Here is a 57,671-nt window from a genome sequence, read left to right on the forward strand (position 1 = left end):
TTAAACTAAGGCAAAAGGAGGAAGGAAGCATGAAAAAGGGGTTGCTGATCGTGCTGAGCGGACCAAGCGGAGTCGGGAAGGGGACGATTCTGAAGGAGTTTGTTGAGGATCCGGAATTAAATTTAGCGTATTCGGTTTCCATGACGACCCGCGGGATGCGGCCGGGGGAAGTGGAAGGTGTCAATTATAACTTTGTTGACCGTCCGACCTTTGAACAGGCGATTAAGGACGGCGAGCTGCTGGAGTATGCGGAATTTGTCGGCAACTATTACGGAACACCGCTAAAAAACGTTGAAAAGCTGCGCAGCGAGGGGAAAAATGTGCTGCTGGAAATCGAAGTGCAGGGTTGTCAGCAGGTGATGGAGAAATGTCCGGATGCCCTGACGATCTTTATCATCCCGCCTAGCATGGAAGAGCTGGAAAAACGGATCCGCGGTCGCGGTACTGAGCCGGAAGAAATCGTGCAGCAACGCTTAAGCAAGGCCAGCCGGGAGATGGAACTGGTGGATCAATATAAATTCATCGTCTGCAATGAAGATCCGAAACTGGCGGCTTCCATCATTTCTTTAATTATAAAACGGCATATGGAATAGAAGAATCGACAGATAGGTTCTTCTTTTATTTTGTCCGCTCCAGCGTCAAATTATTTATTCTATATATTATGTGACAAATTGATTAAATTATCCAAAAACATCGTGAAAGCGGTTGACACTGTCCCAGAAAATAGCTATCATAAAGTCAGCGTAAAGGGTCATTCGCGGGAGTGATTCTGCGTGAAAGGGAGGTTTCAGTATGGCTGAAGCAAAAGAATTTTTCTCAGCTGCCAAACACGCTCTGGAAGAGGTTAAAAACACTCAGAGAGAGCCGATTTACCAGGCTGCCAAAATGATGGGCGACTGCATGCTGGAAAACGGTCTTGTTCAGTTGTTCGGGTTAGGACATGGACTGGCGTTTTCCATGGAACTGGGGTATCGTGCCGGCGGGTTGATGCCGTTCCACCAGATCAAAATGGAGGATTTATTGCTGCGCGGCATCGTTTCTCCGGAAGAAGCGAACCAGCCTGATTTTAACGACCGCACTGATTTGGCGGACAAACTGTGGGATATGTACAATATCGATGATCACGATATGTTCATTCTGATTTCCAATCCGGCCAACAACGGTGTTATCGTTGAATTTGCAAAGAAAGTCAAAGAAATGGGCCGCAAGCTGATCGTGGTGACGTCAAAGGCGGAAGCGGAGGCTTCGGTTTCCCGTCATCCATCCGGGAAGAAACTGACGGATTATGCAGATCTGATTTTGGATAACTGCGCGCCAAGTCCGGATATGGTAGTTTCTCTGGAAAATGGTCAGAAGATCAATCAGGTTTCCACAGTGACCGGCAACGTTATTGCACAGATGCTGTGTGCTGAAACTTATCACTATCTGACCGGATTAGGCCATGACTGTCCGGTATTGCTGAGCGCCAATGTGAAGGGTGCCGATGTCCATAACCGCGAAATCTCAGATGTCTATCTGGGACGCTGGAATTCCTAGGAGGTGCGCTCATGAAAGAAATTACAATGGATTTGTTCTATGAGGAAATGCTGAAAGTTGTCGATGTACTGGAAGGCAAAGAAATGGACAATATCCGCAAGGCTTCAGAGGTCTGCGCGGAAACGATTGCTCAGGGCGGCGTTGTGCATGTCTTTGGTTCCGGGCATTCTGTTGGATTTGGCATGGAACTGGCAGGCCGTCCGGGCTCTTTAGTTCCATTCCATACGATCGTCACCAGTGATTTCGTGCTGCATGGCAAGGTTACGCTGGCGGAGTTTAAAGATCCGGACAATATTTTTGAACGCCGTGCGGATATTGCCGATCGACTGTACGACCTGTATGACATCCGTCCGCAGGACAGCTTCATTATCATCTCGAATTCCGGAATCAACGGCGTCGTCATTGACTTTGCGATCAAAGCGAAGGCAGAAGGCCACAAGGTCATCGTTGTGACCAGCTGGCAGCATACCAGTGCAGAAGCCAGCCGTCATCCAAGCGGCAAGAAGCTGTATGAGATGGGCGATGTGGTCATTGATAACTGCGGTCCGCAGGGCGATGCGCTGATTGAAACTGGCAAGATTGAAAAGATCTGCTCGATTTCTTCGATTACTGGTGCCTTTATCGCTCAGTCGATCACGACAGAAACCTGCCGGCTGTTAAGTGAGAAGGGCGTGGAACTGCCGCTGTTGCTGAGTGAAGAAACCGAAGAAAACCGCAGACACAATGCAGAATTAAGACAGAAATACGCAGGCCGTATTTAATTAAGGAAAAGGGAGGTACTAAAATGTACAATTTTGAATACATGAACAAGGTTGATGAGCTGCTGCACACGGTGGATGATGCTAACAAGGAAAAAATCCAGGAATTGGCAGTCAAGTTTGCCGACAACATCAAGAATAACCACATCATCCATGTCTTTGGCACAGGTCATTCCCACATGATCGGCATTGAACTGTTCTGCCGTGCCGGCGGACTGGGCAATGTCAATGCGATTCTGGATCCGGATGCGCTGACTAACTTCGGCGCTCGCCGCAGCGGTGCCATGGAAAAGGTTTCCGGTTTGGCGGATGTCATCTTTGATCAGTATAAAATTGACAAAGACGATATCATGATCATTATCTCCAACTCCGGCCGTAACGCTGTTCCAGTAGAAATGGCGATGCGCTGCCAGAAAGAGGGCGTTTATTCTATCGCTTTAACCAATCTGCATCAGTCGCAGAACACAACCAGCCGTCATCCTAGCGGCAAGCGTCTGTTTGAGTGCGTTGACTGCATTCTGGACAACTGTGTTCCAGATGGCGATGCTTTGATGAATGTCGGCGGCGTTGCAACCGGCCCAGGCAGCACAATCTCCAGCATCTTTGTTCTGGATACGATCGTCAATGAAGCACTGAAGATCCTGGCGGCTGAAGGCTGTGAACTGCCGGTATTCCAGAGTCAGAACGTCGATGGCTTCAACAATGATGCGATCTACGCGAAGTATGAAGACCGCGTAAAACATTTCTAAGAATCAGAGAAACAGACTGCAGCATGAATTCAAAGTGCTGCAGTTTTTTTGCGGACTCGCTGAACTTTGTTCTTGCTCTTTCTTTCTTTCTCTGATAGGATAGAAAGAGAAAGAAATGAGGCCGTGACATGTTTGACTTTGAAAACCACGATTTGGAGTTTAAACAGGAATACACTTCGGATATAAGAAAAGAAGTGATTGCTTTTGCGAATGCAGAAGGAGGAACCATTCTTATCGGAATCCGCAAGGATGGAAGTGTTTTAGGTGTGGTGGATCCCGATTCTGTGATGCTTCAAATTGTGAATTCATTGAAAGATTCCATAGCTCCGGATATCATGCCTTTTGTGACTGTGAAAACGAAGAAAACAGAAGGTAAATTCATTATTGAAGTTCATGTGTCAACAGGGATCAATCGTCCTTATTATCTTAAAGAGAAAGGCTTGAAACCAATCGGTGTCTATATCCGGAAGGGAAGTTCCTCACAACCGATGACAGATGAAGGAATTCGCGAGATGATTGTTCAAAGTAGCGGAAAATCCTATGAAGCTTTAAGAAGTTTGACTCAAGAACTTACCTTTTTAACACTGAGTAAAGAATTAGAGAAAAAATCAGTTGATTTCAGTTCATCTAAAATGAAAACTTTAAAACTAATTGGAGATGATGGACTGTATACAAATTTAGCCTACTTGGTTTCTGACCAATGTGAAGTAACGATAAAAGTTGCTTTATTTCAAGGAATGGATAAAGCCGTATTCAGGGATCGAAAAGAGTTTTTCGGATCAATTTTAAAGCAGCTGGAGGAAGTCTACGAATTTATCGATTTGGTGAATAAAACCAAAGCCACATTCTCTGGACTAGATCGTATGGATAAACGTGATTATCCTCAAGAAGCCGTAAGAGAAGCTCTATTAAATTGTATTGTTCATCGAGATTACTCATTTAGCGGAAGTAATATCATTAATATTTATGATGATCGGATTGAATTTGTATCGCTGGGTGGATTAGTTCCTGGACTGGAAATGAAATCGATTTTCTTAGGTGTTTCGCAATCAAGAAATCCAAATTTGGCTGCTTTGTTCTATCGCATGCGTTTAATAGAAAGTTATGGAACGGGAATTAACAAAATCCAGCGCGCTTATCATAACGAAGAAAGACATCCTGTCTTTGAAACAGCGAAGGGTGTGTTCCGAGTGACTTTACCAAACCGAAATGAGTTCAGTGAACTTGTGAGATTAGAATCTTCTGATGAATTCGAAGGTATATTAGAAAAACAAAAAAATAGAATCTTAGAAATAGCCTTAAAACAAGGTCAAGTAACTAGAAAAGATGTAGAAGAATTATTAAAAGCGGGGTCAACAAAAGCCTTTCGTTTGCTGCGGCAGTTATGTGAAGAAGGCAAACTGCAGAGTGTAGGCAATGGGAAACTCAGCCATTATGTACTAAAATAGGATTAGATATAGTTTAATGAAGGAGCTGTGACGCAAATACCTAAAAGCGTTGCAGCTCTTTTTTTATTTTTTAAGTTATTCACAGAAATAAAGACTAATCATTCATGACATTAATTTTGTCGTTGATGACATTTTTTCTTCTAATTGTGTAAAAAAAATTAGACTTTTTTTGACTGATAAACTAGAGCTGGAAATTACTGTAAATAACATGTTTATTCAGCCTTTATTCATTATAAATGGCTCACTTTTTAATGTCAATAAAAGTCTACTTTAAATTACAGGCTTGTTGACGACTTCGCAGGTGGCGAGAGAAGCGGTCATTTTTTTATTAAAAGGGGGTGAAGGGTTGAACTGGTATTTTATTGAAACTGAACGATTTGAAGAAGAGAAAGTAAAACAGATCCTGATTAATTCAGGCTTTGACGCCTTTATCCCAAAGAAAGAAATGTATTTTAAAAAAGGGGAATTCACAGAGATAACCCAACGACTGTTGTTTCCGGGGACGGTTATGGTCTGCGATCCGGAATCACCACCGCAATTTACCCAGAAGTTGAATGACTGGCTTGCTTTAAAGAAATCGGGATCAGAACTCATTCGATTAGAATCGGATACTTATTATTCCTTATCTAATAAGGAGAAAGCTTGTTTAAGTCAATTATTAGACAGTCAAAGGATTCTACGATTTTCAACAGGTGTAATTCGACAACGAGAACTCCACGTCCTAAAAGGTCCTTTACAAGGTCATGAAAAAGAAATTCAGAAGATTAAACGCCATCAACGCCTAGCGACATTGCCTGTCCAGCTATGTGGTCAAACGATAGCCTTAATCGTAGGCTTAGAAGTAATCGAAAAAATTGGATAGAAAACAAATAGTTGTTGCGGCACTTTTAATTCATCCGAGATCATCTTTTACAAACTCATCGTGTGCTTGAGGTGGCGAAGCCTACCTTTTTTATATAAACCAAAGGATGTGACAGATTGAAAAAACAGAAAAACACCCACAAAAAAGACAAGAAAACAAGGATCTTATTGATACTAATAGGTGTTCTTGTTTCTTTAATCTTAATTCTAGTTTTGGGTGGAAATCTCTATATTGATTCTTTATTGAACAGAACGATCCGTTCTAGAAAACTCTCTAACGAAGACGCTTTAGTCAGCCAAGAAGTCTTAGATCAAGTCAAAAATCATCGCATTGTGAATATCGCCTTATTTGGATCGGATAATGCCAGAAAAGCGCAATGGAATGACTATGAAATGGAACGTTCTGATGCCACAAAGATTGTTTCTTTGGATTTTGATTCTAAAAAGATTAAGATCACTTCTGTTCAACGTGATACTTTAATTTGGATTCCAGAACCTTACAATGATTATGATAAATTGAATCATGCGCATTGGCGAGGTGGGCCAGAACTGGCAGTAAAAATGTTGAATTATAACTTTGACTTGGATATCACGCAATATGTCGGTTTTAGTTTTGAAGCATTAGAAACTTTAGTTGATTTAATTGGTGGAATTGATTTAGTATTGCCGGAAGGACTCTTATCTCAAATGATGTATGATCAGGGGGCGAGAGAAGAGAATGGAGTGTATCATTTAAATGGAGCCCAAATAACATACTACTGTAGAATTAGAGAAACAGACGATGATTTTCATCGGATGGATCGACAGAATGATATTATATTAAAAATCTTAGAGAAGTTAGTTAAAAAGAATGTGTTTGAATTAATGGAAATCGTGGATGAAATGCTTCCTTATGTGGAAACCAACTTAACGAATAACGAAATCAAAAATGATATCACTTCCTTGTTAAGCTTTGATTTAAAGCATATTGATCAATTCCAAATTCCATCGAAAGGGATGGATTCGATTGAGAAAGTCATTGAATACAATGGATTCAGCCCAATTTATATGATGGAAAACTACGAAGACTTAGCGAAAGAACTTCATTGGAATATCTATGAGGATGAGAGTTATCAGCCAAGTTCTACCATTGTTCAATTAGAAAAGAATATTCAAAATCAATTCGGAGGATCCTGAAGATAGGGTTCTTTATTATAGAGAAGAGAATAAAGGGGATATAGAAAATGAACGAAAACGACGAAATTGAAATTGATCTTTCGCGGGTGTTTGAAATCATTAAAAAGCATTTCAAACTTTTCGCTTTGATCATCCTAGCAACCTCTGCCGTTGCCGCCTTAGTAACTCTGTTTTTGATACCAAAGAAATATACTGCAGAAACGAAGCTGATTATTGTCCAGAAGTCGAATCCAGACAGTCAACAGATTAGCTATAATGATCTTCAGACATCACAAAAATTAGTTAATACTTACAGTGAAATCCTAAAGAGTGAAGCCATTAGTGATGAAGTCATTCAAAATCTGAAGTTAGATGATTTAGATACAGAAGGGTATCAGAAAATTGTCAAAATCAGTTCAGTGAAAGATACAGAAGTTATCACGGTTGCGGTTACTTCTAAAGATTCTAAAGAAGCTGCGACCATTGCGAATGAAGTTGTCCGTGTGTTCCAGGATAAAATCTATTCCATTATGAATATTGAAAATGTCACTGTTCTGAATTCCGCCAAAGTACCTGAGAAGAAATCCAGTCCTTCTACAATGAGAAATACGTTAGTTGGATTTTTATTAGGTTGTGTCATTGATGGATGTATAGTGGTGTATCTCTTATTGAATGATCGGAATATTCGAACCGAAGAAGAAATGAAACAGATCTTTGATTATCCGATTATTGGTTTGATTCCAGATATGAATGCAGGGGGGACAGAGTAATGTTAAGAGTAGGAGATGAATTGATTACATTAACGGATCCAGATGCTCCTGCATCGGAAGCCTATCGTACCTTAAGAACCAATATCTTAATGCGCAATTTCGATAAGGATATGAAAGTAATTAATATTATATCCACAACGGCACAGGAGGGAAAAAGTACTTGTGTCTTAAATTTGGCAATGGTTTATGCTCAGCTTCAAAAGAAAGTTCTTGTCATTGATTTGGACTTAAGAATGCCTACGATCCATAAGAAGCTGAAACTAAAGAATAAAAAAGGAATCTCGGATATTATAGGTCATCAGGCCGAGTTTGAAGAGGTTGTATTACAGCCTTATGAACATGTGGATGTGATTACAGCGGGGACAAAGATTCCATTTGCTTCGGAGTTCATTCAGTCGAATGCGTTAAAAGTATTTATTGATGAACGAAGAGCAGAGTATGATTTGATTTTATTAGATTGCCCTCCAGTGGGCTTAGTCACCGATGGTGTGGTAGCGGCCAGTTATTGTGACGGGACAATTCTTGTCTGCGCTTCCAATCGAAATGACCGTAAGGAATTACTGCGAGTGAAGGATCAGTTAGAACAGACCCAAGTCAACGTCATTGGGATTGTGATGACCATGATGCCAGTTCAGAAGAAATACTATAACAGCTATGGCTATCGTTACAGTGACAGTCAGAAGAAAGCTCCGAGTAAAAAGAAACAAACGAATTTGTTAAGTTCATTGAATAAGAAAAGCGGCAAGAAGAAATGATCGATAGCCATAGTCATTTAGTGCCTGGAGTGGATGATGGGAGTCAGAGTATAGAAGAATCTTTAGCTTTATTAAAACAAGCAGAAGAAGATGGGATTACAGAGTTAATTACCACACCCCACTTCATGAAGAATGGCGAGTATCGGATAAAAGCTTCAGAATTAGTGAAACGATTCAATGAACTAAAACAAGCGTATCCAGGTTCAATTAAGCTTCACTTAGGGAATGAGCTTTATATTCACCCGGATTTGCCAGAATTATTGGAAAAGGGAGACATCTTAACTTTGGCAGAATCCGATACGATTCTCGTTGAGTTTCCATTCCACGATTATAAAGAGGAATATGATGAGATTCTCTATGAATTATCTCTGAAGTATTGGATTATTATCGCTCATCCTGAGCGATATCGCTATGTTCAAGATAATCCTAATTTCTGCTTGCGCTGGTTGAAGGAAGGCTATTTACTTCAGTCAAATCAGAATAGTTTATTTAAGAAGGAAACGAAGAGAATCTTGTTTTCTATGATTGAACATGGATTTGTCAGCTTTATTGCCAGTGATGCGCATAATAAATACCGTCCTTTAATTTTAAAGGAAGCTTATGACTTACTCGAAGAAGAATTCGGGATGAGAGTCGCAAAGCAATTGACCGAAGAGAATCCAGGGAAGCTTTTGGTCAATGAAGAAATCAGAGTGGAATATCAAGAAATAGAGAAAAAGAAGAAACGATTTTTGTGGTTTTGACAGAAGTCGTTTTTTAGTTGAGGGAAGGGGAGAGAAAAGATGCAGGAAAGAAAACGAAAGATTGAACACTGGCATGTGATCTCTTTGTACCTGATCGTTTATGATGCTATCACTGTAAACTTAGCGTATCTGCTTGCCTTATGGTTTCGCTTTGATTGTCAGTTTACAAGGATTCCTTTAATTTATTTGAATGCATGGATGCAATTCGTGCCCATTTATACGGTGATCTGTTTAATTATCTTTTTCAGTTTAAAGCTCTATCGCAGCTTATGGCGTTTTGCGGGATACAGTGAACTGTTAAGAGTCACAGCTGCGACGATAGTGACGGGAATTCTTCATGCTTTAGGAATTATGACGTTTTTTCAGCCGATGCCAACGTCTTACTACTTATTTGGGATGATTATCCAATTCTGTTTAACCATTGGAATTCGTTTCTCTTATCGGTTTGTTTTATTAGAAAGAAGCCGAAGAGAGAAAATGGCTAAAAAGAAACAGGAAAAGAACATCATGTTAATTGGAGCGGGGGATGCGGGTCGACTGATCTTACGAGATGTTCAGAGGACGGAGTTTGACGTAGGCAAGGTTCAATGCATCATTGATGATAATCCAAATAAATGGGGACGCTTCATTGATGGGATTCCGATTGTCGGAGGCCGGGATGATATCTTAGCTAACGTTGAGAAGTATCAAATCCAACAGATTCTAGTGGCAATTCCGAGTGCCAAAGCAAAAGCAAAACGCGATATTCTAAATATCTGTAAAGAAACCGGCTGTGAGCTGAAGATGCTTCCGGGAATCTATCAGATGGTCAATGGCGATGTCGCTTTTTCTAAGATGAAAGAAGTAGCCGTGGAAGATCTCTTGGGAAGAGAACCCATTCAAGTTAATATGGATGAAATCTTTGAACACTTGAAAGGGAAAGTTATTTTAGTTACAGGTGGAGGCGGATCAATCGGCAGTGAATTATGCCGTCAGATCGCAGGCCATCATCCTAAACAACTCATTCTCTTTGAAATCTATGAAAATAATGCTTATGACATTGAACAGGTATTGAAACGGAAATATCCAGAGTTAAACTTGGTTGTTTTAATTGGCTCTGTTCGGGACAGCCGAAGAATTGATAGTGTCTTTGAAACATATAAACCGGATATCGTCTATCATGCGGCAGCGCATAAACATGTCCCATTGATGGAAGGAAGCCCCAATGAAGCCATAAAAAACAATGTCATCGGTACGTATAAAACAGCGTATGCCGCATTAAAGAATGGCTGTCAACGATTTGTCCTTATCAGTACCGACAAAGCAGTGAATCCTACGAATATCATGGGAGCGAGTAAGCGGCTGTGTGAGATGGTGATTCAGAGTATGAATCAAATCAGTCAGACCGGAAGCTATCAGCTTCTTCCTCAGCTTTGGTCGCATACGTGGAATCCAATCCAAGAGATCTGTCAAAACCAAGTCAAAACGGAATTTGTGGCAGTGCGCTTTGGGAATGTATTAGGAAGCAACGGATCAGTAATTCCTTTGTTTAAGAAACAAATCGCAGAAGGCGGACCGGTGACGGTAACACATCCAGATATCATTCGATACTTCATGACGATTCCGGAAGCTGTGAGCTTGGTCTTGCAAGCCGGAACCTATGCCAAGGGAGGAGAAATCTTCGTCTTAGATATGGGAGATCCGGTGAAGATTGATACATTGGCAAGAAATCTGATTAAGCTGTCGGGTTATAAGCCGAATGTGGATATCCAGATTGAGTATACGGGCTTAAGACCCGGTGAGAAATTATACGAAGAGAAACTAATGGCAGAAGAAGGGTTACAAACAACCCCGAATCAATTGATTCATATCGCAAAGCCCATTGCTTTTGATGTGAAACAGTTTATGGATCAAATCGAGATCTTATCAGAAGCCAGTTACACAAACAGTGCAACAATTAAACAGCTAGTTTCTGAGATTATCCCAACCTATCATCCTGAAAAGAAACAGGATGAGATTGAAGAAAGAAAAATTCAGAGACTTAGTGAGTGTAAACAAGTGAAAGCTTAATATATTCTAATGTGTAAAAATATCATGTGATTTGATTTGAAGGGGGATATAATGAATTATTTATTTGTTGTTGCGCATCCGGATGATGAATCTGATGCAGCTGGAGGTACAATTCATAAATTAATTAAGGAAGGAAACAATGTTGCGATAGCTATCATGTCTAGTCAAGTTAAAGCAAGGTCTAATTTATCTGAGACTTTACTAGAAGATGAAAAGGAAGCGATGAATATTCTTGGAGTGAAAACGGTTTATCATGCCAATTTCCCTAATATAAAAATGAATACCGTTCCTCATCTTGATTTAGTTCAATTCATAGAATCTTGCATAAATGATTTTAGTGCAGAAGCAATTATAACGCATCATCCTGCTGATACTAATAATGATCATGTAATTACTAGCTATGCAGTGCAAGCCGCGTGTAGATATTTTCAAAGAAAGAAAGTTGCTTATCGTTTAAAACTTTTTATGTATATGGAGACACCTTCAGCAACAGAATGGTCGTTAGATTCTTCATCACATAGATTTATTCCTAATCGATTTGTTGAAATTGGTGACGAAGGATTAAATGTTAAAATAAAAGCATTACAAGCTTATAAAGGGGTTATGCGTCCATTTCCACATCCAAGATCTATTAAAGCGTATGAAGGACTTGCGGCTTATCGTGGTTGTCAATCTGGACTAAACTATGCAGAAGCATTTGAAATTGTATTTGAAGCAAATTGAAAAGAGTGATTTTAATGTATAAACATTATATTAAGTATACAATCGATTTCGTTATTGCTTTAATTGCTTTAATAGTTCTCTTCATACCGATAATTGTCATTTCTATTGCAATAAAACTAGATAGTGAAGGCCCAATTGTTTTTAAGCAAATAAGATTAGGGAAAGACAGAAAAGAATTTACTATTTATAAGTTTAGAACAATGACCAAGGATATGTCTGAAAAAGACGGAATCGTTACACTTTCTACAGATAGTAGAATTACTAAGATAGGCGCTTTTTTAAGAAAGACGAGTTTAGATGAAATTTTACAGTTTGTAAACATCCTAAAAGGACAAATGTCAATAATTGGACCGCGACCAATATTACCGATACAATTTGAACCTTATATAGATAATTCTCATTTTTGTAAACGTTATGAGGTAAGGCCTGGATTAAGCTGTACGATAGATATTAATAACAGAGCTTCTTTTGATAGAGAACTTCAATTCAATATGGATGCAGATTATGTAGATAATATTTCATTTTTACAAGATATACGAATCTGTTTCTTATTAGCCAAAACGGTTTTATTTGATAAAAAAATCTATGAAGATGAGACTTAAAGGAGGGGCATAAATTATGGAAAATGGGATTAAAGATCATGTGTTTATTGTATTCGCTTTAGATCATTATAATCCACTGGGGGTAGTTAGATCTTTAGGAGAGGCAGGTATCAATCCTGTTTTGATAGCAGTTAAACATAAAGTTGACCTTACCGTGAAGAGTAAATATGTAAAAGAATGTTATAAAGTTAAAAATGTAGAAGAAGGATTTAATATCTTAGTTAAAAACTTTAGTTCAAAATATAAATATAAACCTTTTGTTATTACTTGTGATGATAAAACAGAGGGATATTTGGATGAACATTATGATGAACTAAAAGATAATTTCTATTTCTTTAATGCAGGCGATAAGGGACAGATTGCAAAGTATATGGATAAAAAGAATATACTTGAATTAGCTAAGAAACATGGATTAAAAATATTGAATTCAATTGTTGTGTCAAGAGGAGAAATTCCTGACAGTATTGGATATCCAATTATAACAAAGTCCATTTCACCTAACAGTGGAAAATGGAAATCTGATGTCCATATATGCTTTTCTGAAGCAGAGTTAATAAAGGCATATAATGGAATATCATCATCCATAGTTTTACTTCAAGAGTATATTGAAAAAAAGAACGAATTATGTTTAGATGGTTATTCAATTAATGCTGGAGAAGATATGTTTATTTCCATAGCTTCGAAATATAATTATCAAATTCCAGGTTATTATAGCCCATATATGACAGTCAGTAATTTTGATAATCCTGAGATGGAAATTGCATTAAAAGCAATGTTAAAAGAAATAGGTTTTGAAGGTATTTTTTCTATTGAATTTTTAATTGATAATAATGACAATTATTATTTTAGTGAAATCAATTTTAGAAATTCAACATGGAGTTATGCCTCGACTTATGCTGGCATGTCACTTCCAGTTTTGTGGGCTGAATCCACAATTAATAAAAAAATTCCTGAAGATGTTTATAAACCAATTCCTAATAATTTCATGGCAATGGTTGAGCCTGTTGATTATATGAAAAGAGTGAATTCGAAGAAAATTGATCTCTCACAGTGGATATCAGATTTTAAAAAGACAGAGTGTTGTTTCTACTATAATGAAAATGATTTGGATCCTTTTCGCGAGATGTTAGGAAATTTTGAAAAATTGGGCTAATGGAATTAGAAAAAAGGGAGATATAGGGGAATGATTAGATTTATAAAGAGAAATATTGTTTTTTTATATCGATTATTATAGCTGTTATTTTAATTGCATATGGCAGTTTGTTCAATGATAGTTTAAATGCTGTTTCAAGTGTTGTTATGACTTTTGTTAGTGACAAATTCGGTTGGTTATATCTTCTTTTTATTTTCTTTTTGTGTGTATTTATAACGTGGTTGGCTTTTTCAAAATATGGAAATATAAAACTAGGGGCTGATGATAGTAAGCCTGAATATAGTAATTTTAGTTGGTATGCAATGCTTTTCTGTGGTGGAACAGGGATAGGGTTAGTGTTTTGGAGTATAGCTGAACCGTTGTCACATTATATTGCACCTCCTAATCCTATAGAACCTGGGACAATTGAGGCAGCAAACTTTTCAATTAGAACCTGTTTTTTACATTGGGGTATTACTCAATGGGTATGTTTTGCAATTGTAGGCTTAGGACTAGCGTATTTTCAATTTAGAAAGAATAAAAGAGGACAAATAAGTGATCTATTAACTCCGCTTGTAGGTGAAAAAGCAACAAAAGGAATTTTTGGTAAGGTAATTGATGTTTTTTCTGTTGTTGTCTCATTTGCTGGGGTTGCAACTTCATTGGGCTTAGGTGTTTCACAAATTTCTGGAGGATTAAATTTTCTTTGGAATGTCCCAAATCAAAAAGAAACTTGGTTTGTTATTATTTTTGTTATAACTTGTATTTTTTTAGCAAGCGCGGTCTCTGGTGTAAATAAAGGAATTAAATTTCTTTCAAGAATAAACACGTATTTAGCTTTCATTTTATTATTCCTTGGTTTTATGATTGGTCCAACAACAATGATTTTCGATACATTTGTTAACGGAGTTGGTCAGCATATACAAAACTTCATAGGAGATGTCTTAATGATAAATCCTTATGGAGATAATACTTGGATAATGAATTGGCGAGTTTTTTATTTCGCGTGGTTCATAGCTTGGACACCATTTGTCGGAATGTTTATTGCAAGGATTTCTAAGGGGAGAACAATAAGAGAATTTATAATTGGAGTTGTTATCGTTCCAACGATTTTTACAATTATATGGTTATCTGTGTTTGGGACTATTGCTTTAAACGCTTCTGCAAATTGGAATCTAATGGAGTTAAAAGATATAATTGCTTTACCTGAAACGGCTGTATTTATTATTTTTTCACAGTATCCTTTGGTAAAAGTAATGTCTGTTCTTGTTATAGTGTTGTTAGCAATATTTTTTATTACTTCAGCAGATTCAGCTACTTATTCACTTAGCTTAATGACTTCAGAAGGAAATCCTAATCCTCCAATTTTTAAAAAGATAATTTGGGCAATAATTGAGGCACTATTGGCATTTGTACTATTATCTGTAGGGAGCATAAAACCATTGCAAACAATTTCGATTGCTGCATCATTACCTTTTTTATTTATCATGATTGCTATGTGTCCTGCACTTTTGATAGAGCTTAAAAAAGAAAGTATAAATAAGAAGAACTAATTTAATTTGTTATAAAGCTATTTACTAGTTTAAAGAAAGTGAATTTATATGGAAAAAATATTGTTAATATCACCAAAAGATAATAATTTTTTCAATTTCAGAAGTGAATTGATAATGAAATTAGTTAAAGATAAATTTGAAGTTATTTTAGTTTGTCCTTATGGATGTAAGATGGATTATTTTATTAATCAAGGTTGTCGCTTTATAGATATACAAGTAGATCGTAGAGGGACCAATCCAATAAATGATATGAAACTGATTTATAATTATTTTAAAGTGATTAAAATGGAGCAACCTAAAATTGTATTAACGTATACAGCAAAATCATCTATATATGGTGGTTTTGTATGTAGACTATTAAATATACCGTATATAACAAATAATGCAGGGATAATGAATAACGAAGGTTGGCTGGGAAAGTTAATGCCAATTCTTTATAAAATAGGATTTCAAAAGGCATCATGTATTATGTATCAGAATAATGAAGAAAGAGAATATTTTAATAGACTTTTTGATTACAAACTTTATTACAGAAGTATACCGGGCTCAGGTGTGAATTTAGATGTTTTTAAACTTAAACCCTATCCAAATGATGATGTAATAATATTTAACTTTGTAGCGCGTATTGTTTCTATAAAAGGTATCAATGAGTTTTTAGAATGTGCTACCAGAATAAAGAATAAATATCCTAATACACGGTTTATTATTTATGGTGAATATGATGATAAAAGGTACGAAAAAAAAATTAATGACCTTGCAGGAAAAGGAATAGTTGAATATGGTGGGATTAAAATTGATATGAAACCATATATTGAATTAGCGCACGCAGTTATTCACCCTAGCTATTATGAAGGAATGACCAATGTTGTATTAGAACATAGTGCTATGGGGCGAGTTTGCTTAGGGGCAGATATAGCTGGGGTTCGAGAGGGAATTGAAGATGGTTTAACAGGATATTTGTTTGAACAAAAAAATGTAGATTCAATGATAAAAGCTGTGGAAAAATTTATTAATCTACCATATGAAAGTAAGAGAGAAATGGGACTTAAAGCTAGAAAAAAAATGGAAACTGAGTTCAACAGAGAGCTAGTTGTAAATACTTATATAGAAGAAATAAAGCGAATTGTAGGAAGCGTTTAAATGATTTTAAGAAGTAAATATATAACTTCAATATAAATATAATTTACTTTTATATATGAATGAATGCATAGTAATAAGAGAGTTCTTTGTTTTTTTTAGTTTAGGAAAATAGAATTAAACTTAAATAGTGAATAGTTGTCACATGTACTATAAGAATTAGTGCAGATTAGGATCATAATATTAGATTTGTTTTGGTTATATTAAATATAACTGATAATATAATTACTTTTGCACAGCTGAGATGTTAAAAATACTATTAAAGTGATAGATTTTTATTGGAACATAAGTAACAGTAAGAATTCATCTGTTTCTAATTTCAAAAGAAAATATGAATAAGGTTATCTAATTAATAAAAAAATGGAGAATGAAATGAGAGTGTTTATTGCGTCTGAGTTTAGATGTCATATTTGTAATGGAGAGTATTATCTCACGTCGAAAGCATATTCTATTTATAAGCATTATTCGGATGCTTTCGGAGAAGTAGTTCTTTGCTCAAGATTTATTGAAATTACTAATTTGGAATCGAGTATGGTAAAGGTTAATTTTATTAGGGATATAATTCAAATCAAGAGCCTTAATAGTGCATTAATAGGACTATATGATAAAGATATTGAGAATAAAATTAGAAATTGTGATTTAGTAATAGGTCGTTTACCTTCTATAATTGCAATTCGTTCGTGTAAAATTGCAGAAAAAGTTAATAAATCTTACTTAGTAGAATTAATGTGTGACAGTTGGGCATCTTATTGGAATCATGGTGTTTCAGGTAAGGTCATTGCACCATATATGTATTTAAGTACTAAAAGCATTACATATAATGCTAACTATGCTATATATGTAACAGAAAAATACTTACAGAAGCATTATCCATGTAAAAATCAAAGTATTAATGCTTCAAATGTTACAATAAATGAAATTTCTAATGATATTTTGATTAACAGATTAAAAAAATAAAAATAAAGATAATTGTAAGGAATTGGCTATAATGACTAGCGCAGATATCGACTTATCATCTAAAGGTCAAAGGTTTGTAGTAAGGTCAATGGGAAAATTAAAAGCAATAGGAATTACAGTTACTTATTATCTTGCTGGGAATGGCAATCAACAACATTTATTACATGAGGCTGTAAAAGCAAAAGTTGAAAATCAAATTGTGTTTTTAGGATGGTTAACACAAGAGGAAATATTTAGCCAAATAGATAAAGTTGATATATATATTCAACCGAGTTTACAAGAAGGATTGCCAAGAGCAGTAATAGAAGCAATGAGTAGAGGGTGTCCTTGCATAGGGACGAATATTGCTGGAACTCCAGAATTATTAGATAAAGACTGTATTGTTAAAACTGCTTCTAGTAATGATATTGTAAGAGTGATTGTTAATATGCTTTCCAAGGGTTTAGAAAAATATGCGATACATAATTTTGAACGCAGTAAGGATTATTTAGAATCAACATTGAATGGAAGGAGAAATCAATATTTTAAAATAATTATTGATGAATTGAAGGAAATAAAATATGGAACAAACGATGATTCGTCGATTCACAATTGATAAAATGATTTCAATGACTGAAAAAATAGATAATATTTTTCTTAGTACTAAGCGTAGAAATAAATTGAACAATACAGACTTTTCTATAATATCAAATAATTGTTGGGGTGGGAGTGTCTATAGAAGATATGGTTTGCAATATAAATCTCCAACCATTGGCTTATATTTTTTTGCTGAAGAATATATAAAGTTTTTGATGAATTTAGAAATATCGATAAATTCAGAAATAAAAATTATAGACGCATATAAATCTAAATATGCACAAATATTGGAAGAAAAGCAGCAAATGAATGTTCCTATAGGTGTTATAAATGATGATATAGAAATTGTTTTCTTACATTATAAAACCAAACAAGAGGCTTATAATAAATGGATGAGAAGAGCAGAAAGACTGAATTTTGATAATCTAATTGTCAAATTCAGTGAAATGAATTTATGTAATGAGATCCATTTACATGAATTCGAACAACTTTCGTTTCACAAAAAAATACTTCTTACATCTAAATCTTATCATAATATACAGTCAGGAATTATTGTTGAAAAATATACTCATAACGGAGAAATAAGTAACGACACTTTGTACTATGATAGTTTTTTAGATTTGGAAACCTTTATAAATTCTGATGTTATATAGATTTACTCACAATAAATTGGAGAGCGATTGAAATGAAGATTAAAAAAGACATCCTCATAAAATACATAGTTATAATACTCAGTTTTATGGCTATTGAAGTGTTGATAATGAGTACTGATGGAATACTTATTCATATATTAGGATTAGTTGCTTTTTCAGCTGTTGCTATAATAATGAGTGATCTGGATTTAATGCACCCTTATACTTGGTTTTCGGCTTTTTTTTGTTTATATAGTATTGGATTTCCTATACTAACTTACTTAGGAAAAGAAAATCTTCGAGCAGCGTATAGCAAAGAATTAATGGTTATACAACTTTTAGCTTTTTTTGTAATTTTGTTTTGTATCGGCCCCCAAAAAAATACAAATGAACTAATTCGTGAAAAACACAATATTAACCTAGGCATATTTAATAAAATTTTATATGCAGGAATGATTTTTATTCTTTTAGGAGCTATTTTGTTCCTTGGAAGAAGTGATTTTGCTGGAAAAGCAAGTATATATGCTAGTGGTAATTTAATATTACTTGCCGTTTTTAGAATTCCTTTGATTTTAACAATGCTTTATACTTTATTGATAGTGAGTGCATGGATAAATACTAATAAAATATCATTTATAACTTTGATAATTACAGGCTTATCATTGCTAGGAATTACAATGTATTCTGGTGAAAGAGACTTTATCTTTAGATTTTTAATAATTAGCGTCATTTTTTTATGCTTTACAGGGAAGTTAAAGAAAAAACATTTAATAATGCTTGTTCCTTTAGCAATAGGCATACTTATTCTTTCAGACAAGTATAAGTATTTTCTTTCTACTGGTGTTATAAATAATTCCACAGAAAATATAATTTTACGACTGTTCTCAGGCGAATTTGAGTCAGCAGGAACAAATTTACAAGTTGTTATTAATAGTGGAATGAAATACAGTCTGGGTTTTGAAAGATATGTGTCAGACGTTTTATCTATATTTATACCTAATATAAGTAGTGTAACATCGTGGTTTACAAATACCTTTTACTTAGGAAATACAGTCCAATATGGATTCACACTCATAGGCGAAGGTTATGTAACTGGAGGAATTGTTGGCGTTATATTAATTAGTTGTATAGTTGGTTTTATCATTAAAATATTTTATAGAAATTTTAATAGAAGTATATATTGGTTTTCTGCTTATTTATATCTTATAACTGTTATAATTTATTCAATTCGAATGGATTTGGGGACAATTTTAGCTGCGATAGTAAAGCAAATTGGTTTAGTTCTTTTCATAGTAGTAATGATAGAACAAATTTCAAAAATTAAACCGGTGAGGTTGAAAATATGAAATTAAAAAAAGATTACTGGGTTGCCATTGCTTGTAAAATAATTGTTATATTAACTGAATTGATAATTACAATTTTTATTAATAGAGGTCTAGGAGTTATAAGTAAAGGTGAGTACTCTTATGTAATGAAGATAGTAGAAGTACTATACATTTTATGTAGTCTTGGACTAGGACAAACTTATGCAACTTTAAAAAAACAAGGTAAAGAGTACCTAAGAAATACTTTTATTTTCTTGGCTTTTTCTCAAAGCTTTCTTGTAATTATATTGGGGATGATAACTGTCAAATTATTTCATGTTGATTATGGAGAAGTAATTGTTATTTTTACAGCAATTTCAGTTTTAAAGTCAATTTTTTCAATGATTGCTGTGATAGAGAGAAATGTCTTAAGAAATATAATTCAAGTCTTTATTAATGTATGTTATGCAATATTCTTGGGTATTCTTTTTCTGGGGAAGATATGTTCGCTAAGAAATGTTTTCTTATGTTATGGGATAGCTGAAATTTTTAGAATAGTTATAATTTGTTATATTTATAAATTCAAACCATCTTTAAAAGGGTTAAATCAAAGAGTTATAAGGGAGATATATAAAGTTGGTTTTGTCACAATGATATTAATGGTGCTTATAACTTTAAATTATTCTATTGATACAGTAATGATTAGAAATATGTCTTCTTCATATTCGACTGGAATTTATAGTGTTGGTGTAAATTTTGCTTCTATGTTTTTAATGGTGCCAGATGCTTTTAAAGATGTTCTTTTTGGAGACGCCTCAAATAAAAAGTTTGATTATCATACTACTTATTCTATAATAAAAGTTTCTGTAAGCATTTTAATTTTAGGGATAGTAGTTTGGCTATTGTTTGGAAAATTTGCAATAAGCATTTTATACGGAAAGGTGTATTTAGATGCATATTTTGTAACAATAATTTTATTCTTTGGTTGCTTATCTTTGACTTTTTTCAAAATACTACAGCCTATATTTATTGCAAATGGTGATCAATCAACAGCATGTGCATACCTGTTTATTTCTGTTTTAGCAAATATAATTGCGAACTATTTCTTGATACCGACATTTGATTATTTGGGAGCATCAATAGCTTCTGTTATATCATATACTGTCTGTGGATTATTATTCTTGATAAATTATAAACGCAAAAGTCGATAAGGAATACACAAACTTAATTAGATATTAAATAAAAAAGGAGTATGATAAATATGGAAACATTTATAATAACAGGAGCTACAGGTTTTATAGGCTCAAATCTAGTTCTTAAGTTACTGCGAATGCATTCACTTGTTGACATTATTGGTATAGATAATATGAATGACTATTATGATGTATCATTAAAAGAATATCGTTTAAAACGAATTGAAGCTTGTGCTGCTGAATATCCAGATAGTCGTTGGACTTTCATAAAGGGGTCAATTGCGGATAAGAACTTAGTTAATAAAGTCTTTCAAGAGTTTAAGCCTTCAATTGTAATTAACCTGGCTGCCCAAGCTGGGGTGCGGTATTCGATCACTAATCCAGATGCCTACATAGAATCCAATCTCATTGGTTTCTACAATATTTTAGAGGCCTGTCGTCACAGCTACGATAATGGAGAATCTGGTGTGCAACATCTCGTTTATGCATCTTCATCCTCGGTATATGGTTCTAATAAAAATGTACCTTATTCTACCGAAGATCAAGTTGATAATCCAGTTTCATTGTACGCAGCTACCAAGAAATCGAATGAATTGATGGCTCATGCTTATAGTAAGCTTTATAACATTCCATCCACCGGGCTGCGTTTCTTTACTGTTTATGGGCCTGCAGGAAGACCGGATATGGCTTATTTTGGATTTACCAATAAACTGATCAAAGGGGAAACCATTGAGATCTTCAATTATGGAAACTGTAAACGGGATTTTACTTATATTGATGATATTGTGGAAGGAATCATTAAGGTGATGCAAAAACCACCTAAGAAACAGATGGGAGAAGATGGGTTACCTTTACCTCCTTATGCAATTTATAACATAGGAAACAATCATCCAGAAAATCTGCTTGATTTTGTAACCATACTTCAGGAAGAATTGATACGAGCAGGAGTATTGCCGAAAGACTATGATTTTGAAGCACATAAGAAATTAGTGCCGATGCAGCCTGGGGATGTCCCAATCACTTATGCTGATACAACGGCATTAGAACGCGATTTTGGATTTAAGCCGAGCACAAGTTTAAGAGAAGGACTAAGAAAATTTGCACAGTGGTATAAAGAGTATTATTTAGGGAAGTAGGAACTTCTTTTTTTATTGGAGGAACATATGAAAATAGCGGTAGCTGGAACTGGATATGTGGGGTTATCCATCGCCACATTATTAGCACAACATCATGAAGTATGGGCAGTAGATATTATTCCTGAAAAAGTAGAGTTAATCAATCAGAGAAAGTCGCCAATTCAAGATGTATACATTGAGAAGTATCTGAAAGAAAAAGAATTGAACTTGACCGCAACGTTGGATGCTCAAAAAGCTTATAAAGAAGCAGAGTATGTTGTCGTTGCAGCACCGACGAATTATGACAGTCAGAGGAATTTCTTTGATACTTCGGCAGTGGAAGCGGTTATTCATCAAGTCATGGAAATTAATCCGGATGCGTTTATCATTATTAAATCTACGGTGCCTGTAGGTTATACTAAGCAATTAAGGGAAAGCTTAAGAAACAAGAAGATCTTGTTCAGTCCTGAATTCTTAAGGGAATCTAAGGCATTATATGATAATCTGTACCCATCCCGAATTATTGTGGGGACAGATTTGGAAGATGAAAGTTTGACGGAAGCTGCGCATACCTTTGCGAAGTTATTACAGGAAGGCGCACTGAAGGAGAAGATTGAAACGTTATTCATGGGCTTTACCGAAGCGGAAGCTGTGAAACTGTTTGCGAATACTTATTTGGCACTGCGGGTGTCTTTTTTTAATGAACTGGATACGTATGCAGAAGTAAAGGGATTAGATACGAAACAGATCATTGATGGAGTGTGTATGGATCCAAGAATCGGAAGTCATTACAATAATCCATCCTTTGGTTATGGAGGGTATTGTCTGCCGAAAGATACCAAACAGCTGTTGGCTAATTATGCTAATGTGCCAGAGAATCTGATTGAAGCTATCGTTGAAAGCAATCGCACCCGAAAAGATTTCATCGCAGACCAAGTGCTGAAGATGGCAGGGTATTATGATGAGAACAGCAGTTGGGATGAAAGCAAAGAAAAGCAAGTGACAATTGGAATTTATCGCTTAACGATGAAATCGAATAGTGATAACTTCCGACAGAGTTCAATCCAGGGAGTCATGAAGCGGATCAAAGCCAAAGGGGCGAAGGTGATCGTATATGAGCCGACATTGGAAGCGGGAAGTACGTTCTTTGGCAGTGAGATCGTAAATGATTTCGAAGCGTTCAAGCAGAGGAGTCAGGCTATCATTGCCAATCGAGTGGATGATGTACTTCAGACGGTTATGGAGAAAGTGTATACACGAGATCTATTTCAACGTGATTAATAAAGTTAAGGTGGCCATATAGGTCACCTTGTTTTGTCTAGGGGATCAGTGAATACTTTTTTGTATTATATTAAGGATAGAAGTCTGGGGATGTTTTTGTCAAATTCAGTTGTAAGAAATGGGGAAGAAGTGATAAAGTTGTATGTATCAAGACTAAAAGCAGAGTCAGTAATTTAAAAAATTACTGCGGAAAGGAGAAGCTGAAATGATCAATAAACCTATTCTTCAGGGAACCCATAATACACGTGAGCTGGGTGGGTATCCGTTGGAAGAAGGCATGCAGACAAGGAAGAATCGATTCCTGCGCAGTGATTCTCTGTGCGGAATCACGTTGGAGGATCGGCAATTATTAAAACACAAAGGGCTTTCTCTGGTGATTGATCTGCGTTCGCAATATGAACAGGAACAATCGCCGGATCCCAAGCTTAGTGTACCGCATTTGAGCTTTCCGTTGTTGGATCAAGTCAATTCAGGGATGAGCGCGGCGGGTTTTCCATCCAATATGGGGGATGTGTATATCGGCTTGCTGGATCACAGTCAGGATACTCTCTGTGGGGTTTTTGAAGCGATGGCAGAAACAGAAGGCTGTATTTTGTTTCACTGTTCTGCAGGAAAGGATCGAACCGGGGTGACAGCGATGCTTTTGCTGGATCTGGCTGGGGCTGAAGAAGCGCTGATCATTGAGGATTATGCCGCTTCGGCGTTTAACTTGTATCCGCATTTACAGGATCAGATGGAGATGCTGCAAAAGATGGGTGTTAAGGATCCGGATGCTTTATTGGGATCACCGAAATCCAATATGATTCGGACTTTGGAACATCTAAGAAAAATGTATGGGACAGCTGAAAAATATTTAAGAAAGATTGGCGTAAGTGATGCTAAAATAGAAGTATTAAAAGCATCATTGCAGGAAAGGGTGGAATAAATGGATAAACACACACAAACACTGCGTTGGACGCAGATGCTGCAGGCAAAGAAAAAGCTGGAGGACCATCAGTTTCAAGTCGATTTGTTTCAATCTCAGGATGCATGTCTGCAATATTTAAAAGACTTGCTGAAAGACCAGGTGTCGGTCAGTGTCGGTGGATCGATGACGCTGTTTGAAATGGGAATCATTGACTTTCTGGAGAACAATTCGGAGATTCAGTATTTAGATCGGTATCACAGTGAACATCCGCATGAAATCTATCATGCAGCGCTGTCCTGCGATTATTTTTTGACCAGCACGAATGCGGTCACGCTCAGTGGTGAATTATACAATGTCGACGGCAACGGCAATCGTGTTGCGGCAATGATTTATGGTCCTGAACATGTCTTAGTGATCGCCGGTGCCAATAAGATTGTAAGGGATTTAAAAGCGGCGGAAGATCGGGTGAAAACGATCGCAGCGCCGGCTAACTGTGTTCGCTTAAATAAGGATAACCCGTGTACTAAGATTGGAGCCTGTGTGGATTGTCAATTGCCAACTCGGATTTGTTCAGCTGTGGTGACATTGCAGCGTTCCCATGTGCCGGGACGTATTCATGTTTTACTCATTAACGAAGATCTTGGTTATTAATTCGTACTTGGCGGCAGAGTAGGCCGCCTTTTCTTTTGGATGAGAGTGAAACAGAGTGCATAGCTTGTGAAAAAGGAAACAATACAGTTTGTTCCTTGACTTTTTAAAGTGAACTTTGTATCCTTTAAAAGATTCTTGTCGAAAGGGGAGAGCGCATGAACTGGTATGTACTGTTTATCCGCAGCGGAATGGAAGAGAAAATCCGAGATTTTTTTCTCAGTCAGGGTCTTCAGGCTTTTATTCCTAAGATGAAAGTCGTGTTCAGAAAACAGGGAATCTCCGAACTCGTAGAGAAAACGATGTTTCCAGGCTATTTGTTTATCGAAAGCGAGCTGGGACAAGTCGCGATGGATGAGCGGATTAAAGAACTGCGGCAGCAGAAAACCGGAATTGTCAAGCTACTTAAATTTGATAAAGAAGGGACCCCAGCGCTGCGCAGCGAGGAAAAAGAATATCTTGAACGTCTGCTGGGCAAAAATAAAGTATTGGAGCATTCCACCGGTCTGATTCAGGGCAATCAGGTCATCATTACCGAGGGTCCGCTGCAAGGCTTCGAATCGCAGATCGTTAAGATTGATCGGCATAAGCGTCGGGCGGTGTTGGAACTGGAATTGTGTGGTCAGCCGACACGCGTCAGCGTTTCCTTGGAAATTGTTCAGAAGATTGATTAAGGCAGGAAAATTTCCTGTCTTTTACTTTTGTTCCAGTCAGGATACTGGTATAATAAAAGACAGTTTTGAAATGGGGGATACCATGTCGATAGAACACTGCATACTGCCTGAGCATTATCGCTCACTGCTGAATCAAAAAGAAACCCAGCTTGCCATCAAGCTGGTCAAAGATACCTTTGAGCGGAAACTGGCTGACAACCTGCGCTTAATTCGTGTCAGCGCCCCGCTGTTTGTAGAAGCTTCCAGCGGTCTCAATGACAACCTGAATGGGGTTGAACGTCCGGTTCATTTTGATGTGAAGGAAACACAGACTGAAGCGGAAATCGTGCATTCGCTGGCGAAGTGGAAGCGGCTGGCCCTGCGACAATACGCGTTTGAGCCGGGTGAGGGACTATATACGGATATGAATGCGATCCGCCGGGATGAAGATCTGGATAATCTGCACTCGATCTATGTGGATCAGTGGGATTGGGAAAAGATCATCCTGCGTCCGCAGCGGACCTTAGCTCAGTTGGAAGAAACCGTGCGTCTGATCGTCCGGAGTTTGAAGGAAACGGAAGAAACACTCTGTTCACAGGTGCCGCAGATCACGCCGATCATCGCGGAAAAAGTGACGTTTATTACTTCTCAGGAGCTGTTGGATCGTTATCCGTCGCTGAGCGCAAAACAGCGTGAAGATGCGATCACGAAAGAATATGGTACAGTGTTTATCGAACAGATCGGTGATCGGCTGAGTGATGGAAAGCCGCATGATGGCCGGGCTCCGGACTATGATGACTGGAAGCTCAACGGTGACTTGCTGATCTGGGATGCGGTGTTGGACAGAGCCATGGAAATTTCGTCAATGGGCATCCGCGTGGATGAGGCCAGCATGATCGATCAGCTGAACAAAGCCGGCTGTCCTGAACGCTCCGTGCTGCCGTTTCATCGGGCATTATTAGCTGGGGATCTGCCGTTAACCATGGGCGGGGGCATCGGACAGAGCCGCATCTGTATGTTGCTGCTGCATAAAGCTCATATTGGTGAGGTTCAGGCTTCACTGTGGCCGCAGATCATGCGCAAGCTGTGTCATGACAATGGGATTGAGCTGCTTTAAGATCGGATTCAATCTTTAAAAGCATTAAAGTAAGGAAGGAAAACCTATGGAAATATTTAATTTAATTTTGCTTGTCTTTTTTGCCGCTGCCTGCGTCTGGCTGATTCGGATTCTGCTGCGTCAGAAGAAAGCGATTGAGATTTACTGCTGCTTCTGGACGGCGTCGCGGATCATGATTCTGATCGCGGCTTCGCTTTGCTTTCTGCCGTTTTTAGCTCTCGATTTCAGTCCGATGACGATTCTGCGTTCCGTGCTGATGGCCGTGGTGATCATCATGTTCGCACTGATTAGTGACGGATTGGGCAGTGAAGGATTCATGTATATGGGCAGCTCAGTTCCGTTTGAAGCAATCACAGAATATGATGTGAAGGAAGTTAAGAATAAGTGTAAAGTCGTCATGACCGTCAAGGAAACGGATAAAAAAGGCAAAACTTCCTTAACGCAGCTGACCTTTGATTTTAAGAAAGAACAGAATGAAGAAATAACCCGCCGTTTAAAAGCGGCAATCGGCAAGAAATACCGCAGAATGAAGCTGGAGCGTTAAACTCCGGCTTTTTTGTTACGCTTTTTCAAATGAATTTGAAAGGGTCCTGCTGCTATGAGGGAGCGATGCGAATAAAGAAGACGAGGAAAAGATAAGGGGAGAATGCTGACTTTCTTGATTTTCTGCCAGTCGTCTGCCTGATCCTTTGAAATTTAAGTAAAATCTCAACAAAACCAAAGAAAAAGCCTTTTTTTGCCTGCCTGTTTATGGTATTATATCCGCGTGAAAGGTGACTGGTGAGCAATGAGAAAAACAGGCATTTCCATGAAGGATACTTTTCATAAAAATCAAGAATAAGCATGGGTGTTTTGCACCTGTGTTTTCTTTTTGACGGCTTCATGATTTTGTATAATCGTGGGAATAAGGCTCACAAGTTTCTACCTTGCTGCCGTAAACGGCAAGACTACAAAACGAAGGCTTTTTTGTTTTTGTTTTGTAGACATTGGAGGTTCTCTGATGTCTTTTTCTATTTCTAAATTCAAGGAGGAGTATGAAAATGGAAGAAAAAGCAGTTGTTGGGATTGTTATGGGTTCGATGAGCGATTATGAGGGAAACGTTTCATCAACCTGCGAAACCTTGGAATCCTTAGGTATTCCGTATGAAAAGATTGTACTGAGCGCTCACCGCACTCCGGATGAAACGATCGAATATGCCAAAACCGCCTATGATCGCGGTCTCAAGGTGATCATTGCGGCAGCGGGAGGCGCGGCGCATCTGGCCGGAGTCATTGCCGGCTGCTCAACACTGCCGGTCATCGGCATCCCGATGAAAACCAGTACGCTCGATGGATTAGACAGTTTGCTTTCAATTGTCCAGATGCCGGCCGGTGTTCCGGTTGCGACCGTTGCGATTGGCAAAGCCGGATGCAAAAATGCTGCTTATTTGGCCGCAACGATGCTGGGCGCTTTTGATCCACAAATGCATAAAAAGATCGAAGATCATAAAGCTCAGATGAAGAAGAACGTCTTAGAAAACATGAAATTTTAGAAATGGAGAAAGCCATGAGTTTAATAAACAAGCGCATCTTTGTTGAAAAGAAAGACCGCTTCCGTACGGAGGCGCAGGATCTGTTGAATGAATTAAGCGAAAATCTGCAGCTTCAGGCGCAGGGACTGCGTCTGTTCAATATTTATGATATCTTTGATATTGACAGCGAAGATTATGCTAAGGCCAAGAAAACCGTTTTTACTGAAGTCATGACCGATACGCTCTATGAAACGCTGGATCTGGAAGCCAAGTCGGTTATCGTTTGGGAAACGCTGCCGGGGCAGTATGATCAGCGGGCCGACAGTGCCATGCAGTGTGTCAAGCTGCTGAATCCCGCGTCAAACTGCCGGATCACGACCGGCAAGCTGATGATCCTGGAAGGGGAAGTCAGCGATGAAATGTTGAAGAAAATCGAAGCCTATGTCATCAATCCGATTGAATCCCGCGTGAAGGATCTGTCGAAGCTGGCGATTGATCAGAACGTTGATGTTAAGCCGCTGCAGCAGTTCCCGCATTTTATTGAGATGGATGCCGCCCAGATCGCCGCGTTTGTCGCAGAGCAGGGATTAGCGATGAGCGAAGCCGATCTGACCTTGGTGCAGCACTATTTCCGCGACGAAGAGAAGCGCAATCCGACAGAAACGGAAATTCGCGTTTTGGATACCTATTGGTCGGATCATTGCCGGCATACAACCTTTGAAACCTGTCTGAAAAGCGTTAAGATTACGACAGAGCGGTTTGGCGAGCAGATTCAGCAGGCCTACCAGCGTTATCTGCAGCTGCGCACAGCCTGCGGTCGGGATGAAAAGCCGCAGACGTTGATGGACATGGCAACGATCAATGCCCGCGATCTGCGCCGTCAAGGCAAATCGCCGGAAGTTGAGGTCAGCGAAGAAATCAATGCCTGCAGCGTCTTTATTGACGTCGATCATGACGGACAGCCTGAAAAGTGGCTTTTGATGTTCAAAAATGAAACACACAATCATCCGACCGAAATCGAACCCTTCGGCGGTGCTTCTACCTGCATCGGCGGTGCGATCCGTGATCCGTTAAGCGGACGCAGCTACGTCTATCAGGCCATGCGTGTCAGCGGCTGCGGCAACATTTTGGAAAAACTGGATGAAACGATTGCCGGCAAGCTGCCGCAGAAAGTCATTTCCAAAAAAGCCACGCATGGCAATTCCTCCTATGGGAATCAGATCGGTCTGCCGACAACGCATGTCCGTGAGATCATTCATCCAAGCTATGTCGCCAAGCACATGGAAGTCGGAGCGGTGGTCGGTGCGGCCAAAGCGGAAAATGTCGTGCGCCAATCTCCGCAGGCGGGCGATGTTGTCATTCTGTTAGGCGGCAAAACCGGACGGGACGGCATTGGCGGCGCTACCGGTTCTTCCAAGGAACACAATTTAAAATCGTTGGAGGTCTGCGCCAGTGAGGTACAGAAGGGCAATGCGCCGGAAGAGCGGAAGATTCAACGGTTATTCCGTAATCCGGACTGCACCTGTTTAATTAAAAAATGCAATGATTTCGGAGCCGGCGGCGTCTGTGTAGCGATCGGCGAACTGGCTGATGGGCTTGAGATTCATCTCGATCAGGTCCGGACTAAATATGCCGGTCTGAACGCAACGGAAATCGCGATCAGCGAAAGTCAGGAACGTATGGCAGTGGTTGTTTCAGCAGCGGATGAAGCGAAATTCATCACCTTGGCCGCGGAAGAAAATCTGGAAGCATACCGCGTGGCAGAAGTGACGGATACCGGCCGCTTAATCATGAAGATGAATGATCAGACGGTCGTCGATCTGGCGCGGAAGTTTATTGATACCAGCGGTGTCCGCCAGCAGGCCGATGTTGAAATTGCGACCTTGGAGGGAGCGAATCCGTTTGGCACGGATACGCCGTTAGGCAAGGAAGCGATTCTGACCATGATGGCTCAGCCGAACGTCTGCTGCCAGAAAGGGGTGGGCGAAATGTTTGACGCCTCGATTGGATCCACGACGGTGCTGATGCCGTATGGCGGCAAGACGCAGCTGACACCGGCTCAGGCTTCGGTGCAGAAATTGCCGGTCCTCGACGGCAAAACAACAACCTGCAGCATTCTGACCTATGGCTTTAATCCGCGGATTATGGAATATTCGACCTATGTCGGAGCGATGGACAGCGTGCTGGAATCGATGGCTAAGACCGTTGCCTGCGGCGGAGACTTTGAAAAGATTCATTTCTCATTCCAGGAATATTTTGAACGACTGAATCAGGATCCACAGCGTTGGGGTAAAGTCACTGAAGCGCTCTTGGGGGCGATGCAGGTGCAGGATTATTTCCAGAAAGCGGCGATCGGCGGCAAGGACAGCATGTCCGGAACCTTCAATGACAAGCATGTCGTACCGACGCTGATTTCGTTTGCCTGCTCGGATGGTTCGGTCCGCAACATCATCACGCCGCAGTTAAAAACACCGGGCAATCGTCTGGTTGCCTTCAAGCCGCAGATCAGTGCTGAGGGTCTGCCGGATTTAGCCAGCTACAAAACAATGTTTGAGGCGGTTCGTGAAGGAATTCGTCAGGGAACAATTCAATCGGCCTATGTCGCAGAAGAGGGCGGTATTCTGGCAGCGCTGTTCAAGATGAGCTTCGGCAATCGTCTCGGCTTTGAAATCAGCGGCGGCAACGAACTGCTGCAGCTGCAGCCGGGGTTGATCGTGGCGGAGGTCACGCCGGAATTTAACGATGAACGCGCCGCTATGATCGGTCAGGTCATCGCCCAGCCGCTGTATCGAATCAATGAATTGGAACTGACTCAGGAAGAAGTGCTGGCGTCCTGGATGGGAACGCTCAGCGCACTCTATCCGGTTTACAGCAAGGGCGAAGCCACGACACTGCCAGTGCGGGATAAAGCAAGTACGCATCCGTATCGCTGTGAACAGCCGAGTGCGGAAGTCCGCGTTTTGATTCCGGTTTTCCCAGGCAGCAACTGCGAATATGATACCCGCCGGGCCTTTGAAGAAGAAGGGGCAAACGTCACCATCTTCGTTTTCCGCAATCAGAATGAACAGGCGATTTTCGATTCGATTGATCAGATGGCTGCCTTGTTGGACAACAGTCACATTCTGGCGATCCCAGGCGGCTTCTCAGCCGGGGATGAACCGGATGGATCGGCGAAGTTCATTGTGAACATCTTACAGAATGAGAAGATTAAAGCCGCGGTAAGCCGGCTTCTGAAACGCGATGGGTTGATCCTGGGCATCTGCAACGGTTTCCAGGCGCTGATCAAGTCCGGCCTGCTGCCGTATGGCGAGATCCGCACACTCAATGAAACCAGTCCGACGCTGACCCGCAATCATATTAACCGGCATATTTCCAGTGTCGTGAGAACCCGGGTTGCCAGCACCTGCTCTCCATGGCTGCAGGGAATGGAGTGCGGTGAAGTGTATTCGATTCCGGTCAGCCATGGCGAAGGCCGGCTGGTCGCAGACGAAGCGATGATCAATCAGCTGTTTGCCAATGGCCAGGTGGCATTCCAATACTGCGATGAAAACGGCTCGCCGACGATGGATCCGAAAGCAAACCTCAACGGCTCAGACTGGGCGATTGAAGGTCTGGTTTCTCCAGACGGCAAGGTGTTAGGAAAAATGGGTCATTCCGAACGCTTCTTTACGGATGTCTTTAAAAATATTGACGGAGAAAAGAAACAGAATATTTTCGCCAACGGGGTAAATTACATCCGGGGCAAGGGAGGAAAAGCATGAGTACACAGTATGAAAAGGCCGGCGTTTCGTTAGAGGCTGGATACGAGTCGGTTCGTTTGATTAAAAAACACATTGAAAAAACCCGCCGCTTCGGCATGATGGGCGGCATCGGCAGCTTCGGCGGCCTGTTTGATCTGAGTGCGCTGAACATGAAAGAGCCGGTGCTGGTCAGCGGCACAGACGGAGTCGGGACGAAGCTGAAACTGGCCTTTATGATGGATAAGCATGATACCGTTGGACAGGACGTCGTCGCGATGTGCGTCAACGATATCATCGCCCAAGGCGCCCAGCCGCTGTTTTTCCTGGACTACATTGCGGTTGGCAAAAATCATCCGGAGAAAATTGAACAGATTGTCAAGGGGGTAGCTGATGGCTGCGTGCTTGCCAACTGTGCTTTGGTTGGCGGGGAAACGGCGGAAATGCCGGATATGTATGACGAAGAAGATTATGATATCGCCGGTTTTACGGTCGGGGCTGTAGAGAAATCCCAGATGATTACCGGAGAGAAAACTAAGGCCGGTGACATCGTGATTGGACTGGCTTCCAGCGGTGTCCATTCCAACGGCTTCTCCTTGGTCCGCAAGATTGTCTTAAAAGACAATCAGCTTGATCTGAACACGAAGTTTGACGAATTGCAGGACTCCCTGGGAAATACATTGCTGAGTCCGACGCGGATTTATGTTCGTCCGGTGCTGGAAGTCTTGAAAAGCGTGGATGTTCATGGCATCGCCCATATTACCGGCGGCGGCTTCTATGAGAACATGCCGCGCTGTCTGAATCCGGGATTAGGCATTGAAATCCATCGCGGAACCTGGGAAGTGCTGCCGATTTTCCATGTTCTGCAGAAGCTCTCAGGCATGGAAGAAAAGGAAATGTACAATGTCTTCAATATGGGAATTGGCATGATTCTCGTTGTGGATCCGAAGGATGCGGAGGCCACATTGGAAATTTTGGCTGCTCAGGGTGAAAAGGCAACGGTGATCGGGAAGGTGACCAGTCAGGAAGGAATTGACATTCAATGAAGAACCTCGCGGTCTTTGCTTCCGGAACGGGAACGAATTTTGAAGCGATTGCCGATGCGATTGAGGCCGGTCAGCTGAAAGCGAAACTGACGCTGGTCGTCGTGGATAAACAAAACGCCCCGGTCATCGAAAAAGCACGGCAGCGCGGCATTGACGTGTTTGCGTTCAATCCGAAGGACTATTCGTCCAAGCCGGATTATGAACGGGAAATCATTGCGCAATGTCAGGCGCATCATGTCGATTTTATCGCCTTGGCCGGATATATGCGCTTGCTTTCTCCATTAATGTTAGAGGCTTACGATCAGCGGATCGTGAACATTCATCCGTCGCTATTGCCGGCGTTTAAAGGCAAGGATGCCATCGGGCAGGCGATTGATTATGGCGTTAAAGTTATGGGCGTGACGATTCATTACGTCGATGCGTCGATGGACGGCGGCCGGATTATCGCGCAGCGGGCCTTTGCCGTGCAGCCGCAGTGGAGCAAGGAAGAAATTGAGGCGCAGGTGCATGCGATCGAGCATGTCCTGTATCCGGAAACATTAAAAATGCTGGTGGAGGAATAAACAGGTATGGCAAAAGTATTGGTGATCGGCAGCGGCGGACGGGAACACGCGTTAGCTTGGAAATTTGCGCAGAGTCCGCAGGTTGAAAAAGTCTATGCCGCTCCGGGTAATCCGGGGATGGCGGAAGTTGCCGAATGCGTGGCGATCGGCGTACTGGAGTTTGACAAGCTGATTGCGTTTGTGAAGGCTCAGGCAATTGATCTGACGTTTGTCGGACCGGAAGTGCCGTTATGTGAGGGCATTGCCGATGCCTTTGCGGCCGCGGGATTGACGGTCTTTGGTCCTAGCCGTGCGGCAGCGCGGTTAGAGGGAAGCAAGGCCTTTGCCAAAGCCATGATGAAAAAATATGCGATTCCAACCGCAGCTTATCAAAGCTTCTCCGATTATGATCAGGCGAAGGCATATCTTGAGCAGCAGCCGATGCCGATCGTGCTGAAGGCCGATGGTCTGGCTGCGGGCAAAGGTGTAATCATTGCCCAAACCCAGGCCGAGGCGCAGGATGCTTTAAAAGAGATGATGTGCGGCGGATTGTTCGATCAGGCTGGGGCAACCGTTGTCATCGAGGAATATCTTGAGGGAGAAGAATTCTCCCAGCTGGCCTTTGTCAATGGGACAACCGTCATTCCGATGGAGATCGCGCAGGATCATAAGCGGGCCTTTGATCATGATGAGGGGCTGAATACCGGTGGAATGGGCGCTTATACACCAGTATCGCATTTGTCCAAAGCCGTTGTTGAAGAAGCGATTGAAAAGATCGTTAAGCCGATGGCGGCGGCCATGGTACAGGAAGGCTGTCCCTTTACCGGAATTTTATATGCCGGCTGCATGGCGACGGAGCGCGGCGTGAAAACGATTGAATACAATGTCCGCTTCGGCGATCCGGAAACGGAAGTGCTGATGATCGCCCTGCAGGATGATCTCTATGAAATCTGCATGCAGGTGCTGCAGCATCAGACCCTGCCGCTGCATTGGTCGAAAGAACCGGTGCTGGGCGTCGTGCTGGCCAGTCAGGGGTATCCGGAAAGTTCAACGAAAGGTGCGAAGGTCAGCAATCTTGAGCAAGTGGATGCGACCGTCTTTCATATGGGAACGGCGATCGAAAACGGACAGCTGGTGACCTCCGGCGGACGAGTGCTGTTTGTCGCTGCGCAGAGGCCGACGCTGAAGCAGGCGCAGGCTGCGGCGTATGCCGAAATTGAAAAAATTGCCTGCGATGCGCTGTTTTACCGTCATGATATCGGGGCGCGGGGACTGCAGGATTGTTGACAGCGAACCGGCTTTGCGGTACACTAGCAATACTGTAAGGAGGCCATCATGACGAAATCGAAGAAAACATTTCAGAAAATCATGGTGATCGGCTTGATCAGTTTCATCTGTTTGATGATGATTCTGAATACGATCCTGATGTTTTAAAAAGATACGCATTCACAAACAGGAAGCGGACGGGATAAGACAAAACTTCCGCTTTTTCTCTATTTGCGGCTTGGATCCGTTTTTCGGCCGAGCAAAGCCGATTCATTTTACGAAAAAGGGGGGATAAAGGATGGATCAAACTAAAAAAGAGGCTTTGGGAGCCTCGCTGGCAGTCTTTCCCGGCTATCTAGTCGTGGGTATCGCTTTCGGTCTGCTTGCCCAGCAGCACCAGATCAGCTGGGGCTGGGCTGTGTTAATGAGCGTTGTTGTCTATGCCGGCTCGATGCAGTTTGTCGGAATTTCGCTGATCGCCCAAGCGGCCAGTCCGCTGCAGGTGATCTTCATGACGCTGGCCGTCAATCTGCGGCATCTGTTTTACGGTTTTTCATTTCTGCAGGAATTTGGCGAGCGCGGCCTTCGCCGGCTGTATCTGATTTTTGGACTGACCGATGAAACCTACGGCTTGTTATGTCAGAAAAAGCTGGAGAAAAGGGCGGCGCCGCAGCGGCTGTATTTCTGGATTACCTTGCTGGATCAGCTGTGGTGGATTTGGGGAACGCTGATCGGAGCGGCGGTCGGTTCGGTTATTCCTTTTGATACAACAGGAATTGACTTTGCAATGACCGCGCTGTTCTTTGTTACCTGCCTGGATCAGCTGAAATCGGCCAATACGCCGATCCCCACGGGGATTGGACTGATCAGTGCCGTGGCCGCGCTTGTTTTCTTCGGCGCTGACGGCATGATTCTGCCGGCTCTGGTGATGATTGCAGCGGGCTTATTGGGCGTGCGGCGAACGTTGCAGCGAAGGGGGCTGATCCAATGAATCCTATTCTGATTTCAATTTTGTTGATGGCTGCGGTCACCTTCCTGACACGCTGGCTGCCCTTTGCGGCGTTTCGCCCCGGTCAGCCGATCCCCAAAACGATTGCTTATCTGGGGCAGGTCTTGCCGATGGCGATGATGGCGATGCTGGTGGTGTATGGCCTGCGTACTGCTTCGTGGCTGGGACCGTACCATGGGACGCCGGAACTGCTGGCACTGGCGCTGACCGGCTTCATCCATCATTGGAAACAGAACAGTCTGATGAGTATCGGCTGCGGTACATTGTTTTATATGTTTCTCGTCCAGCAGATCTTCCGTTGAAAACAGACTGCAAAATGCAGTCTGAAACGCATGAAAATTTTCAATGCAAGCTTTGAGGGAAATCTGGTATAATGGGAATACTCTAAAAGGGAAAGGAATGGATTATGGAATACTTGAAATTAATCGGCATTCTGATCATTGTGGTTGGATTTGCCTTAAAGTGGGACGTCATTGCGGTCGTTTTAATCTCTGGTTTAGTTACTGGACTGGTCTCAGGCCTGAATTTTATTCAGATCTTGGAGATTATGGGGAAATCGTTTGTGGATAACCGTCTGATGTCGATCTTTTTGATCAGCTTTCCGGCGATTGCCTTGATCGAACGCTACGGCATGAAGGAGAGGGCCGCGGAATTGATCGGCAAGATCAAAAACGCAACGGCCGGCAAGGTCTTGTCTATTTATATGGTTGTTCGAATTTTGGCTTCGGTGATGTCAATTCGATTAGGCGGTCATGTGCAGTTTGTCCGGCCGCTGATTCTGCCGATGAGTGAAGCGGCAGGGCAGACCGCCATCAAAAAACCGCTGAATGAAAAGCAGCGTGAACGGATTAAAGGTCTGGCCGCCGCGGTTGAAAACTACGGCAACTTTTTCGGTCAGAACATTTTCTTAGGTAACAGCGGCGTTCTGTTAATTCAGGGGACTTTGGCTGCGGCCGGATATGAAGTAACGCTGGGTTCAATTGCGCAGGCTTCCATTCCAGTTGGAATCGTTGTCACCCTCTTTACAATCATCCAGGTCTTATTGGCTGATCGCAAGCTGAAAAAGGAGGTGCAGGCATAATGGATTTAAAAACAGTGCTGAATTGGGGCAGTGAAATCATTTTCTGCCTGTGCGGACTGGTCAGCTTTAACGCCGCGTGGCGCGGGCTGCAGAACGAGAAGTGCCGGATCGGTACGTTTGCTTTTTGGACAATCCTAGGTTTAATCTTTATTCTAGGGCCTTATCTGCCCTATGCTCTGACAGGCGCTTTGCTTCTGGTGTTGGGCTGTCTGACGGCGGCCAAACAAGTGCAGATGGGGAAATTTGTTCCTTCAGAAGCGGCATTCCGCAAGGCGCAGGCGGATAAGCTGGGCAACAAGATATTCCTGCCGGCGATCACGATCGGCGTTGTCGCCCTGGTGCTGTCGATGCTGAAATTTTCCGGCAGTTCCCCGGTCATTTCGTTTCCGTTAGTTTGGGGCTTGATTCCGGCTGCGGTTTTGATCGTCTGGGCCGGTTTGAAGTTTGTAGGTGCAAAGAAGCTGGAAGCTCAGGCAGCCCGCAAAGCGCAGCGTCAGGCTGGGCAGTTAGCGATTGCCGGTGTGATTTTAGCTGTGGTGACCTTCATCTTGTCACAGCTTCAATTCACTGTTGCGGAAGGAGGCGTGTCGTTTCCATCCGCTCTGGCAATTGGTTTAGCTTCGATTTTAGCTTATCTGATCGGTGTGGCAATCACTAGGCCGAAGTTTGCGGATACGCGGGATGATACTGCGCGGCTGTTGATGACGGTGGGGGCTGCCAGCCTGCTGCCGCAGCTGTTAGGTGCTTTGGGCTCAGTCTTTACAGAAGCCGGCGTCGGGGCAGTCATTTCCGGCATCATGGCGAATGTGGTACCGCAGGGCAGTATTGTTCTCGGCGTCATTGTGTATGTAGCCGGAATGGTGCTGTTTACGATGGTGATGGGCAATGCCTTTGCGGCGTTTTCCGTCATCACCGTCGGAATCGGTGTACCGTTTGTCATTCTGCAGGGCGGAGATCCGGCGATTGTCGGGGCCTTGGGCATGACGGCGGGTTTCTGCGGGACACTGATGACGCCCATGGCCGCTAATTTCAACATTGTTCCGGCAGCCGTGCTGGAAACGAAGGACAAGTATACGGTGATCAAGGCTCAGCTGCCGATGGCGCTGGTGATGATCGCCGTGCATGTTATCCTCATGCTGGTGCTGGCTTTCTAAATTCAAGTATTTCTCAGCATCTTTGCGTAGGGTAAAATCGCAGATTTTGAAGTAAAAAATACACAAGGAGGACAGATCAATGAAAATATTAGTGACAGGCTTTGACCCTTTTGGCGGAGAGTCCATCAATCCGGCGATTGAATCTGTTAAGCGGCTGCCGGAGGTGATCGGCGGAGCGCAGATTATGAAACTGGAAATTCCAACCGTTGTCCATAAGTCGTTAGCGGTCATCCGCGAGGCCATTCTCAAAGAAGATCCGGATATGATCTTATCCATCGGTCAGGCCGGCGGACGGGCAGAGATTACAGTGGAGCGGGTCGGCATCAATGTTGATGATTGCCGGATCAGCGACAATGAAGGCAATCAGCCGGTGGATGAGCTCATCTATGCCGATGGGCCGGATGCTTACTTTGTAACGCTGCCGATCAAGGCGATGGTGAAGGCGATGCAGGAAGCGGGCATTCCCGCTTCGGTTTCCAACAGTGCCGGAACGTTTGTATGCAATCATGTGACTTACGGCGTCCGTTATCTGATTGAAAAAGAATTTCCGGGCAAGCGCTCCGGGTTCATTCATATTCCGTATCTGCCATCGCAGGCGGCATCAAAAAAAGCGATGCCGTCGATGGAACTGGACACGATTGTCCGAGGATTGACTGCAGCAATTGAAGCGATGATCGAACATCAGGAAGATGTGAAGATTACCGGCGGAACAATCTGTTAAAGAAGCAGTACGGGGGCTGAATTATGAAAATTGCGTTAGGACAAATCAAGGTTAAGCAAGGACAGCCGACGGAGAATCTGGTAGCTATGCGCCGTATGATTGAACAGGCCAAAGCTGAACATGCGGATCTGATCGTTTTTCCGGAAATGGCACTGAGCGGATACTGTCTGCAGGATCAATGGCTGGATCTGGACTGGTGTCGGAATCTGGACAGCTTCAATGATGAACTTCTGGCCTTGTCCGAGGGGATTGGGATTCTCTATGGTAATCTATGGAATAAACCGCTGGGGCAGGCAGTCTGCGGCCGTGACGGTCGTCCGATTCGCTGCAATGCCGCGTATTTCTGTTACAACCAAAAATGGGTGAAGAAAGAAAAGGATGCGTTGGATGGGATTTATATCAAACATCTCAATCCGGATTACCGCGTTTTTGATGATTCCCGTTATTTTCTTTCCGGAATTGAGATTGCGATGCGCAATCAAAAAGCCGTTGATTCCATGATCAGTCCGTTTCTGTTTGAAAAGGATGGGAAAACGTGGCGGATCGGCGTTGAGATTTGCGAGGATCTGTGGAGCGATGATTATGCACTGGATGTGACGGAAGCTTATCTGCGTCAGGATGTGAATCTGATCATCAATCTGTCCTGTTCGCCATGGACAGTCAATAAGGAACACTCCCGTGATAAACGGGTGAAATCCCATGCAAAAAAAGCGTCGGGACACTTTGTGCCGCTGGTGTATGTCAATGCCTGCGGTATGCAGAATAATGGCAAGAATGTCATGGTGTTTGACGGCGACAGCACGATTTATGGAGAAAATGGCGATCGTCAGATTTCATTGAATGATACGTTTGAAGCAGAATGCCGAACCTGTTCGCTGCATGAGCATCAGACGATTTCCCGTCAGTCTGAATCGAAGCTGATGACGGCTTTGGTTTGTGCGGTCCGCGAATTTGACCGGCAGATGTTTTCGCCGAAGATGAAATGGATCGTTGGTTTGTCCGGCGGTCTGGACAGCAGTATTACGTCGGCACTATTAGTTTATGCTTTAGGAGCGGAGCGGGTCGTTGGCTACAACATGGCCAGCCGCTATAACAGTCTGACGACCAAAAACAACGCAAAGGCTCTGGCAAATCGGCTAGGCATAACCATCCGCGAGGGTAGTATTGAGAAGATTGTGGATGCAACGGTGGAAACGCTGCAGGACTATGGCTATCCGCAGGCTGAGGGACTGGCGCTTGAAAATATCCAGGCTCGCCTGCGTGGTCACCTGTTGTCCAGCTTTGCGTCGATGGAAAACGGTGTGATCGTCAACAACGGCAACAAGGTCGAGGCGGCCTTGGGTTACTGCACGTTGTATGGCGATGCCATCGGTGCGCTCTCGCCGATTGCGGATTGCACGAAGGTGCAGTTGTTTGATTTAGCGAAACAAATCAATGCTGCATTTGGCAAAACGATCATTCCGGACAATCTGCTTCCGGAAATTCATGGCGATTCACTGATCTGGGAATTCCCGCCGTCTGCGGAATTAAAAACGGATCAGCGGGATCCGATGAAGTGGTTTTATCATGACTGGCTGATTGGCAAGCTGACAGAATACCCAAGCGCACAGGTCGAGGAAATCATGGGAGATTATCTCAACGGAACGCTGCAGGACAGTGAAATGGGCCATTGGATTCGTTATTATGGTCTGGATGATCCGGAAGCCTTTATTCAGGATTTAGAATGGGTATTGCGGACGATGAAGGGATCCGTATTCAAGCGAATTCAGTTCCCGCCGATTGTGATGATCAGCCGCGGTGCTTTCGGCAATGATGTGCGGGAGGCTCAGATGCATCCGGAAACAACGCGTCGCTATCGTGAGCTTCGGGATAAGATATTAGCGCTGAAAAAACCAAGTTCACTGGGAAAATAAAGTAATCTTAAAGTAATAAAGAGGCAAAGAAAAAGCTGAGGAGGACAGATATAATCCTGTTTCCCTCAGCTTTTTTTTGTGAAACTGGTTTGTTAATGCTTTTGTTCAGCGCTTAAATCAATCATGTCTGCGAAGACCGGGGTTGGCAGGCCAAAGCCCCCATGAACAGCCATAACCTGCCCCGTTGTATAGGCAGATTCATCGCTGGCGAAGTAAACAACTGCCGCGGCAATCTCTTCCGGTTTGCCCATCCGTTTGATCGGTGTGTGGCGCAGGAAGAACTCCTGAAATTCCAAGGACATGTTGTTCATCACGGCGTCGGTTGCGGTCTGTCCTGGACAAACGACATTAACGCGGATGTTGCTGCGGGCTGTCTGCACAGCGATGTTTTTAGAAAGATAGATGATCGCATCTTTGCTGACCGCATATCCAATTCGGGCAATATCCGGGGTTAGGCCGCCGATCGAGCTGATGTTGATAATGCTGCCGCCGCCTTGCTTTTCCATATGCGGAATGACAGCTTGGCTGCTGACATAGACACTGGCCAGGTTGATATTGACCGTCGACTGGAAATCTTCCCATTTTGTATGTTTAATATCAAGATCTGTTTGCGGATTGGAGGTACCGAAATTGTTGACCAATACATCGATTCGCCCTTCAAGCTTGATCACTTCTTCGATCATTGTCCGGTAGGAATCCAGTTTGGTCGCATCGTTGTAGACCGTGTGGACACGATAACCTTTCTGATTTAATTCCTCAGCTCGCTGCTGAGCCAGATCTAAATTACGGGCTGCCATATAAACGATTGCGCCTTCCTTGGCGCAGGCTTGGATGGTAGCCAAACCAATGCCTCGGGTCGAGGCCGTAACCAATACTACTTTATCTTGTAATCGCATTTTTTTCTCCTTAGGGTAATGTAGGTATTATAAGTCAGAATCGGAAAAAAGAATATCGAAACGCCCCGATAAAAGGTTGGAAATCGAACACAAGTTAAGCTTAGAGGCTTATATGTGATGTTTAAAGGAACAAAAGGAAAACAGCGCTGAGGAAAAACGGTTTTCTCTTGACGCTGTTTTCTAAAATTGTACTGGAACGAAATTATTGAACAGAAGCATCGTAAATCGATTGAATCGAAGATTTCAACAGAGTATTGAATTCTTCATCGGTTTGCTGAGCCTTAAGACCTTCGGTTAAAGCGCGGGAGAAGCTGGCGATCAGGCCTGGATTGCGCGCCAGTTTTTCGTTGGCTTCCTTGCGGGAATAGCCGCCGGATAAGGCAACGACACGCACAACATGCGGATCTTCCATCAAGTCACCGTAAAAGCCATCAACGGTCGGAATCGAAAGCTTAAACATCAAGCGGACATCCTCTGTTAATTTGGCCAGGTGCTGCTGGATTTCAGCTTTCAGCAGTAGTTCACATTTTTCCTTGTCGGCAATGGTGATGTCAACTTCCGGCTCCAGAATTGGAACGAAGCCAGCTTTGGCAATTTCCAAGCCGATTTCAAATTGCTGGGCTACAATAGCATGGATTCCAGCAGGATCGGCTTCCTTGATGACTGAGCGCATTTTAGTGCCAAAAATATGCCGATCTTGGGCTCGTTCAAGCAACGCCTTCAGATTCAGAATCGGCTTCATCAGCTGAACACCGTTTTCCAGTGGAGCTAATCCTTTATCTACTTTTAAGATTGGAAGAATCCCTTTCTTTTCCCACAGATAATCAGCGGTATACTGACCTTCAATCTGACGATCCATGGTCATTTCAAAGAGGATAGCGGCCAGAATTTGTTCGCTGGTAAAGGCTGGACTGGTGATAATGCGAGTTCTCATCTGGTGGATCAGATCAAACATCGCTTCTTCACCCTCATACTGATCTTCCTCAATTCCATACAGCCGAAGTGCTTTCGGTGTACTTCCTCCACTTTGGTCCAGAGCGGCGATAAAGCCTGAGGCGAAATGCATACGATTCAGTTGTTCTTGATTCATGCGAAACCCTCCTTTTCTCTTGCCCGGGATGATTCAGTTCATCTCTAAACTCATGATAGCACTTTCTTTTTAAAATATCTACGATATCTCACTGGACATCGGGATAATTAAACACTGCCGAGCAGGACTGTTTTATGATATGATGTACAAGGTGATAACGATGAAGGAAAAAAAGAAAGAAACGAATAAAGCACTAAAAAAAGCACCTAAGAAAGATCTGAAGAAAGAACAAAAGAAGGAACCTACTTATACATTAAAAACAATCTGTTCGGGACTGGATGCTTCCGGCAAGGGAATTGTTAAGATCAAAAATGACAAGGTTTTGATTGAAAATCTGCTTCCCCAAGAGGAGGTAGAGTTGGAATATACGATCAAAAAAGAGCCTAAGGTGATCTCTGCGATGCGCTTAAGCGAAAGTGCTGATCGGGTAAAGCCGCGCTGCCGGATCTTTGATCGCTGTGGCGGATGCCAACTTCAGCATGTGAACTACAAAGCTCAGCTGGAATGGAAAAAGGAAAAGGTACAATCGCTTTTAGGCCGCTATGGACAGGTTCAGGAGATTCTGGGAATGGAGGAACCATGGGCATACCGCAACAAGGTGATTGCTACGTTTTCGTTGAATAAGAAGGGCAAGGTGATCGCCGGCATCTATGAAGAGGACAGCCATCAGGTTGTACCTTATTCAGAATGCTGGATTCAAGATGCGATGGCAGCAAAGATTTTAAATACTTTGTGTGAACTGATGACAAAATTCAGGATCGAACCGTATGATGAAGATAAACGAACAGGATTAGTCCGTCATTGTTTGATTCGAATTGGTCATGTCAGCCGTGAAGTGCTGGTTTGTCTTGTGTGTGCTTCTCCGATTTTCCCAGCGCGAAAGCAACTGGTTCAGCAGCTGCGCAGCCGACATCCGGAGATTACAACGATTGTCATGAATGTCAATAACCGCAGTACAAGTATTGTCCTGGGACAGCAGGAACGAGTGTTGAGCGGAACGGGGAAAATTCAGGATCAGCTGTGCGGGCTCAGATTTTCCATTACCGCGAAGTCTTTTTATCAGATCAATACGCAGCAGACAGAAATCCTGTATTATAAAGCAATGGAACTGGCAAATTTAACCGGTCAGGAACGTGTTCTGGACGCTTATTGTGGGATTGGAACGATCAGTCTAGTCGCTGCTCAGAAGGCGAAAGAGGTAGTCGGTGTCGAGGTAAACCCCGTTTCGATTAAAAATGCGATTGAGAATGCTCGCGTAAATCATATTCGCAATGCTTGGTTTGTGGAGGCTGACGCCGGCTTGTTTATGGAACAAGCAGCTCGGGAAGGACAACGGTACGACGTTGTGTTGATGGATCCTCCACGCTCAGGTGCAGATGAGCGATTCTTAAAGTCTTTGTGTCAGCTGAGTCCGGATCGAATTGTTTATATTTCATGCAATCCTTCCACACAGGCAAGAGATCTGCGTCATTTAACTCACGAAGGGTATCAGGTGGAAGCGATTGTTCCCGTAGATTTATTTCCGATGACAGTTCATGTTGAGACGGTAGTTTTGATGTCAAAGGTGAACCGGGGTAAATAAGAATAATGTAGTAAACAAAAGGCTTTTCAGAGAGCTGTCGTTAATGAGTACGATTGGCAGCTGGAAAGCCTTTATTTTTATGCTTGAAAGTGGCTTTGTGGGACTGGTCCACAATGCAGGGTTGAAACTAGGGAATAGATAACATACTAAAATGAACCTTTTGGGTTCACTGTTTAACGATTGGTAGGAATAGAAAAAACAGCGACCGGATATCCAGCCGCTGTACGCCATTAACGGTAATTCTTGTTATAGAGCTCTTTCTCATATGACTGCATCTTCTTCATGTTATTGTACGCCTTGGATTTTCCTTTTTTAAATCAATCTACTTAAGCACATTGCTAATCTGTGGATCTTCCATAAGAAGCGAGAAGATGACTTTTGGATCATTTGGGGTTTTTGCTTAAGTCAGGGATTTAAATCGAGACTAAGGTCTAAAAATTTATATTAAAATAGTAGGCACTATGTGGAAATGATAGGCTGCTTATTTTTTTGATGCGTTGAAAAAAATATGGAAATTAGGTATAATAAATTATCTAATGAGTGTAATTTCTTAGACAGAAGAGAATTGTATGCTAAAAAATAATATAGAAGTGGACGTAAAGATAAAATGCATAGAGGAGGGCATGACACAGACTCAGCTTGCAGAGCAGATTAAAACGACAAGTCCGTATGTCAACCGTATTATCAAAAAGCAGGACGGTGTTGTAAACAAAACCTTTGTGCAGATGCTGGAAGCATTGGGATATGATATTGAATTAACATATGTGAAGCGAGAAGATTAGGAGGATACCACAGTGGATAGTTATGGAGAAATTCTCATATACCAATCTGATGATGGATTAACCAATATTGATGTAAAGGTTCAGGATGAAACCGTGTGGCTGACCCAGCAGCAGATGGCAGATTTGTTTCGAACATCTCGTACCAATGTTGTGGAACACATAAAACATATTTATGATGAAGGTGAGCTTGATGAAAATTCAACCCGTCGGAATTTCCGACAGGTTCGAAAAGAAGGAAATCGTGAAGTAGCAAGAGAGATACCCTTTTACAATCTTGATATGATTATTTCTCTCGGATACAGAGTGAAATCTGCTATTGCAACTAATTTTAGACGATGGGCAACAGTGCGTTTGAAAGAATATATGATCAAGGGATTCACTATGGATGATGACCGTCTGAAGGAGTTGGGTGGTGGTGGATACTTTAAAGAACTATTGGAGAGAATCCGTGACATCCGGGCATCTGAAAAAGTATTCTATCGTCAGGTGTTGGAAATCTATGCTACAAGTATAGACTATGATCCCAAAGCGGAAGTTTCTGTTCAGTTTTTCAAGAGAGTACAGAATAAAATTCACTATGCTGTTTCTGGAGAAACGGCAGCAGAGGTGATTTACCATCGTGCAGATGCTGAAAAAGACTTTATGGGATTGATGTCATTTTCTGGGGAACAACCGACTTTGAAGGAAGCAAAAATTGCAAAAAATTATTTGGATGAAAAAGAACTGCGGGCCATGGGGCAGTTAGTATCTGGTTATTTGGATTTTGCAGAAAGACAAGCGGAACGGGAGATTCCAATGACAATGGTGGATTGGGCAAAACATCTGGATGGAATTTTAACTTCCACAGGCGAAAATCTTCTCATCAGAAATGGCACGGTTAGTCATTTGCAGGCGATGGAAAAGGCTCAGGCCGAGTATAAAAAGTATAAAGCTAAAACGCTTAGCAGTGTGGAAAAGGACTATTTGGAAAGCATCAAAACGCTGGAAGAAAAAGGAAAACAGCAGAAATAAGTTATTTGAAAATTTCGTAGAACTGTTTACTTGAACTATTCGGAATTTCCTGATAGTTGAGATATGAGGATATTCAGTTGTAAAGAAAAACTTTATAACTGAAGCGATGTGTATAAGTATAGTTTTAAGGGAGATGTGTTCATGAAAATTGCGATAGGAAATTTTACGCATTTTTAATGCGAAAACTATCCACGCACCAGTAATTCAAGAAGCTTTTATCAATATGGAAGTACATTGAAAGATATACAGGATCTAAGTGGTTACATCTTTGGTGATTGGACAAGTACAGCACATTTCTGCTGAGGAAAGATATGCACAAGGCTATGAACAACGATATGGTAAGGAAGGATTTATGATGCTGATACCGGCACCCCAAAATCTTGTTACAGGAAAACCAAATCAATCGGCGATAGCTACTGTAAATATTAAAAATTATGACTGACTACTTCCGATTTATTTGGAAATTATTTAGAATGAAAATTGGGATTTAGTTTGCGACTGTCGAGGAGGTTAACTATGGAATATACACCTATAGAAAAAGATGTCCTTTTAATGATGAAAAAGACGAATTTTAAGAATTTATCTAAAAATGATGTTATTAGTTTCGTGTCAAAATTAGGAGAATTGCGTCCAGAAGTCGCAAAAGAGGTTCTTGCTCAGTATCCAGAATTTGTAAAGTTGGTGAACTCTACTCTAGCAGAATATAAAAATATGATTGATTCTATCGTTAAAAGTGATGATGAGAGTCTTAAAGTGTATTACAGTATCGCAGATAAAGAAATGGATAGTGCATCAGATAGTAGGAAACAGTTTTACAATCTTGTGAAACAAGTTCAATCAGATTACAGCAAATGCTTAGATAATCCAAACTTATCTCCAAAAATGCTTATGGAGGTATTAAACAGGGAAACTGAATTTATTAAGATGGCTAATGAAAAAGACACAGAAATTCGTGACCAAGAAAAAGAAATCGAAAGTAAAGCTTATAAAAAAGATACGGAAAAAAGAGAATTCAATTGGAAACTTGTAAGCGGAATCAGTTTGGCATTAGTTACGGTTGCAGGAATTAGTGCAGGAGTGCTGGGTGGTAAATTTGATTTTAAGCTACCAAATAAAAGTTGAAACCTAAAATAACTCATTTTATTCATGATATAATTATGGACATAGAAACCGTTGCCTGTTCTCCCATGGACAGACCTCTGTTTTGAAAATGCCGTTGACCGATTACCGATGGGAGAACGTCCAAAACAGTGAAAAAGCCATAAATCACCCTTGATCTATTTACTGAAATACAAGCATTTTCTAAGGATTTCGGCTTGGACTTGTTCATGCAAATTCAGCGGATTTTGTGGACTTATTACCCGCAATAATAAGGACTTAGGCTCTAACATCGCTATCAAAACTACACGCTCAAGCCATGCTGAAAAGGTTGTGTTGATGTCTAAAAAATGAATAGGAGAAAGATGAACTATGGAATTATTTAAAAAATCAGAAGTGACGATTCTGAAAGAGTCCAGCTACAATCGGGTATATCTGGAAAAGCTGGAAGGATTACTTATCAAGGCGAATGGGGATGTAAAAGATAAGATTCAGAAAGAGTGTGCTATTGCAAAAGCGGGTATTATAGGTGAGGATAATATTCTGTTTGAACTAAAAAACAGCAATATAGATATGGTTGTATTGCATGATATCTATATTGAAACAGTAGATGGCCGCAGTGCACAAATTGATTTTGTTGTTGTGACATCAAAGATTACGTTTATTATTGAATGTAAAAATCTATATGGAAATATTGAAATTGATTCAAAAGGAAATTTCATTCGTGTAATGGAGTATGGTGGAAAAAAACATAAGGAAGGCATATATTCTCCAATTACTCAAAATGAACGACATATGACTATACTAAAGGAATGCAATGCAGAGAATAAAAGTGTATTACAGGCTGCATTGATTAGAAAATATTTTAATGACTTCAATAAGTCACTGGTAGTTTTAGCAAATCCAAAGACTATTCTTAATGACCGATATGCAAAGAAAGAAATAAAAGAGCAGATTCTTCGAGCTGATCAGCTTATTAAAGTTATGAAAGAGATGATTTCAAAATCAAAAGAAATTGCTTCTTCGAGAAAGGATATGCTGAAAACTGCTGAAAATATTTTACGATTAAATAAAGACATGAGTAATGACTATATTACTAAATATGAAGAATTAGTATCAAATATGCAAAATACTGTAACTACTCAAGAAAACGAAATGCAAGAGGCAAAAGCAAAGCTTGAGACTATGGTCTGCAAAAGGTGTGGGGCACCTCTAGTGCTAAGAACTGCAAAAAAAGGGGATAAAGCAGGAAACCAATTTTATGGCTGTTCAAATTATCCAAAATGCAGATTCATTAAGAATATCGAATAGATGAAATTCGATTGAGGATATACTGGAGCAAAATTAAGCAGGGATATAAAGCGTAAAATAAGGAATAGGTTTTAGCTTTATAGTATATCTGTATATGGATTAAATTACCTTGTTTATATCGGTAGTTATAGAAGAAATTAAATAATAATGAAAACAAATGCCTTATATTTCATGATTCAATTCCGAAGATAATATTAAATTCTTTTGAGAGTTAAGCGAAAACCAATCAAATAGCCGGATTCATAAGTTCTAATTTTTCGATATATTTCCATAAACGAACTGTTACTAAAATCGATGGTAGGATATTCATGCGCTTAACTCGTGACATGTTGAAACGGTAGCATTGATGTCAAGGAAGACATGAATTTCAGTAGTATAATCATGTCATGATGCCGGGTCAAAAGTCTTATATTTCACAGTAAATATAGCTCATTAAGGAGTAACTACAAAAAAGTTTTATGCAATGGTTCAAAATAAGATGCACTATACAGTATATGGGCATACAGCTGTTGAATTGATTGTAGAGAGCAGACCATACAAAAGAGCATACTGCATTAACCACATGGGCAGATGTGCCTGAAGATAAAATCAAGAAAAGTGATGCCACAATTACAAAGAGTTTTCTGAACCAAGAAGAAATGAAGCAATTAGATCGTATGGGTAAAGCATATCTAGATTTTGCCGTAAATATAAGATATATTCTATTGACAATGCAGTATTTGGAAAAACGTCTTGATAGTTTTATTGAGATGTTACGGAATTTTGCAGGGTGCAGGTAAAGTGATTGCTGAGATTGCAAAACTTCATACAGACTGATTTGAAAAATATAGAATTATTCAGGTCAGATTATTTATGTCTGATTTTGATAAGTGATAAGTATATGTTGGAATCAGAAGAAAATGTAAAGGAATGAAGGTTTTTATTTTGATATAATTAACGTTCATTCAAACTCGTTTGAGAGAAGACATTCTTCCTTTCAATAAGTTTACATAACAGGATGAGGCGATCGGTATGGATCATAAAGTTAATAAGAATAAAAATTTGAATGTTATTATTCATATATCAGAAGAGAGTCGGATTTAAATTGAATCAGTCTTTTACGCAGATACTTTTTGGCTTTCTTCGGACAAAAAGATCAGAAGACACTGGATCTTCTGAAATTTTCCGAAAAGGAAAATTAAGTTTAGAAAAGGGGGATTAAGGATGAAGCTGATCATTGCACCGGCAAAACGGATTAAAGATGATGAAGTATTTCTGAAGCCCCGTCATTTTCCTTTTTTTCTGGAAGACAGCCGAAAACTTTTGAGTGTCATGAAAACATTGTCGGCAAAACAGCTGGAAAAACTGCTGAAATGCAGTCCCAAAATTGCGGAGGAAGCCGCGAAGCAATATCAGCGGATGGATTTGGATCAGGAGGGAACTCCGGCGCTTTTAAGTTATGACGGAATTCAGTATTGGACGATGGCACCGCATGTTTTTACGGATGATCAGCTGACTTATATGGAAGAACATGTTCGCATTCTTTCAGGTTTCTATGGTCTGCTTCGGCCTTTGGATTCAATTCATCCCCATCGCTTAGAAATGGATTCACCATTAAAAACATCGGATTTTCATAGCTTGTATGAATTTTGGGGAGATCGGCTATATCGACATTTAACACAAACAGACTCAGTCATCATTGATTTGGCCAGCGCTCAGCATGCCCGCAGCGTCAGCCGCTATGCAGCATCGCCAGTGCGGGTTATCAAGTGCTGGTTCTACGAAGAAACGGCACAAGGACTTCGTGAAAAGGGCGTTTATGTCAAGATGGCACGCGGAGAGATGGTTCGCTATTTAGCTGAAATCCAGGCGGAAGATCCTGATCTGATCAAGACGTTCCATCGCCGGAATTATCATTTTTGTCCCGACCTTTCCAATGATCAAAACTTTGTCTTTACGAGGAAGAACGCAGGATAACATTTGTCTGAGTCCAGAACGGGAAGATTCCCTGATTTGTCCGCGCTGCGGTGGGAAACTGCTTTTAAGAACGGCGAAAAAAGGAAAAAATACCGGAAAATCCTTTTATGGATGCGCCAATTTTCCTCAATGCCGCTATGTCAAACCTTTGGATTGAACGAAGAGAAAGCAAGCCGAGAGTAAAAGAACCTTGCTAAAAAACCAGTCAGACAGTTAAAATAAAGTGAACAAGAACTCTGCAGAAAAGGGAGGGAAAAGGTTTGGAGAGATTAGGAATCATTGCAGCGGCAGACGATGAAATTCAGCCGCTGATCGATCAGATGCAAATTGAAAGCGTCATTGAAACGGCGAAACTGAAATTGTTTGTCGGTCAATGGCAAAAACAGGCGGTGATTGCCGTTCGCTGCGGCGTAGGCAAAGTCAATGCAGCACTCGCTGCTCAGCTATTGATCAATCAATCCATCTCGGCGCTCTTGATGATTGGGACAGCTGGAGCATTGGATTCCCGCCTAAAGATTGGCGATGTTGTGATTTTGGAACAGTGTACTTATCACGATGTAGACCTTCAGGGAGTTTTGATGGATTATCATCCTTATATGGAAGATCCATGGTTTGCCAGCGATTCAAAACTGACTGCCTGGGCTAAAGCTGCGGCGATGCAGGCTGATCTGCAAGGTCAGGTGCGGACGGGACGAGGCGTTACAGGCGATCAATTTATTGATCAGGATCAGCGGGATTCAATCATCGAACGGCTGGATCCACTTTGTGTCGATATGGAAAGTGCAGCCGTGGCGCATGTTGCTTATGCCAATGACGTTCCTTTTCTGGCAATTCGTGCGATTTCAGATACACCCTTTAACAGCGGCCTGGAAGTATACCATGCACATTCAGAAAGCGCAGCTAAACAGGCGCTGATTCTGTTCAATGCGATGATGAGAAAAGGAAAACCGATTGAATGAAAGAAAAGACAAAAATGATTGCCGGAGAACACTATAATCCACTGGATCCGCAGCTGATTGTTCTGCGGGACAGAGCCGGCCGAATTTGTCATCGGTATAACAAAAAAGTTTTCCATGAAATTAATCTGCGCAATCGGCTGTTGCGCAAACTGGTAAACACGACGGGGAATTTCTGGGTAAAGCCGCCATTCTATTGTGATTATGGTTTCAACATTACTTTGGGTTCGGATGTGATGCTGAACTATGGCTGCGTATTGCTGGACGTCTGTCCCATTACGATTGGCGATAAAACGTTGATCGGCCCGCAGGTTCAGCTGGTCACAGCCTGCCATGCGTTAGAACCTGAGCTACGTGAGAAAAATGTGGAATGGGGAAAGCCAATTACCATCGGCAGAAATGTTTGGATTGGAGCAGGAGCGATCCTATGTCCGGGAGTTACGGTTGGGGACAACACTGTGATAGGAGCAGGCAGCGTGGTCACCCGATCCCTGCCGGAAAATGTCGTTGCGGTCGGCAATCCCTGCCGCATCCTCAGACAGCTTGGGGAAGCACCAAATCCAAAAGAAGATGACGAAAAAAGAAGCCATTTTATTGAGCCGGAGTAAACTCAATAAAGGCTTCTCTTTTCATTTCCAATAAACCTAAAGTTTGGCGATCAGGGCATCAGTAAATTCGATTGTTGAGGCTGTACCGCCCAAATCCCGTGTGCGGATTGACGTTTCACTCAGCACACTCACTAAAGCCTGATGAATCCGCTGCGCATGCTCGTCATACCCTAAATGCTCCAGCATCATGCATGCCGACTGCAGCAAAGCGGTTGGATTGGCAAGATTTTTCCCGGCAATGTCCGGCGCCGAGCCATGCACAGCTTCAAAAATCGCGATATCTTCGTTGCGGTTGACCCCTGGCAGTAATCCCAGACCCCCAATTAAACCACTGGAGAGATCGGAAAGGATATCACCATATAAATTCGGCATGACCATGATATCAAACTGTTCCGGATGCATGACCAGCTGCATGCACGCATTATCAACAATCAAATCATTCGCTTCGATGTCCGGATAAAGAGCCGCTGTTTCGCGGAAGACCTGCAGGAACAGTCCATCACTCTGCTTTAAAATATTGGCTTTATGCACGCAGGTAACTTTTTTTCGCTGGTGCGCGAGGGCATAATCAAATGCCGCCTGAATAATCCGTTTGGAAGCGGGACGGGTGATCCGCTTGATCGCCTCAACGGTGTCCGCATCCACGACGCGTTCTTCACCAATATATAAATCTTCTGTGTTTTCACGGAAAATGATCAGATCGACTTGATCATATCGGGTTTTTATACCCTTTAATGAATGAGCAGGACGGATGTTTGCGTACAGATCAAACGCCAGCCGCAATCCGACGTTTACGCTGCGGAAGCCCTTGCCAATCGGCGTGGTACAGGGGGCTTTTAGCGCCACCTGGTTACGGCGGATGGACTGCAGCGTGGCTTCCGGAATCAGACTGCCGGTCTGTTCCCATGCTTTCTGGCCTAAACTCTGCCGGTCAAAGCTTAGGGGAGCCCCTGCCGCATTTAAAACACGGACGACCTGAGCTGTAATCTCCGGGCCGATGCCATCGCCCTCGATCAAAGTGATTGTTTTTGTCATGTTCAATGCCTTCTTTCTACCTGTTTTTAAGTGTACCGCATTCAAGAAAATTTGAAAAGAAGAAAATGAAAAACAAATCAAAGAATCTGAAAATTTTTTCTTTTCATATTCCCTCTGGATTTTTAAACGGACTGATTAAGGCCGGCTGAGTTTCCACGAGACGCCTAAAATCAGAACGGCTCCCACGATCTGGAGAATCGTAAAGGGTTCATGCAGTAAATAACCAGAAAAAAGCAGCGCGCTGATCGGATCAATATAGCTGAGAAAAGCCGCTGTCGTACTGTTCAGCTTCGGCAGCGCTGAGAAGTAAAGAGCGTAGGCGATTCCAGTATGAACAATCCCCAACACAAGCACAAGCCCCCATTGAATTGTGTTGATGGCTTTCCAATGAATCATCGGCGGCTGAATGAACAGATACAGAAGCAGGATGAGGGCAGCGATCAATAGCTGCAAGCAGGAACTGTCCAGTCCGGAGACCGCTTTAAAATAGGGATTGATCAAAATGATTCCGGCATACATCAGGGCAGCGATGAGCCCGAAACTGATTCCGATCACTGGATCACTTCCCAACTGTGCGCCCGGATTGATTAACAGACCCAATCCAATTAAAGCACTTAATAAAAGAATACCGGAGTGGCGGTTAAAAGTTCGCGAACGCATCAAGGTGAAAAAGGCAACGAGAATGGGCGCCAGATAATAACATAAGGTAGCGACAGAAACCGTGGTTCTGCGGTACGCTTCAAATAAGAAGACCCAGTTGGAACCAAGCAGGACGCCAGAGATCAACAAGGCCAGCCGCGCTTGAAATGACTTTGGAAGCTGCAGCGGTGTATGTCGGATCACTTTGTAAAGCCCCAGAACACCCGCTCCGATTCCGGCTCGCAAAGCAGCGATAACGGCAGAAGGCAGTGGAAGCTGCCGGACAAATAATCCCAGACTGCCGAAGATCAGCATCGCGCTGATCAGCTGAATTTGACTGCGTTTCATCTTATTTCACCTTTGCTCTCAAGAAGTTCTTAAATATAGGATAGAAAAGAAGCAAGGCGCTGTCAATGGAAAGCCATAAAAGAAAGCATGAGGAATGGACTATTTCGCTGCGCAGACCGTTTTCATGCGATGAATCAATCAAGAAAACGGAAAGAACAAAAAAAGGGTCAGTATGCAGATTCCTTATGCTTCCATTTATAAAATGCGGTATACTGGAAGAAAGAGCGGAGTGAGACAGATGAAAAAATTTATGGATGAAGATTTTTTACTGCAGAATGAAACAGCGAAGCGATTGTATCATGAGGCGGCGCAGAAGATGCCGATCCTCGATTATCACAATCATCTGGAACCTCAGGTCATCTATGAGGATCGATGCTATTCCGATATCGCCGAAGTGTGGCTGGGGCGCGATCATTATAAATGGCGGGCAATGCGAGCGGACGGTGTGAATGAAGAAAAGATTACCGGTAAGGCCAGCAATCGTGAGAAATTTAACGCCTGGTGCGCAACGATGCCAGATTTAATTGGCAATCCACTATATCATTGGACGCATTTGGAATTAAAACGATATTTTGGAATCGACGCTTTGATCTGTCCGGAAAATGCAGATGCAATTTGGCAACAGACTCAGGCGCTGCTTCAGACACCGGCGTATTCAACTCGCAATCTGCTGCGGAAGATGAATGTGAAAACCCTTTGCACAACAGACGATCCGCTGGATGATCTGCACTGGCATCGTGGGTTGAAGGATGATTTTGAAATTCGTGTGCTGCCGGCATTCCGGCCGGATCCCGTGCTGAATTTGGATCAGCCTGATTATTTAGAGTATATCGGCAGGCTGGAAGCCCTGACGAGTGAATACTGCGGCCAGTGGTCAGGATTAAAAACCGCCTTAAAAAAGCGAATGGATGTTTTTGGTCAGCACGGATGCCGTTTGAGCGATCACGCCCTGGATGGAAACTTTTATGCTCCGGCAAAGGATCAGGAAATTCAGGCGATTCTGGACTTGAAAAAAGCCGGACAACCTCTGACTTCACTGCAGCTGCGGCAATATCGTGGGGCTATTCTTATCTTTTTAGCCGGAGAATATGTGCAGCGCGGCTGGGCGATGCAGCTGCATATCGGAGCACTGCGCAACAACAATACCCGAATGTTCAAAACACTGGGTGCGGATACCGGTTATGACAGTACGGATGATCCGATGATTGCCGCTCAGCTCAATGCTCTGCTCGATGCGATGGAACAATCGCAGGGTGTTCCGAAGCTGATCCTGTATAGTTTGAATTCCAAGGATTATGAAGTTTTGGCTACGGCAGCCGGTAATTTTCAGGATGGAACGATTCCCGGAAAGATTCAATTGGGTTCGGCGTGGTGGTTCTGCGATCAGAAACGCGGGATAGAAAAACAGCTGGGTACGCTGGCTGAGGTTGGCTTGTTATCACGATTTGTCGGCATGCTGACGGATTCCCGCAGTTTCCTGTCATTTCCAAGGCATGAATATTTCCGCAGAATCTTGTGCAACAAGGTGGGAACTTGGGTGGAGAATGGTGAAGCGCCGCAGGATTGGGCTTTGCTGGAAAAGCTGGTTCAGGATATTTGCTATGATAACGCAGTCCGTTATTTTGATTTCTGAGAGGATAAGTGTAAAGAAAGAGAGTCAAGGGATCTTGGCTTTTTTTCATTCATCTATAAAAAGCGATGAAATGATCTTACACTATGTTGCAAAGCTGAATAGTGTATGATAGAGTGGAGATAACTTCAAGGGGAAAGGAAGATCAATATGAAAATCAATCAGCTTTGGATCCAAGAACAAAATGCTCAGTTCACATACCAATGTCAGATGTTCTTGGAGAAAGATGAAAGTTTCTGGCTGTCGGATCAAATGCTTATCGATACCCTCTCCAAGCAAAATGAACCCATTCCTTTTACGGTTTCAGAATCAGAAAAATTATTGTTTCGGGCAAATGCGCGTCAAATTACACCGCGGCTGGATCAGGCCGGCGAAGTGCTTCTCTGTTATCATGGCCAGGCTGAAGGGTGGGCGAATGTTCACCAATCAGGATTACTGGCGATGAATTTCTATTCCGTCTATTTCCCTCAGCAGAGAAACTTTTCCATGATTCCTTTTCTACTTGTCTATCAAGGCCGGCCCGGTCATGTCATGCTGGAAGGAAAATGGGACGAAACAATCCAGGGCTGGCGAAGTCAGGGTTTGGCTGGGGATCCCGGCCACTTTGTCATCATGGATCCGGCAATTCGGCGCGTGCAGGAAAATAATGTGGCTCAGTTTACTTATTTTGATGCCTCCGAAACAGCGTTGGTTTCCACGATGCTCAATGAAGTAGAACAGATCTTAGCCGACTACCAGCAGGCCTACGGCAGCCGTTGTTTACCGAAGCGGAAAATGATCTCTTTCAATCTTTACGACGATGGCAATTCCGGTGCTTTTCAGCGCGGCGACTGGACTTTTTATACGCGGATTCTGCCTGGAAAGGAGTATGATGAATTGCATATCCAGCAGATGATCGGTATCATGGCGCATGAATTCGGTCATCTCTGGTTTACCGGCGCGGATATTTCATCATGGGAGGACTGGCTGAATGAAACCGGGGCAGAATGGGCCTGCCTGCGCTATTTAATGAAGCAGAATCGACAAGCTCTGCTGAAGCAGAAATTGAATCGGCTGCTTGCTCTTTACGCGCAGGTTTCACCAATCCGCACGCCGGACCTGAAAAACAATGCGCAAAGCGTTCATATTAAAGGAACAGCGTTGTTTCTGAGCTTGGCTTTGCGGCATGGCGTGGAGGTTGTTGATCAGCTGTTGTATTTGCTCGCCGAGCTGCCGGAAAAGACGACCGCAGGCCTGTTAACCCAAATTCGGCAGAAGCTGTCTGCCCCATTGGCAGAAGAAATCGAATCTCTGCTGGATCAATCCGACTTTGGACTGACGGCAAAGGATTCGGCTTTTGAGCAGGTGCTGCATGTCAGGCTGACAGACTGACGGCATTCTGTTACCATCGCGGTTCACAAAAGCGAATTCAGGCATAAGACCAGATAAAAAAGAAAGTAAAGAAAAAGGAGACGCGCATCTCCTTTTTTAGTTTAAAACGCATTCATTAAATTGTCTTACCCGCGACATAGCCGGTTCTGACCGCTTCCAGGACGCTGCCGATGCCTTGCGCATCGCCGATCGTAATGACTTCATCACACAGATCCTGAATTTGATCCGCAAGAAGGGCATTAGGGCGATCTCCTACGGCGATGATAACATTATCTGCCGGAAGTGTCTGACAGCCTTGATCGGATTCAATGACAACCGCCTGATCCTGAATTTCGACACATCGTGTGTTCAGCAGCGTATTGCAGTTCAGATCGCGCAGATGGGCTTTGAGAATGAAGCGGGTCGTTTCAACCATCTTTCCCATTAACTGATCGCTCATTTCAACAATCGTCACATTTTTTCCTGCCTCCAGCATCCATTCCGCCGTTTCACAGCCGACCGAGCCGCCGCCGAGGATCACAATATTTTCGCCTGTCGGCTTTCCCATCAAGGCTTCCTTGGCATTCATAACAGACGGCTTGTCAAAACCTGGAATCGGCAGAGCCGCAGGCAGAACGCCGGTCGCAACAATGACGGTGTCCGGCTTTAAGCGCGCCACTTCCTCGCGGGTAATCGGATGATTCAGCGCTACTGTAAAGCCGCGGTATTCAGCCTGGACTTCCATATAAGGAATATAATCAGCTAAATTTTGTTTGTAAGGCGGAACGATGGCCGGGATCAGCTGGCCACCCAAACGGTCGGTCGCTTCATAAACTGTGACATGATGACCGCGGATCGCTGCGACGCGGGCGGCTTCAATACCGGCCGGACCGCCGCCAACAACCATGACATTTTTGATCTTTTTAGCTGCCGGAAGGGATGCATCGTTGTCATCATGACCCAATACGGCGTTGCCGCTGCAGATCAGTTCGCCGTCATGATGCAGCTGATTGTCCATGCATTTCTGGCAGCCGATACATGGCCG

Annotated in this window: 56 protein-coding genes, 1 pseudogene and 1 riboswitch (1 of these 58 running past the window's edge); of the genes and pseudogenes, 52 read left to right on the forward strand and 5 right to left on the reverse strand. The window is 42.1% G+C overall.

All coding sequences use genetic code 11. The features are described 5' to 3' along the window. Positions 1–29 precede the first annotated feature (29 nt). The 39 genes from gmk (at position 30) to nadE (ending at position 40,334) form a co-directional block, all read left to right on the forward strand. A complete protein-coding gene (gene gmk / locus BN162_RS01600; protein WP_020223305.1) occupies positions 30–593 on the forward strand; it encodes a guanylate kinase in 564 nt (187 codons plus the stop codon). 199 nt (positions 594–792) lie between these two features. Continuing rightward, entirely contained in the window at positions 793–1,536 is a 744-nt protein-coding gene (locus BN162_RS01605) for a sugar isomerase domain-containing protein (protein WP_020223306.1), read from the forward strand. 11 nt (positions 1,537–1,547) lie between these two features. Further along, the gene (locus tag BN162_RS01610; RefSeq protein WP_020223307.1) at positions 1,548–2,297 is read left to right on the forward strand and encodes a sugar isomerase domain-containing protein; all 750 of its coding nucleotides are present in this window, start codon (positions 1,548–1,550) and stop codon (positions 2,295–2,297) included. Between the two features lie 23 nt (positions 2,298–2,320). Next, entirely contained in the window at positions 2,321–3,043 is a 723-nt protein-coding gene (locus BN162_RS01615; RefSeq protein WP_020223308.1) for a sugar isomerase domain-containing protein, read from the forward strand. Between the two features lie 128 nt (positions 3,044–3,171). Then, on the forward strand, positions 3,172–4,491 hold the full coding sequence (locus tag BN162_RS01620; protein WP_020223309.1) for an RNA-binding domain-containing protein: 1,320 nt from the start codon (positions 3,172–3,174) through the stop codon (positions 4,489–4,491). Between the two features lie 346 nt (positions 4,492–4,837). Continuing rightward, positions 4,838–5,353 (forward strand): transcription termination/antitermination NusG family protein, encoded by a 516-nt coding sequence (locus BN162_RS01625; protein ID WP_020223310.1) that lies wholly within the window; start codon positions 4,838–4,840, stop codon positions 5,351–5,353. Between the two features lie 116 nt (positions 5,354–5,469). Further along, positions 5,470–6,528, forward strand: a complete 1,059-nt coding sequence (locus tag BN162_RS01630) for an LCP family protein (RefSeq protein ID WP_020223311.1) — start codon at positions 5,470–5,472, stop codon at positions 6,526–6,528. A 47-nt stretch (positions 6,529–6,575) separates the two neighbouring features. Then, entirely contained in the window at positions 6,576–7,277 is a 702-nt protein-coding gene (locus tag BN162_RS01635; RefSeq protein WP_020223312.1) for a YveK family protein, read from the forward strand. Next, positions 7,277–8,032, forward strand: a complete 756-nt coding sequence (locus tag BN162_RS01640; RefSeq protein ID WP_020223313.1) for a CpsD/CapB family tyrosine-protein kinase — start codon at positions 7,277–7,279, stop codon at positions 8,030–8,032. Before BN162_RS01635 ends, BN162_RS01640 begins: the two co-directional genes overlap by 1 nt. Beyond that, positions 8,029–8,775, forward strand: coding sequence for a tyrosine-protein phosphatase (locus BN162_RS01645; protein WP_020223314.1), 747 nt, complete (start codon positions 8,029–8,031; stop codon positions 8,773–8,775). The genes BN162_RS01640 and BN162_RS01645 overlap by 4 nt, the downstream gene beginning before the upstream one ends. A gap of 39 nt (positions 8,776–8,814) precedes the next feature. Continuing rightward, the gene (locus tag BN162_RS01650; protein WP_020223315.1) at positions 8,815–10,824 is read left to right on the forward strand and encodes a nucleoside-diphosphate sugar epimerase/dehydratase; all 2,010 of its coding nucleotides are present in this window, start codon (positions 8,815–8,817) and stop codon (positions 10,822–10,824) included. Between the two features lie 51 nt (positions 10,825–10,875). After that, positions 10,876–11,547, forward strand: a complete 672-nt coding sequence (locus BN162_RS01655; protein WP_020223316.1) for a PIG-L deacetylase family protein — start codon at positions 10,876–10,878, stop codon at positions 11,545–11,547. Between the two features lie 14 nt (positions 11,548–11,561). Then, positions 11,562–12,149, forward strand: a complete 588-nt coding sequence (locus tag BN162_RS01660) for a sugar transferase (protein WP_020223317.1) — start codon at positions 11,562–11,564, stop codon at positions 12,147–12,149. A gap of 16 nt (positions 12,150–12,165) precedes the next feature. After that, on the forward strand, positions 12,166–13,302 hold the full coding sequence (locus tag BN162_RS01665) for an ATP-grasp domain-containing protein (RefSeq protein ID WP_020223318.1): 1,137 nt from the start codon (positions 12,166–12,168) through the stop codon (positions 13,300–13,302). Between the two features lie 71 nt (positions 13,303–13,373). Further along, positions 13,374–14,834: a BCCT family transporter gene (locus tag BN162_RS01670; protein WP_261797833.1), complete on the forward strand. Its 1,461-nt coding sequence runs from the start codon at positions 13,374–13,376 to the stop codon at positions 14,832–14,834. 48 nt (positions 14,835–14,882) lie between these two features. Next, complete coding sequence (locus BN162_RS01675; RefSeq protein ID WP_020223320.1) at positions 14,883–15,974, forward strand: glycosyltransferase family 4 protein; 1,092 nt, start codon at positions 14,883–14,885, stop codon at positions 15,972–15,974. A gap of 369 nt (positions 15,975–16,343) precedes the next feature. Then, the gene (locus BN162_RS17570) at positions 16,344–16,928 is read left to right on the forward strand and encodes a hypothetical protein (protein WP_051032495.1); all 585 of its coding nucleotides are present in this window, start codon (positions 16,344–16,346) and stop codon (positions 16,926–16,928) included. A 22-nt stretch (positions 16,929–16,950) separates the two neighbouring features. After that, positions 16,951–17,523, forward strand: a complete 573-nt coding sequence (locus BN162_RS17575; protein WP_341871901.1) for a glycosyltransferase family 4 protein — start codon at positions 16,951–16,953, stop codon at positions 17,521–17,523. Beyond that, entirely contained in the window at positions 17,489–18,157 is a 669-nt protein-coding gene (locus tag BN162_RS01685) for a DUF1919 domain-containing protein (protein WP_020223321.1), read from the forward strand. The genes BN162_RS17575 and BN162_RS01685 overlap by 35 nt, the downstream gene beginning before the upstream one ends. A gap of 32 nt (positions 18,158–18,189) precedes the next feature. After that, complete coding sequence (locus tag BN162_RS01690) at positions 18,190–19,482, forward strand: O-antigen polymerase (protein ID WP_020223322.1); 1,293 nt, start codon at positions 18,190–18,192, stop codon at positions 19,480–19,482. Continuing rightward, entirely contained in the window at positions 19,479–20,651 is a 1,173-nt protein-coding gene (locus BN162_RS01695) for an MATE family efflux transporter (RefSeq protein ID WP_020223323.1), read from the forward strand. Before BN162_RS01690 ends, BN162_RS01695 begins: the two co-directional genes overlap by 4 nt. 50 nt (positions 20,652–20,701) lie before the next feature. Beyond that, on the forward strand, positions 20,702–21,769 hold the full coding sequence (locus tag BN162_RS01700; RefSeq protein WP_020223324.1) for an NAD-dependent epimerase/dehydratase family protein: 1,068 nt from the start codon (positions 20,702–20,704) through the stop codon (positions 21,767–21,769). Positions 21,770–21,796: 27 nt separating this feature from the next. Further along, the gene (locus BN162_RS01705) at positions 21,797–23,029 is read left to right on the forward strand and encodes a nucleotide sugar dehydrogenase (protein ID WP_020223325.1); all 1,233 of its coding nucleotides are present in this window, start codon (positions 21,797–21,799) and stop codon (positions 23,027–23,029) included. A gap of 205 nt (positions 23,030–23,234) precedes the next feature. Next, entirely contained in the window at positions 23,235–23,954 is a 720-nt protein-coding gene (locus BN162_RS01710) for a tyrosine-protein phosphatase (protein WP_020223326.1), read from the forward strand. Then, on the forward strand, positions 23,955–24,587 hold the full coding sequence (locus tag BN162_RS01715; RefSeq protein ID WP_020223327.1) for a lactate utilization protein: 633 nt from the start codon (positions 23,955–23,957) through the stop codon (positions 24,585–24,587). 155 nt (positions 24,588–24,742) lie between these two features. Next, entirely contained in the window at positions 24,743–25,258 is a 516-nt protein-coding gene (gene loaP / locus BN162_RS01720) for an antiterminator LoaP (protein ID WP_020223328.1), read from the forward strand. A gap of 82 nt (positions 25,259–25,340) precedes the next feature. Then, positions 25,341–26,354 carry an aspartate--ammonia ligase gene (asnA, locus tag BN162_RS01725; RefSeq protein ID WP_020223329.1) on the forward strand — a complete coding sequence of 338 codons (1,014 nt, stop codon included), beginning with the start codon at positions 25,341–25,343 and terminating at the stop codon, positions 26,352–26,354. 46 nt (positions 26,355–26,400) lie between these two features. Next, on the forward strand, positions 26,401–26,898 hold the full coding sequence (locus BN162_RS01730; RefSeq protein ID WP_020223330.1) for a hypothetical protein: 498 nt from the start codon (positions 26,401–26,403) through the stop codon (positions 26,896–26,898). Between the two features lie 324 nt (positions 26,899–27,222). After that, positions 27,223–27,324, forward strand: a riboswitch (purine riboswitch). A gap of 64 nt (positions 27,325–27,388) precedes the next feature. After that, positions 27,389–27,886, forward strand: a complete 498-nt coding sequence (gene purE / locus BN162_RS01735; RefSeq protein WP_081587776.1) for a 5-(carboxyamino)imidazole ribonucleotide mutase — start codon at positions 27,389–27,391, stop codon at positions 27,884–27,886. Positions 27,887–27,900: 14 nt separating this feature from the next. After that, positions 27,901–31,626 (forward strand): phosphoribosylformylglycinamidine synthase, encoded by a 3,726-nt coding sequence (locus BN162_RS01740; RefSeq protein WP_020223332.1) that lies wholly within the window; start codon positions 27,901–27,903, stop codon positions 31,624–31,626. Continuing rightward, the gene (gene purM, locus BN162_RS01745; protein WP_020223333.1) at positions 31,623–32,648 is read left to right on the forward strand and encodes a phosphoribosylformylglycinamidine cyclo-ligase; all 1,026 of its coding nucleotides are present in this window, start codon (positions 31,623–31,625) and stop codon (positions 32,646–32,648) included. The genes BN162_RS01740 and purM overlap by 4 nt, the downstream gene beginning before the upstream one ends. Further along, a complete protein-coding gene (purN, locus tag BN162_RS01750) occupies positions 32,645–33,211 on the forward strand; it encodes a phosphoribosylglycinamide formyltransferase (RefSeq protein ID WP_020223334.1) in 567 nt (188 codons plus the stop codon). The genes purM and purN overlap by 4 nt, the downstream gene beginning before the upstream one ends. 6 nt (positions 33,212–33,217) lie before the next feature. Beyond that, a complete protein-coding gene (gene purD / locus BN162_RS01755; protein WP_020223335.1) occupies positions 33,218–34,477 on the forward strand; it encodes a phosphoribosylamine--glycine ligase in 1,260 nt (419 codons plus the stop codon). Positions 34,478–34,754: 277 nt separating this feature from the next. Further along, a complete protein-coding gene (locus tag BN162_RS01760; protein WP_020223337.1) occupies positions 34,755–35,447 on the forward strand; it encodes an AzlC family ABC transporter permease in 693 nt (230 codons plus the stop codon). Beyond that, entirely contained in the window at positions 35,444–35,767 is a 324-nt protein-coding gene (locus tag BN162_RS01765; protein ID WP_020223338.1) for a branched-chain amino acid transporter permease, read from the forward strand. The genes BN162_RS01760 and BN162_RS01765 overlap by 4 nt, the downstream gene beginning before the upstream one ends. A 104-nt stretch (positions 35,768–35,871) precedes the next feature. Next, complete coding sequence (locus tag BN162_RS01770; RefSeq protein WP_020223339.1) at positions 35,872–36,546, forward strand: DUF969 domain-containing protein; 675 nt, start codon at positions 35,872–35,874, stop codon at positions 36,544–36,546. Next, entirely contained in the window at positions 36,546–37,700 is a 1,155-nt protein-coding gene (locus BN162_RS01775) for a DUF979 domain-containing protein (RefSeq protein WP_020223340.1), read from the forward strand. The genes BN162_RS01770 and BN162_RS01775 overlap by 1 nt, the downstream gene beginning before the upstream one ends. A gap of 79 nt (positions 37,701–37,779) precedes the next feature. Further along, positions 37,780–38,421 carry a pyroglutamyl-peptidase I gene (gene pcp / locus BN162_RS01780; protein ID WP_020223341.1) on the forward strand — a complete coding sequence of 214 codons (642 nt, stop codon included), beginning with the start codon at positions 37,780–37,782 and terminating at the stop codon, positions 38,419–38,421. A gap of 23 nt (positions 38,422–38,444) precedes the next feature. Beyond that, positions 38,445–40,334 (forward strand): NAD(+) synthase, encoded by a 1,890-nt coding sequence (gene nadE / locus BN162_RS01785; protein ID WP_020223342.1) that lies wholly within the window; start codon positions 38,445–38,447, stop codon positions 40,332–40,334. Positions 40,335–40,426: 92 nt separating this feature from the next. Here the strand turns inward: nadE and hdhA are convergent, their stop codons facing one another. Together hdhA and BN162_RS01795 are read right to left on the reverse strand one after the other, a co-directional pair. Further along, positions 40,427–41,230: a 7alpha-hydroxysteroid dehydrogenase gene (gene hdhA, locus BN162_RS01790; protein WP_020223343.1), complete on the reverse strand. Its 804-nt coding sequence runs from the start codon at positions 41,228–41,230 to the stop codon at positions 40,427–40,429. Positions 41,231–41,432: 202 nt separating this feature from the next. Next, on the reverse strand, positions 41,433–42,320 hold the full coding sequence (locus BN162_RS01795; RefSeq protein ID WP_020223344.1) for a fructose bisphosphate aldolase: 888 nt from the start codon (positions 42,318–42,320) through the stop codon (positions 41,433–41,435). Between the two features lie 160 nt (positions 42,321–42,480). Between BN162_RS01795 and rlmD the strand changes: the two genes are divergently transcribed. The 11 genes and pseudogenes from rlmD to BN162_RS01845 all read left to right on the forward strand — a co-directional run bounded on the left by rlmD (position 42,481) and on the right by BN162_RS01845 (position 51,624). Then, a complete protein-coding gene (gene rlmD / locus BN162_RS01800) occupies positions 42,481–43,902 on the forward strand; it encodes a 23S rRNA (uracil(1939)-C(5))-methyltransferase RlmD (protein ID WP_020223345.1) in 1,422 nt (473 codons plus the stop codon). Between the two features lie 569 nt (positions 43,903–44,471). Next, on the forward strand, positions 44,472–44,684 hold the full coding sequence (locus tag BN162_RS01805; RefSeq protein WP_040451125.1) for a helix-turn-helix domain-containing protein: 213 nt from the start codon (positions 44,472–44,474) through the stop codon (positions 44,682–44,684). 12 nt (positions 44,685–44,696) lie between these two features. Beyond that, the gene (locus BN162_RS01810; RefSeq protein WP_020223347.1) at positions 44,697–45,695 is read left to right on the forward strand and encodes a virulence RhuM family protein; all 999 of its coding nucleotides are present in this window, start codon (positions 44,697–44,699) and stop codon (positions 45,693–45,695) included. 268 nt (positions 45,696–45,963) lie between these two features. Beyond that, complete coding sequence (locus tag BN162_RS18820; RefSeq protein ID WP_020223348.1) at positions 45,964–46,137, forward strand: hypothetical protein; 174 nt, start codon at positions 45,964–45,966, stop codon at positions 46,135–46,137. 74 nt (positions 46,138–46,211) lie between these two features. After that, on the forward strand, positions 46,212–46,817 hold the full coding sequence (locus BN162_RS01820) for a hypothetical protein (protein ID WP_020223349.1): 606 nt from the start codon (positions 46,212–46,214) through the stop codon (positions 46,815–46,817). Positions 46,818–47,165: 348 nt separating this feature from the next. Next, positions 47,166–48,104 (forward strand): NERD domain-containing protein, encoded by a 939-nt coding sequence (locus BN162_RS01825; protein WP_020223350.1) that lies wholly within the window; start codon positions 47,166–47,168, stop codon positions 48,102–48,104. Positions 48,105–48,558: 454 nt separating this feature from the next. Beyond that, positions 48,559–48,883, forward strand: a pseudogene (rhuM, locus tag BN162_RS19205) (RhuM family protein); the annotation flags it as partial. 424 nt (positions 48,884–49,307) lie between these two features. Continuing rightward, positions 49,308–50,060, forward strand: a complete 753-nt coding sequence (gene yaaA, locus BN162_RS01835) for a peroxide stress protein YaaA (RefSeq protein ID WP_020223351.1) — start codon at positions 49,308–49,310, stop codon at positions 50,058–50,060. Further along, the gene (locus BN162_RS19210) at positions 50,020–50,217 is read left to right on the forward strand and encodes a topoisomerase DNA-binding C4 zinc finger domain-containing protein (RefSeq protein ID WP_081587778.1); all 198 of its coding nucleotides are present in this window, start codon (positions 50,020–50,022) and stop codon (positions 50,215–50,217) included. The genes yaaA and BN162_RS19210 overlap by 41 nt, the downstream gene beginning before the upstream one ends. A gap of 103 nt (positions 50,218–50,320) precedes the next feature. Continuing rightward, on the forward strand, positions 50,321–51,019 hold the full coding sequence (locus BN162_RS01840; RefSeq protein WP_020223352.1) for a 5'-methylthioadenosine/adenosylhomocysteine nucleosidase: 699 nt from the start codon (positions 50,321–50,323) through the stop codon (positions 51,017–51,019). Further along, the gene (locus BN162_RS01845; RefSeq protein ID WP_020223353.1) at positions 51,016–51,624 is read left to right on the forward strand and encodes a sugar O-acetyltransferase; all 609 of its coding nucleotides are present in this window, start codon (positions 51,016–51,018) and stop codon (positions 51,622–51,624) included. The genes BN162_RS01840 and BN162_RS01845 overlap by 4 nt, the downstream gene beginning before the upstream one ends. Before the next feature lie 36 nt (positions 51,625–51,660). Here the strand turns inward: BN162_RS01845 and BN162_RS01850 are convergent, their stop codons facing one another. Next, positions 51,661–52,659, reverse strand: coding sequence for an isocitrate/isopropylmalate dehydrogenase family protein (locus tag BN162_RS01850; RefSeq protein WP_020223354.1), 999 nt, complete (start codon positions 52,657–52,659; stop codon positions 51,661–51,663). 135 nt (positions 52,660–52,794) lie between these two features. Then, positions 52,795–53,646, reverse strand: coding sequence for a DMT family transporter (locus BN162_RS01855; protein ID WP_020223355.1), 852 nt, complete (start codon positions 53,644–53,646; stop codon positions 52,795–52,797). 238 nt (positions 53,647–53,884) lie between these two features. Between BN162_RS01855 and uxaC the strand changes: the two genes are divergently transcribed. Together uxaC and BN162_RS01865 are read left to right on the forward strand one after the other, a co-directional pair. Continuing rightward, entirely contained in the window at positions 53,885–55,279 is a 1,395-nt protein-coding gene (gene uxaC, locus BN162_RS01860) for a glucuronate isomerase (protein WP_040451315.1), read from the forward strand. A 147-nt stretch (positions 55,280–55,426) separates the two neighbouring features. Continuing rightward, positions 55,427–56,647: a hypothetical protein gene (locus BN162_RS01865; protein WP_020223357.1), complete on the forward strand. Its 1,221-nt coding sequence runs from the start codon at positions 55,427–55,429 to the stop codon at positions 56,645–56,647. A 115-nt stretch (positions 56,648–56,762) separates the two neighbouring features. On the opposite strand, the gene BN162_RS01870 is transcribed toward BN162_RS01865, so the two are convergent. After that, positions 56,763–57,671 carry the end of an oxidoreductase gene (locus BN162_RS01870; RefSeq protein ID WP_020223358.1) on the reverse strand. 1,110 nt of this gene lie beyond the right edge of the window, so the window shows 909 of its 2,019 coding nt (coding positions 1,111–2,019); its start codon lies beyond the right edge, outside the window — the gene reads right to left on this strand; the stop codon is at positions 56,763–56,765.

This window comes from Holdemania massiliensis AP2 (genome assembly GCF_000327285.1).
Taxonomy (GTDB): Bacteria; Bacillota_I; Bacilli_A; order Erysipelotrichales; family Erysipelotrichaceae; genus Holdemania; species Holdemania massiliensis.

Bases quoted from the DNA above. Each gene is read 5' to 3' on its own strand.
- gmk (WP_020223305.1), top strand. From the start codon at position 30: ATGAAAAAGGGGTTGCTGATCGTGCTGAGCGGACCAAGCGGAGTCGGG.
- BN162_RS01605 (WP_020223306.1), top strand. From the start codon at position 793: ATGGCTGAAGCAAAAGAATTTTTCTCAGCTGCCAAACACGCTCTGGAA.
- BN162_RS01610 (WP_020223307.1), top strand. From the start codon at position 1,548: ATGAAAGAAATTACAATGGATTTGTTCTATGAGGAAATGCTGAAAGTT.
- BN162_RS01615 (WP_020223308.1), top strand. From the start codon at position 2,321: ATGTACAATTTTGAATACATGAACAAGGTTGATGAGCTGCTGCACACG.
- BN162_RS01620 (WP_020223309.1), top strand. From the start codon at position 3,172: ATGTTTGACTTTGAAAACCACGATTTGGAGTTTAAACAGGAATACACT.
- BN162_RS01635 (WP_020223312.1), top strand. From the start codon at position 6,576: ATGAACGAAAACGACGAAATTGAAATTGATCTTTCGCGGGTGTTTGAA.
- BN162_RS01640 (WP_020223313.1), top strand. From the start codon at position 7,277: ATGTTAAGAGTAGGAGATGAATTGATTACATTAACGGATCCAGATGCT.
- BN162_RS01645 (WP_020223314.1), top strand. From the start codon at position 8,029: ATGATCGATAGCCATAGTCATTTAGTGCCTGGAGTGGATGATGGGAGT.
- BN162_RS01650 (WP_020223315.1), top strand. From the start codon at position 8,815: ATGCAGGAAAGAAAACGAAAGATTGAACACTGGCATGTGATCTCTTTG.
- BN162_RS01655 (WP_020223316.1), top strand. From the start codon at position 10,876: ATGAATTATTTATTTGTTGTTGCGCATCCGGATGATGAATCTGATGCA.
- BN162_RS01660 (WP_020223317.1), top strand. From the start codon at position 11,562: ATGTATAAACATTATATTAAGTATACAATCGATTTCGTTATTGCTTTA.
- BN162_RS01665 (WP_020223318.1), top strand. From the start codon at position 12,166: ATGGAAAATGGGATTAAAGATCATGTGTTTATTGTATTCGCTTTAGAT.
- BN162_RS01675 (WP_020223320.1), top strand. From the start codon at position 14,883: ATGGAAAAAATATTGTTAATATCACCAAAAGATAATAATTTTTTCAAT.
- BN162_RS17570 (WP_051032495.1), top strand. From the start codon at position 16,344: ATGAGAGTGTTTATTGCGTCTGAGTTTAGATGTCATATTTGTAATGGA.
- BN162_RS01685 (WP_020223321.1), top strand. From the start codon at position 17,489: ATGGAACAAACGATGATTCGTCGATTCACAATTGATAAAATGATTTCA.
- BN162_RS01690 (WP_020223322.1), top strand. From the start codon at position 18,190: ATGAAGATTAAAAAAGACATCCTCATAAAATACATAGTTATAATACTC.
- BN162_RS01695 (WP_020223323.1), top strand. From the start codon at position 19,479: ATGAAATTAAAAAAAGATTACTGGGTTGCCATTGCTTGTAAAATAATT.
- BN162_RS01700 (WP_020223324.1), top strand. From the start codon at position 20,702: ATGGAAACATTTATAATAACAGGAGCTACAGGTTTTATAGGCTCAAAT.
- BN162_RS01705 (WP_020223325.1), top strand. From the start codon at position 21,797: ATGAAAATAGCGGTAGCTGGAACTGGATATGTGGGGTTATCCATCGCC.
- BN162_RS01710 (WP_020223326.1), top strand. From the start codon at position 23,235: ATGATCAATAAACCTATTCTTCAGGGAACCCATAATACACGTGAGCTG.
- BN162_RS01715 (WP_020223327.1), top strand. From the start codon at position 23,955: ATGGATAAACACACACAAACACTGCGTTGGACGCAGATGCTGCAGGCA.
- loaP (WP_020223328.1), top strand. From the start codon at position 24,743: ATGAACTGGTATGTACTGTTTATCCGCAGCGGAATGGAAGAGAAAATC.
- asnA (WP_020223329.1), top strand. From the start codon at position 25,341: ATGTCGATAGAACACTGCATACTGCCTGAGCATTATCGCTCACTGCTG.
- BN162_RS01730 (WP_020223330.1), top strand. From the start codon at position 26,401: ATGGAAATATTTAATTTAATTTTGCTTGTCTTTTTTGCCGCTGCCTGC.
- purE (WP_081587776.1), top strand. From the start codon at position 27,389: ATGAAAATGGAAGAAAAAGCAGTTGTTGGGATTGTTATGGGTTCGATG.
- BN162_RS01740 (WP_020223332.1), top strand. From the start codon at position 27,901: ATGAGTTTAATAAACAAGCGCATCTTTGTTGAAAAGAAAGACCGCTTC.
- purM (WP_020223333.1), top strand. From the start codon at position 31,623: ATGAGTACACAGTATGAAAAGGCCGGCGTTTCGTTAGAGGCTGGATAC.
- purN (WP_020223334.1), top strand. From the start codon at position 32,645: ATGAAGAACCTCGCGGTCTTTGCTTCCGGAACGGGAACGAATTTTGAA.
- purD (WP_020223335.1), top strand. From the start codon at position 33,218: ATGGCAAAAGTATTGGTGATCGGCAGCGGCGGACGGGAACACGCGTTA.
- BN162_RS01760 (WP_020223337.1), top strand. From the start codon at position 34,755: ATGGATCAAACTAAAAAAGAGGCTTTGGGAGCCTCGCTGGCAGTCTTT.
- BN162_RS01765 (WP_020223338.1), top strand. From the start codon at position 35,444: ATGAATCCTATTCTGATTTCAATTTTGTTGATGGCTGCGGTCACCTTC.
- BN162_RS01770 (WP_020223339.1), top strand. From the start codon at position 35,872: ATGGAATACTTGAAATTAATCGGCATTCTGATCATTGTGGTTGGATTT.
- BN162_RS01775 (WP_020223340.1), top strand. From the start codon at position 36,546: ATGGATTTAAAAACAGTGCTGAATTGGGGCAGTGAAATCATTTTCTGC.
- pcp (WP_020223341.1), top strand. From the start codon at position 37,780: ATGAAAATATTAGTGACAGGCTTTGACCCTTTTGGCGGAGAGTCCATC.
- nadE (WP_020223342.1), top strand. From the start codon at position 38,445: ATGAAAATTGCGTTAGGACAAATCAAGGTTAAGCAAGGACAGCCGACG.
- hdhA (WP_020223343.1), bottom strand. From the start codon at position 41,230: ATGCGATTACAAGATAAAGTAGTATTGGTTACGGCCTCGACCCGAGGC.
- BN162_RS01795 (WP_020223344.1), bottom strand. From the start codon at position 42,320: ATGAATCAAGAACAACTGAATCGTATGCATTTCGCCTCAGGCTTTATC.
- rlmD (WP_020223345.1), top strand. From the start codon at position 42,481: ATGAAGGAAAAAAAGAAAGAAACGAATAAAGCACTAAAAAAAGCACCT.
- BN162_RS01805 (WP_040451125.1), top strand. From the start codon at position 44,472: ATGCTAAAAAATAATATAGAAGTGGACGTAAAGATAAAATGCATAGAG.
- BN162_RS01820 (WP_020223349.1), top strand. From the start codon at position 46,212: ATGGAATATACACCTATAGAAAAAGATGTCCTTTTAATGATGAAAAAG.
- BN162_RS01825 (WP_020223350.1), top strand. From the start codon at position 47,166: ATGGAATTATTTAAAAAATCAGAAGTGACGATTCTGAAAGAGTCCAGC.
- yaaA (WP_020223351.1), top strand. From the start codon at position 49,308: ATGAAGCTGATCATTGCACCGGCAAAACGGATTAAAGATGATGAAGTA.
- BN162_RS19210 (WP_081587778.1), top strand. From the start codon at position 50,020: ATGATCAAAACTTTGTCTTTACGAGGAAGAACGCAGGATAACATTTGT.
- BN162_RS01845 (WP_020223353.1), top strand. From the start codon at position 51,016: ATGAAAGAAAAGACAAAAATGATTGCCGGAGAACACTATAATCCACTG.
- BN162_RS01850 (WP_020223354.1), bottom strand. From the start codon at position 52,659: ATGACAAAAACAATCACTTTGATCGAGGGCGATGGCATCGGCCCGGAG.
- BN162_RS01855 (WP_020223355.1), bottom strand. From the start codon at position 53,646: ATGAAACGCAGTCAAATTCAGCTGATCAGCGCGATGCTGATCTTCGGC.
- uxaC (WP_040451315.1), top strand. From the start codon at position 53,885: ATGAAAAAATTTATGGATGAAGATTTTTTACTGCAGAATGAAACAGCG.
- BN162_RS01865 (WP_020223357.1), top strand. From the start codon at position 55,427: ATGAAAATCAATCAGCTTTGGATCCAAGAACAAAATGCTCAGTTCACA.